At 37.5% G+C, this 57,671-nt stretch carries 55 protein-coding genes (2 of these 55 cut by a window edge); 37 read left to right on the top strand and 18 right to left on the bottom strand.

Going from position 1 to position 57,671, the window contains the following annotated elements:
* Positions 1-150: the final stretch of a septation protein IspZ gene (locus tag HBN50_RS12160; RefSeq protein ID WP_273870374.1), read on the top strand. Its footprint begins 459 nt before the window's first position; 150 of the gene's 609 nt are visible here — the last part of the coding sequence; its start codon lies beyond the left edge, outside the window; the stop codon is at positions 148-150.
* Here HBN50_RS12160 and HBN50_RS12155 read toward each other — a convergent pair.
* Positions 119-1,231: a chorismate mutase gene (locus HBN50_RS12155; RefSeq protein WP_273870373.1), complete on the bottom strand. Its 1,113-nt coding sequence runs from the start codon at positions 1,229-1,231 to the stop codon at positions 119-121. The two genes, HBN50_RS12160 and HBN50_RS12155, sit on opposite strands and share 32 nt — an antisense overlap.
* A gap of 173 nt (positions 1,232-1,404) precedes the next feature.
* Here HBN50_RS12155 and HBN50_RS12150 point away from each other — a divergent pair, with 173 nt between their 5' ends.
* The 3 genes from HBN50_RS12150 to HBN50_RS12140 are packed head-to-tail and all read left to right on the top strand — an operon-like array spanning position 1,405 to position 5,656.
* Entirely contained in the window at positions 1,405-2,673 is a 1,269-nt protein-coding gene (locus HBN50_RS12150) for a hypothetical protein (protein ID WP_273870371.1), read from the top strand.
* The gene (locus HBN50_RS12145) at positions 2,670-4,907 is read left to right on the top strand and encodes an efflux RND transporter permease subunit (RefSeq protein WP_273870370.1); all 2,238 of its coding nucleotides are present in this window, start codon (positions 2,670-2,672) and stop codon (positions 4,905-4,907) included. The genes HBN50_RS12150 and HBN50_RS12145 overlap by 4 nt, the downstream gene beginning before the upstream one ends.
* A complete protein-coding gene (locus tag HBN50_RS12140; protein WP_273870367.1) occupies positions 4,904-5,656 on the top strand; it encodes an outer membrane lipoprotein-sorting protein in 753 nt (250 codons plus the stop codon). The genes HBN50_RS12145 and HBN50_RS12140 overlap by 4 nt, the downstream gene beginning before the upstream one ends.
* Before the next feature lie 9 nt (positions 5,657-5,665).
* Here the strand turns inward: HBN50_RS12140 and HBN50_RS12135 are convergent, their stop codons facing one another.
* Positions 5,666-6,103: a 6-pyruvoyl trahydropterin synthase family protein gene (locus HBN50_RS12135; protein WP_273870365.1), complete on the bottom strand. Its 438-nt coding sequence runs from the start codon at positions 6,101-6,103 to the stop codon at positions 5,666-5,668.
* A gap of 67 nt (positions 6,104-6,170) precedes the next feature.
* Here HBN50_RS12135 and HBN50_RS12130 point away from each other — a divergent pair, with 67 nt between their 5' ends.
* Positions 6,171-6,833: an O-methyltransferase gene (locus HBN50_RS12130; RefSeq protein WP_273870363.1), complete on the top strand. Its 663-nt coding sequence runs from the start codon at positions 6,171-6,173 to the stop codon at positions 6,831-6,833.
* 34 nt (positions 6,834-6,867) lie between these two features.
* Here HBN50_RS12130 and HBN50_RS12125 read toward each other — a convergent pair whose 3' ends face one another.
* The 4 genes from HBN50_RS12125 to HBN50_RS12110 all read right to left on the bottom strand — a co-directional run bounded on the left by HBN50_RS12125 (position 6,868) and on the right by HBN50_RS12110 (position 10,430).
* Positions 6,868-7,386 (bottom strand): hypothetical protein, encoded by a 519-nt coding sequence (locus HBN50_RS12125; RefSeq protein ID WP_273870360.1) that lies wholly within the window; start codon positions 7,384-7,386, stop codon positions 6,868-6,870.
* Between the two features lie 184 nt (positions 7,387-7,570).
* Positions 7,571-7,969, bottom strand: a complete 399-nt coding sequence (locus HBN50_RS12120; RefSeq protein ID WP_273870358.1) for a bacteriohemerythrin — start codon at positions 7,967-7,969, stop codon at positions 7,571-7,573.
* A gap of 192 nt (positions 7,970-8,161) precedes the next feature.
* Positions 8,162-9,940 carry an Lnb N-terminal periplasmic domain-containing protein gene (locus tag HBN50_RS12115; RefSeq protein ID WP_273870356.1) on the bottom strand — a complete coding sequence of 593 codons (1,779 nt, stop codon included), beginning with the start codon at positions 9,938-9,940 and terminating at the stop codon, positions 8,162-8,164.
* Between the two features lie 7 nt (positions 9,941-9,947).
* Positions 9,948-10,430 carry a DUF3015 family protein gene (locus HBN50_RS12110; RefSeq protein WP_273870354.1) on the bottom strand — a complete coding sequence of 161 codons (483 nt, stop codon included), beginning with the start codon at positions 10,428-10,430 and terminating at the stop codon, positions 9,948-9,950.
* Positions 10,431-10,570: 140 nt separating this feature from the next.
* Here HBN50_RS12110 and HBN50_RS12105 point away from each other — a divergent pair, with 140 nt between their 5' ends.
* Entirely contained in the window at positions 10,571-12,883 is a 2,313-nt protein-coding gene (locus HBN50_RS12105) for a DNA polymerase II (RefSeq protein WP_273870353.1), read from the top strand.
* Positions 12,884-12,892: 9 nt separating this feature from the next.
* Complete coding sequence (locus HBN50_RS12100) at positions 12,893-13,153, top strand: hypothetical protein (RefSeq protein ID WP_273870351.1); 261 nt, start codon at positions 12,893-12,895, stop codon at positions 13,151-13,153.
* On the opposite strand, the gene HBN50_RS12095 is transcribed toward HBN50_RS12100, so the two are convergent.
* On the bottom strand, positions 13,118-13,459 hold the full coding sequence (locus HBN50_RS12095; RefSeq protein WP_273870350.1) for a hypothetical protein: 342 nt from the start codon (positions 13,457-13,459) through the stop codon (positions 13,118-13,120). The two genes, HBN50_RS12100 and HBN50_RS12095, sit on opposite strands and share 36 nt — an antisense overlap.
* A gap of 75 nt (positions 13,460-13,534) precedes the next feature.
* Between HBN50_RS12095 and HBN50_RS12090 the strand changes: the two genes are divergently transcribed.
* The 4 genes from HBN50_RS12090 (at position 13,535) to HBN50_RS12075 (ending at position 17,189) form a co-directional block, all read left to right on the top strand.
* Positions 13,535-14,446 (top strand): YhjD/YihY/BrkB family envelope integrity protein, encoded by a 912-nt coding sequence (locus tag HBN50_RS12090; protein ID WP_273870348.1) that lies wholly within the window; start codon positions 13,535-13,537, stop codon positions 14,444-14,446.
* A gap of 71 nt (positions 14,447-14,517) precedes the next feature.
* A complete protein-coding gene (locus HBN50_RS12085) occupies positions 14,518-14,742 on the top strand; it encodes a YggT family protein (protein ID WP_273870347.1) in 225 nt (74 codons plus the stop codon).
* Positions 14,743-14,817: 75 nt separating this feature from the next.
* Entirely contained in the window at positions 14,818-16,131 is a 1,314-nt protein-coding gene (locus HBN50_RS12080; RefSeq protein ID WP_273870345.1) for a hypothetical protein, read from the top strand.
* A gap of 101 nt (positions 16,132-16,232) precedes the next feature.
* Positions 16,233-17,189 (top strand): FtsB family cell division protein, encoded by a 957-nt coding sequence (locus HBN50_RS12075; protein ID WP_273870344.1) that lies wholly within the window; start codon positions 16,233-16,235, stop codon positions 17,187-17,189.
* Here the strand turns inward: HBN50_RS12075 and HBN50_RS12070 are convergent.
* Positions 17,178-17,699, bottom strand: a complete 522-nt coding sequence (locus tag HBN50_RS12070; protein ID WP_273870343.1) for a DUF192 domain-containing protein — start codon at positions 17,697-17,699, stop codon at positions 17,178-17,180. The genes HBN50_RS12075 and HBN50_RS12070 overlap by 12 nt on opposite strands.
* A 36-nt stretch (positions 17,700-17,735) precedes the next feature.
* On the opposite strand from HBN50_RS12070, the gene aspS reads away from it, so the two are divergent.
* Both aspS and HBN50_RS12060 read left to right on the top strand, forming a co-directional pair.
* A complete protein-coding gene (aspS, locus tag HBN50_RS12065; RefSeq protein WP_273870341.1) occupies positions 17,736-19,526 on the top strand; it encodes an aspartate--tRNA ligase in 1,791 nt (596 codons plus the stop codon).
* 136 nt (positions 19,527-19,662) lie between these two features.
* Positions 19,663-20,424, top strand: a complete 762-nt coding sequence (locus tag HBN50_RS12060; protein WP_273870338.1) for a substrate-binding periplasmic protein — start codon at positions 19,663-19,665, stop codon at positions 20,422-20,424.
* Between the two features lie 7 nt (positions 20,425-20,431).
* Here the strand turns inward: HBN50_RS12060 and HBN50_RS12055 are convergent, their stop codons facing one another.
* The 3 genes from HBN50_RS12055 to HBN50_RS12045 all read right to left on the bottom strand — a co-directional run bounded on the left by HBN50_RS12055 (position 20,432) and on the right by HBN50_RS12045 (position 22,562).
* Positions 20,432-21,409, bottom strand: a complete 978-nt coding sequence (locus tag HBN50_RS12055) for a trypsin-like serine peptidase (RefSeq protein ID WP_273870336.1) — start codon at positions 21,407-21,409, stop codon at positions 20,432-20,434.
* An 80-nt stretch (positions 21,410-21,489) separates the two neighbouring features.
* Positions 21,490-21,996 carry a hypothetical protein gene (locus HBN50_RS12050; RefSeq protein ID WP_273870335.1) on the bottom strand — a complete coding sequence of 169 codons (507 nt, stop codon included), beginning with the start codon at positions 21,994-21,996 and terminating at the stop codon, positions 21,490-21,492.
* A 107-nt stretch (positions 21,997-22,103) separates the two neighbouring features.
* On the bottom strand, positions 22,104-22,562 hold the full coding sequence (locus HBN50_RS12045; RefSeq protein WP_273870334.1) for an SH3 domain-containing protein: 459 nt from the start codon (positions 22,560-22,562) through the stop codon (positions 22,104-22,106).
* Between the two features lie 152 nt (positions 22,563-22,714).
* Here HBN50_RS12045 and ablB point away from each other — a divergent pair, with 152 nt between their 5' ends.
* Both ablB and HBN50_RS12035 read left to right on the top strand, forming a co-directional pair.
* Positions 22,715-23,566 (top strand): putative beta-lysine N-acetyltransferase, encoded by an 852-nt coding sequence (gene ablB / locus HBN50_RS12040; RefSeq protein ID WP_273870332.1) that lies wholly within the window; start codon positions 22,715-22,717, stop codon positions 23,564-23,566.
* 72 nt (positions 23,567-23,638) lie between these two features.
* On the top strand, positions 23,639-23,926 hold the full coding sequence (locus HBN50_RS12035) for a hypothetical protein (protein WP_273870330.1): 288 nt from the start codon (positions 23,639-23,641) through the stop codon (positions 23,924-23,926).
* Positions 23,927-23,931: 5 nt separating this feature from the next.
* Here the strand turns inward: HBN50_RS12035 and HBN50_RS12030 are convergent, their stop codons facing one another.
* The gene (locus HBN50_RS12030) at positions 23,932-24,606 is read right to left on the bottom strand and encodes an RDD family protein (RefSeq protein WP_273870329.1); all 675 of its coding nucleotides are present in this window, start codon (positions 24,604-24,606) and stop codon (positions 23,932-23,934) included.
* A 246-nt stretch (positions 24,607-24,852) separates the two neighbouring features.
* Between HBN50_RS12030 and HBN50_RS12025 the strand changes: the two genes are divergently transcribed.
* Together HBN50_RS12025 and HBN50_RS12020 are read left to right on the top strand one after the other, a co-directional pair.
* Positions 24,853-26,073, top strand: a complete 1,221-nt coding sequence (locus tag HBN50_RS12025; RefSeq protein WP_443135175.1) for an ABC transporter substrate-binding protein — start codon at positions 24,853-24,855, stop codon at positions 26,071-26,073.
* 9 nt (positions 26,074-26,082) lie between these two features.
* Complete coding sequence (locus HBN50_RS12020; RefSeq protein WP_273870327.1) at positions 26,083-28,353, top strand: ATP-binding protein; 2,271 nt, start codon at positions 26,083-26,085, stop codon at positions 28,351-28,353.
* Between the two features lie 13 nt (positions 28,354-28,366).
* Here the strand turns inward: HBN50_RS12020 and mutS are convergent, their stop codons facing one another.
* Positions 28,367-31,030, bottom strand: a complete 2,664-nt coding sequence (gene mutS, locus HBN50_RS12015; RefSeq protein WP_273870324.1) for a DNA mismatch repair protein MutS — start codon at positions 31,028-31,030, stop codon at positions 28,367-28,369.
* A gap of 174 nt (positions 31,031-31,204) precedes the next feature.
* Between mutS and lptC the strand changes: the two genes are divergently transcribed.
* The 4 genes from lptC (at position 31,205) to hpf (ending at position 35,031) form a co-directional block, all read left to right on the top strand.
* Positions 31,205-32,296: an LPS export ABC transporter periplasmic protein LptC gene (lptC, locus tag HBN50_RS12010; RefSeq protein WP_273870323.1), complete on the top strand. Its 1,092-nt coding sequence runs from the start codon at positions 31,205-31,207 to the stop codon at positions 32,294-32,296.
* Between the two features lie 6 nt (positions 32,297-32,302).
* Entirely contained in the window at positions 32,303-33,031 is a 729-nt protein-coding gene (gene lptB, locus HBN50_RS12005) for an LPS export ABC transporter ATP-binding protein (RefSeq protein WP_273870320.1), read from the top strand.
* Positions 33,032-33,067: 36 nt separating this feature from the next.
* Complete coding sequence (gene rpoN, locus HBN50_RS12000; protein ID WP_273870318.1) at positions 33,068-34,528, top strand: RNA polymerase factor sigma-54; 1,461 nt, start codon at positions 33,068-33,070, stop codon at positions 34,526-34,528.
* 128 nt (positions 34,529-34,656) lie between these two features.
* On the top strand, positions 34,657-35,031 hold the full coding sequence (hpf, locus tag HBN50_RS11995) for a ribosome hibernation-promoting factor, HPF/YfiA family (RefSeq protein ID WP_273870316.1): 375 nt from the start codon (positions 34,657-34,659) through the stop codon (positions 35,029-35,031).
* 59 nt (positions 35,032-35,090) lie between these two features.
* Here hpf and HBN50_RS11990 read toward each other — a convergent pair whose 3' ends face one another.
* Positions 35,091-35,594, bottom strand: coding sequence for a tellurite resistance TerB family protein (locus tag HBN50_RS11990; protein ID WP_273870311.1), 504 nt, complete (start codon positions 35,592-35,594; stop codon positions 35,091-35,093).
* Positions 35,595-35,774: 180 nt separating this feature from the next.
* On the opposite strand from HBN50_RS11990, the gene clpS reads away from it, so the two are divergent.
* The 7 genes from clpS to HBN50_RS11955 all read left to right on the top strand — a co-directional run bounded on the left by clpS (position 35,775) and on the right by HBN50_RS11955 (position 44,016).
* On the top strand, positions 35,775-36,146 hold the full coding sequence (gene clpS / locus HBN50_RS11985; RefSeq protein WP_273870308.1) for an ATP-dependent Clp protease adapter ClpS: 372 nt from the start codon (positions 35,775-35,777) through the stop codon (positions 36,144-36,146).
* 18 nt (positions 36,147-36,164) lie between these two features.
* On the top strand, positions 36,165-38,504 hold the full coding sequence (gene clpA / locus HBN50_RS11980) for an ATP-dependent Clp protease ATP-binding subunit ClpA (protein ID WP_273870306.1): 2,340 nt from the start codon (positions 36,165-36,167) through the stop codon (positions 38,502-38,504).
* A 398-nt stretch (positions 38,505-38,902) separates the two neighbouring features.
* Positions 38,903-39,445 (top strand): hypothetical protein, encoded by a 543-nt coding sequence (locus HBN50_RS11975; protein WP_273870304.1) that lies wholly within the window; start codon positions 38,903-38,905, stop codon positions 39,443-39,445.
* Between the two features lie 338 nt (positions 39,446-39,783).
* Complete coding sequence (gene miaB, locus HBN50_RS11970) at positions 39,784-41,277, top strand: tRNA (N6-isopentenyl adenosine(37)-C2)-methylthiotransferase MiaB (protein WP_273870301.1); 1,494 nt, start codon at positions 39,784-39,786, stop codon at positions 41,275-41,277.
* Positions 41,278-41,366: 89 nt separating this feature from the next.
* Positions 41,367-41,984: a hypothetical protein gene (locus tag HBN50_RS11965; protein WP_273870298.1), complete on the top strand. Its 618-nt coding sequence runs from the start codon at positions 41,367-41,369 to the stop codon at positions 41,982-41,984.
* Complete coding sequence (locus HBN50_RS11960; protein WP_273870297.1) at positions 41,981-43,027, top strand: aminopeptidase; 1,047 nt, start codon at positions 41,981-41,983, stop codon at positions 43,025-43,027. The genes HBN50_RS11965 and HBN50_RS11960 overlap by 4 nt, the downstream gene beginning before the upstream one ends.
* Before the next feature lie 35 nt (positions 43,028-43,062).
* Entirely contained in the window at positions 43,063-44,016 is a 954-nt protein-coding gene (locus tag HBN50_RS11955) for a hypothetical protein (protein WP_273870296.1), read from the top strand.
* Positions 44,017-44,032: 16 nt separating this feature from the next.
* Here HBN50_RS11955 and HBN50_RS11950 read toward each other — a convergent pair whose 3' ends face one another.
* A complete protein-coding gene (locus HBN50_RS11950) occupies positions 44,033-44,761 on the bottom strand; it encodes a hypothetical protein (RefSeq protein WP_273870295.1) in 729 nt (242 codons plus the stop codon).
* Between the two features lie 155 nt (positions 44,762-44,916).
* Here HBN50_RS11950 and HBN50_RS11945 point away from each other — a divergent pair, with 155 nt between their 5' ends.
* Complete coding sequence (locus HBN50_RS11945) at positions 44,917-45,423, top strand: hypothetical protein (protein ID WP_273870294.1); 507 nt, start codon at positions 44,917-44,919, stop codon at positions 45,421-45,423.
* A complete protein-coding gene (locus tag HBN50_RS11940; protein ID WP_273870293.1) occupies positions 45,398-45,820 on the top strand; it encodes a hypothetical protein in 423 nt (140 codons plus the stop codon). The genes HBN50_RS11945 and HBN50_RS11940 overlap by 26 nt, the downstream gene beginning before the upstream one ends.
* Here the strand turns inward: HBN50_RS11940 and HBN50_RS11935 are convergent.
* Positions 45,813-46,589: a hypothetical protein gene (locus HBN50_RS11935; protein ID WP_273870291.1), complete on the bottom strand. Its 777-nt coding sequence runs from the start codon at positions 46,587-46,589 to the stop codon at positions 45,813-45,815. The genes HBN50_RS11940 and HBN50_RS11935 overlap by 8 nt on opposite strands.
* Before the next feature lie 227 nt (positions 46,590-46,816).
* Between HBN50_RS11935 and HBN50_RS11930 the strand changes: the two genes are divergently transcribed.
* Positions 46,817-48,298 (top strand): hypothetical protein, encoded by a 1,482-nt coding sequence (locus tag HBN50_RS11930; RefSeq protein WP_273870290.1) that lies wholly within the window; start codon positions 46,817-46,819, stop codon positions 48,296-48,298.
* A gap of 19 nt (positions 48,299-48,317) precedes the next feature.
* Here HBN50_RS11930 and HBN50_RS11925 read toward each other — a convergent pair whose 3' ends face one another.
* Both HBN50_RS11925 and HBN50_RS11920 read right to left on the bottom strand, forming a co-directional pair.
* Positions 48,318-49,958, bottom strand: coding sequence for a ChaN family lipoprotein (locus tag HBN50_RS11925; protein WP_273870288.1), 1,641 nt, complete (start codon positions 49,956-49,958; stop codon positions 48,318-48,320).
* 38 nt (positions 49,959-49,996) lie between these two features.
* On the bottom strand, positions 49,997-52,819 hold the full coding sequence (locus tag HBN50_RS11920) for a hypothetical protein (RefSeq protein ID WP_273870286.1): 2,823 nt from the start codon (positions 52,817-52,819) through the stop codon (positions 49,997-49,999).
* Between the two features lie 249 nt (positions 52,820-53,068).
* Here HBN50_RS11920 and HBN50_RS11915 point away from each other — a divergent pair, with 249 nt between their 5' ends.
* The 6 genes from HBN50_RS11915 to HBN50_RS11890 form a co-directional block, all read left to right on the top strand.
* Positions 53,069-53,818, top strand: a complete 750-nt coding sequence (locus HBN50_RS11915; protein ID WP_273870284.1) for a hypothetical protein — start codon at positions 53,069-53,071, stop codon at positions 53,816-53,818.
* 26 nt (positions 53,819-53,844) lie between these two features.
* Complete coding sequence (locus HBN50_RS11910; RefSeq protein ID WP_273870282.1) at positions 53,845-54,450, top strand: RsmD family RNA methyltransferase; 606 nt, start codon at positions 53,845-53,847, stop codon at positions 54,448-54,450.
* Between the two features lie 53 nt (positions 54,451-54,503).
* Positions 54,504-55,001, top strand: coding sequence for a pantetheine-phosphate adenylyltransferase (gene coaD / locus HBN50_RS11905; protein WP_273870279.1), 498 nt, complete (start codon positions 54,504-54,506; stop codon positions 54,999-55,001).
* Entirely contained in the window at positions 54,988-56,208 is a 1,221-nt protein-coding gene (locus HBN50_RS11900; protein ID WP_273870278.1) for a pyridoxal phosphate-dependent aminotransferase, read from the top strand. Before coaD ends, HBN50_RS11900 begins: the two co-directional genes overlap by 14 nt.
* A gap of 77 nt (positions 56,209-56,285) precedes the next feature.
* Entirely contained in the window at positions 56,286-57,257 is a 972-nt protein-coding gene (locus HBN50_RS11895; RefSeq protein WP_273870277.1) for a hypothetical protein, read from the top strand.
* Positions 57,254-57,671: the 5' end (the start) of a hypothetical protein gene (locus tag HBN50_RS11890; protein WP_273870274.1), read on the top strand. It continues 722 nt past the right edge of the window; 418 of the gene's 1,140 nt are visible here — the first part of the coding sequence; its start codon is at positions 57,254-57,256; the stop codon falls past the right edge of the window. The genes HBN50_RS11895 and HBN50_RS11890 overlap by 4 nt, the downstream gene beginning before the upstream one ends.

Raw genomic sequence — 57,671 nt, 5'->3', positions numbered from 1 at the left:
CAATGGGCCTTTTTTAAGACCCTTGGCTTTTATGGTATTTTCGTCGTTTTTATGGTTTTTGAAATGATTCTACTAAGACTAAAACTAAAGAAAATGATGAAGTATGAACAATCGAGAGCTATTCTCTCTCGTTTTTCTCATCATCCTTAAAATTATTCATGATAGATGTTTGAGTCTTAACCGATTCTGTGTGAATTGTATGGAAGAGTTCACTGATGTACTTTTCTTTAAGACCAAGAGAGGCCGCTTTTAACTCGCGCTCTTTCATAAGAGAATCCATACGAGTCAATTGAAGAGGAGTGATATTATTTCTAAGCTTTTCTTTTCCAATTTCTTTTACAATATCCATTCTGAGCTTTAACGACTCAAGGATTTCATTGTCTATAGAATCAATTTGTCTTCTAAGGGCCTCAAGCTTTTGACCAAAGTCCTTATCTTCACTATGAGATTCACGAATATGAAGATTAGTAATAATCTCTTTCAATGATGTTGGAGTAACTTGCTGAGCGGCATCTGACCAGGCATCATTTGGACTAAGGTGAGTTTCAACCATAAGTCCATCCATTCCAACATCGAGACTCTTTTGGCAAACTTCACCAACAAGTGATCTCTTACCTGTAATATGACTTGGATCGCAAATGATAGGAAGATCTGGAAATTGTCTCTTTAATTCGATAGGAATTGTCCACATTGGAACATTTCTCCACTTTGTTTTCTCTGCTGTTGAGAAACCACGGTGGATCGCCCCAAGTTTTTTTATTCCTGCGCCGTTAAATCTTTCAAGTGCACCAATCCATAGAGCGAGATCGGCATTGATTGGGTTCTTAACGAGAACAGGAATATCGGTTCCCTTTAAAACATCGGCGATTTCTTGAACGGCAAAAGGACTAACCGTCGTTCTTGCTCCAATCCAAAGAATATCAATTCCATATTTTAAAGCAAGCTCTGCATGTTCAGCATTGGCAACTTCTGTTGTAACGAGAAGGCGTGACTGTTTCTTTACTTCACTAAGCCACTTGAGGGCCTGTTCTCCATGACCTTCGAATGTATAAGGGCGAGTTCTTGGCTTCCAAGCTCCAGCGCGGAAAACTTGAACGTGCTCATTCATTTCGATCTCTTTTGCCGTAGAAAGAATTTGCTCCTCACTCTCAGCTGAGCATGGCCCTGCGATGATAAGAGGTTTATCAAATTTATCAAACCATTGATTTAATGGAATCAGATCTAGTGGCAAATTGAGCTCCTTAAACACTAATTTTCAGGACTTTAACATTGGTCCTTGTTTTATAGGTCGAGATGGAAAAAATTTCAAAGAAAAAGAGCGAAATCTAAGCAATATTTACTTATCGCATTCGATAAACCTTTGAGTTCTGGTAGGGTGGCTAAATAAACACCATTGGACATAAGATGTTGCGAATTCTTGGCCTTGTACTATTTCTGATTTCTCTTCAAGACTCACTGGCAAGTGAGCTTCAATTTATTTCTTATGAAGTTAATGACGTTCAAAAAAATGCGGATTTTTCTACGCTAGAAAAGTTAAAAACACGAGCTCTCTTAGACTATCATCAACCATTTGAGAGTCATATTGATCGTGAACAATTCTATTTAATGAAGGTAACTTATGAAGCATTTAAGAGAGAGAAGTGGAAATTAAATCTCGGAATTGAATTTCGCTCTCCAGGTTTAAATGGTCATTTCAAACCCTATGAAACATTTTTGAGCTTTAATCATTCTTCGTTAAAAATAAGTATGGGACAGCAATTGATTACTTGGTCTCGAATAGACTTTTTTTCAAGTCTTGATGGGACAAATACGTTTGATTTTAACCGACCACTCTTTGATGAGATTGAAAATAAAAGGGTAGGAAATATCTCATTACTCTTGAAGAATAATTGGAAAAGCTTTTCTTTTTCTTCATTTATTTCTCCATGGCATCATACCAGTTTTCTGCCAAAGAAAACGAGTAATAATCATTTCTATAACGAAGAGCAATCACTCTTTTTAGGTGTAGGAGAGAATCAGATTTTTTCTTATTATCCTTATGAAGAAAATGTTCGAAAAGAAGAGTTCTTCTCTTATGGGTTTCGCTTAGAATATAGTGCGCGATCCTATGATCTTGCTTTGAGTTATTTAAAGTCTCCCGATTTGATTCCTCTCTTGGCCCTTGGAACGACTCTTTATCCTGAATTTTATAGAACAAATAAGTTTGCCCTCGATTTCTCATCTACAATTTCAGATTTCGTTTTAAGAGGAGAAATTTCTATGATTGGGGATCAGGCAAAAAGAGATCATCAACTAGAGAAGTATTATAGTGATGTTTATAATTTCTCTCTTTCTTTAGAGGGGCGATTAAGTGACTCTCTTCCTCTTTTTCGACTAATTTTAAATTCGACTTTTGATGATCAAAAAAGAAATTCTCTTTTAACAACTCGTGAAGAAACACTTTTTGTCGAATTTACTAAGAATCTATTGAGTGAACGATTAAACACTAGGTTGAGATTTATACAAAGTTTTGAAAGAGAAGGTTATTCACTTGAGTTGTATCAAGGTTATGAAATCAATGATTCTTTTAAATTAACTGGACGCCTTTATACTCTGAATGGAAGTGATAAGAGTATGTATGGTTTTTATAAGAGACAAGATGGTTTTTCTCTAGGGGTTGAAGTGAATTTATGAAAAAACTAATTCTCATTCATGGCCTCATTATTCTTTTTCTCAATGCTTTTCCTGTATTCTTTTTGGATAAAGTAGAATTTGATAATTCTATTAGAAGTTATGCTCCAAAAGAGAGTACGCATTTTAAAGATTATAAAAAATATCGTGAACTCTTTGGAAGTGATCAAGTACTCGTTGGAATGTTTCGCTTTGAAACCAAACTCAAGCATGAAGACTTAAAAAAGCGCCTCTCTCGATTTGCACAATTTTCAGTTGAAGCGAGAAAATTAAAAGGAGTAAGCAGAGTCTTTTCTCTTTTTGACCAAGATTATATCGAGCAAAGAGATGAAACCATTTTTATCGCTCCTATTGTCCCAATAGAGAAGATTAATAGCTATTCAGTGGAACAAATTCTTGAGCGAATGAGCTCCTCCGATACGGCCCGTGATCTCTTAGTCTCTACTGATCTAAGTGAGATTTCTATTGCGATTGAGCCTGAGACTCATTTAAATACTTATGAAAAAAGAGAACTCTATTTAGACTTTCAAGAACTTGTTAAAAAGTATGACTTTGGATCTGATTTACATGCGCTTGTCGGACCGATGGCCGTGGATGTTCATTCTTTTGAGACAAGTTTTTTTGACCTTTTGAAATTTGTTCCCTTTACTCTCGGGGCTGGGTATCTACTAATGTGGTTCTCTTTTTCATCTTTAGGTGTTCTGGTTGTAGCGATGAGTTTAATAGCGGGAGTGAGTTCTTTTTCAATGGGACTTTTTGCTCTGTTTGGCCTTCCTTTTACCATCATATCGAGTATCGTTCCTACATTGTTAATGTCGCTTTCTATTGCTTTTTTTATACACTACTTCAATATGGACCGTTATCTTAGTCGTGATAAGTTGTATCAAGATAAGAAACTTAGACAGAAAGCAGTTGTATCTTACCTTAGAATACCTTGCTTTTTTACGGCCATTACAACTGTTGCAGGTCTTTTAACTCTTGCTTTAAATGAAATTCCTCCTATTCGTATCTTTGGTATTATTACAGCTCTTTGTACTTTTATTATTCTGGGACTAACTCTTTATACATTACCTGTTCTCATGCAGTTGTTTGGCCCGAATCAGTGGAAAGAAGAGTCGAAAATATTTAAGACGTTTGGGGAGTTGATTGATTCTATTGCAAAGCATGCTATTGATCACCCTAAAAAGACTGTTGCCATTTGGGCGCTTCTTCTTGTGATAGGGATTCCCTTTATTTTCAATATCAAAGTCGAATCTAATCTTTTGCGCTTTTTTAAAGAAGATCACATCATCAATAAGCAAACAGAACTTTATCAGAATAAATTTAGTGGCACGGCCGTTGTTGAGATGATCTTTCATTCTGAAGAAGGTGAGCTCCTAACGGGGGAAACTCTGAGTGAATTATACCGATTTGAAAATGATATTGTTCAAATGTATGAGGAAGTCGATAAATCACTGTCACCAGCTCATTTTATTCGCGACATGCATAAGGCATTTACAGGTAAGAAAGAACTTCCTCTCAACTCTTCTCTTATTGATCAATATCTCTTTATTTACGATGGAAATGATTTAACTCGTTTTCTAGATGAAGATCACGCTCAATATCGAATCATCTTTAACGTAAACAAACACAATGTAAGTGAATTAGAACAACTTATCGAAGCTATGAAAAAACGTGCACTAAAGATTAGTCCTAAGCTTCGTTATGACTTTTCTGGTCAGGGTTATGTTTTTGTTAAGCAGAATGATCTTTTAGTTATTGGTCAAACAAAGTCTCTTTGGGTTTCGGCCTTAGTTATTTTTCTACTTCTTTTGATTCAGTGGAGAAATTTGAAGGATACAGTCGTTTCATTTGTTCCCAATGTTTTACCACTTTGTTTTATATTCATTACGATGGGCGTTTTCGGTATTTGGCTCGATATGGGAACGGCAATGATTGCAAGTGTTGCAATAGGGATTGCTGTTGATGATACGATTCATATCTTTTCAACATTTAAAAATTATCTTAAGAAATATGATTCTGCAAAGGCAATGAAATTAACTATACAAAAGACAGGTCGAGCAGTTGGGGCAACGACAATTATATTGTGTGCTCAATTTTTGATACTTTCTTTTTCCAGCTTTGTTCCAACTAAAAATTTTGGACTCCTCACTAGCTTGGGGTTATTAGTAGCGCTCTTTGCAGATGTTCACTTACTTCCGGCCATGGTCGTTCTTACTTACAAGGATTCTAAATGAAAGTATTTTTTCTCTCATTAATATTTTCCCTTTCTACCTTTGCATTAAGTGGAAAGGAATTAGCTCAAAAAGTTTACGATAGAGCTGATGGAGATCATTCCTATTCTAAAGTGACAATGATCCTCGATGGAAAGGGAAGAAGTGTGAAGACGAGAAAGTTAGAGATTTATCGAAGCGATGATCAAAAAGGGCTTGTTAAATCACTTGTGAGATTCTCTTCTCCAAAGAAAATACAAGGGGTCTCTCTTTTAACAATCGACTTGAAGGGAGAGAATGAATCTCAGCTTATTTATTTACCGGCCCTTAAAAATAGTAAGCGAATCTCATCTTCAAAAAAGGGCGGGCGATTTGTGCAAAGTGAAATCTTCTATGAAGACTTAAGAGATCGCCATCCCGAGCAGGACCAGCACAAGTTACTTGAAGATGGTAAATTTATGGGAGCACGTGATTGCTATCGTCTCGAAAGTGTTCCCATTAGCAAAGGAAACTCGACCTATGCAAAACGTGTGAGTTGTATAGATAAGAAAACGTTCATCCCATTGGAAGTGTTATTTTCTAATTCTAAAGGGCTGGAATTTAAGAGATTTAGAGTTCAGGCTATGAAAGAGATCGATTCAATTTGGACGGTGACAAGAAGTGAAATGACTCTCTTAGAAGAAGAGAAAATGACTGTTTTAAACGTTGATAAGATTGAGTACAACTCTAAGAAGGCAAAAGAGCTACGCTATAATAAAAACGATTTTAATTAGTCGCAAGGTTTATGGGTGAAAGATTGCTGAGTTTTTCTCGTTCTCTCTCACTTCAACACGAATAATTTTCACTCGACCATTTGTCTTTTTATCGATCATTTGCGAGACCTTTTCATAAACAAATTGAGCTGTCCCTTCCATTCCAGCATTTGGGAGAACTCTCATTTGAATGACGCCTTGTTGATCAAGTTCTTTGAACGTCTCGAGATAGGGGTCGTCTTTTGAAACGAGAAATGTGTGGTCAAACATATCTTCGAGCCAAGCTTTCACATCTTTTAGGTCCCCGAAGTCCATTACCCACATTTCTTGGGTCAGTTCATTGCATTCAAATTCAAAGTGAAAAGAGCGAGAATAACCGTGTACAAAACGGCAGTGGCTCTCAGCTTTCCATTGTCTGTGAGTGCAGGGAAATCCATAAAAACTTTTTGTCGAAGTAAACTTTGCCATGACATCATGATATTCTATGGTGATCAAATGAACAAGACTTGTCTGGCCTAAATATAGAGGAGATAGGGTGAGATTTATCAGCGAAGAAATTGAGCAATATGCTATTGAAAAGAGTAATACACCAAGCGGTGTCTGCGATGAGATTGAGCTTAAGACTAAAGAAAAATCATCGCTTCACCATATGATGATTGGAAAACTAGAAGCTTCTTTTATTGGATTTTTAATTCATTCGATTGGTGTTTCATCTATTTTGGAAATAGGTACTTTTACTGGCTACTCCGCCATGGCTATGGCCTATGAATTAGCAGAAGATGGACAAATTACGACGGTCGATAAGAATTCTAAGGCACAAGAGAGGGCTAAGTTCTTTTGGTCTAAAGATCCTGTCGGTCAAAAAATTACGGCCCTAAGTGGTGATGGACATGATGTTCTTCGAAACTTAATTTCTAAAAGAAAAAAATATGATCTCATTTTCATTGATGCAGATAAAAAGGGTTATCTGGATTACTTAAAACTCTCGCTAGAGCTTGTAAGCGACAAGGGGATCATTGTTATTGATAATGTTCTTTGGAGCGGGAGAGTGGTTGAGTCGATTGAAGAAAAAAGTGGAGAGAAGGAAAAGTCGACAGAGTACCTAAGAGAGCTCAACGACTTTATTGCTTCTTCCTCTGAACTCTATGGGACTTTAATGCCTCTTAGAGACGGAATTTTTTTAGTAAAGAAGATATAAAAAAAGGCCGAAATGAATTCGGCCTTTTAAAACACTATAGACATTCGAAGAGATGAAATGACGTTTGGAAATCGTTTGGACCATCTGTGAAGTCCACAATAATTCCTTCGCTGCTTTCTCTAGGATTTTCATACCATTGTTCATCAAAGTTAAGTAGGTCTTGTTCAATAACTACTTTTAGAAGTTTTAACGCTTCTTCTTTTGTTCCTTTGTAGCAAGATTCTTCAAAAAGAACTTCATAGCGAAGATCTTCATCTTCAAAGAAGTTAAATAACTCACCGTCTAGATTGGCAAGAAAAGAACTTGAAAATTCTATTTCATGAGTGGTCTTACTTGCTAAAAGAGCGCGAGCTCTTTTTAGTCTGTCTTTATATTTGATTAATTCTTCATTCTTTTTGGCGTCGATGGCCTCGTCGAGCAATTCTCTTGCGATGTCCATTTGCTCGATCGAAGCTGAATCGACGAATTTGAGAGTTGTTGTCTCAAGATTCGCACTAGCGGTGTGTGTAAGCGCTATCGAAATAAAGAATGTGATGAATTTCATGATCTGCATTATGTTTCCCTCAATTTGCGAATGACTTTGTAACAATCGAGGGCTTTAACGACCAATATAATTTATAGACGTAGTCCTTATAAAAATTAGATAGAACTCATAGTCGATTATATTTCTAAGAGATAGTGAAGAGTAAGTGGTTGCTTTTATTGAACTCCCTCCCCGTAAAGGGAGGGAGAATTGATTAGGCGGCGAGTTTTCCGAAGGTTTGACCATACTTGCGGTCAATTCCCATAATATGGGCAGAGAGCCACATTTTTAAAAAGGCCACGAGATCATCTTTGTTGATTGTTCCAGAATCGATTTGTTCTCCAAAGCCTTGAACTTTAGCAATGAGATTCTTATGGATAATTTTATGCGATCCAAGCCCTTCGTAATTTTCTCTCTCCATGAGGGCCTCCTCATCTTCAAAGTGCTTGATGCAATAGGTGGCCATCTTTTTGAAAGCTTCTGCAATTCCACTATCCTTGTCGAGGCAGTCAATTAACTCATTGATATAGCCGATTAAAACTTTATGTTCATTGTCCATTTCATCGACACCAACACTATAATCATCACTCCATTCAAACTTTGTATAGGCCATAGAATCCTCCCTATTCAAATCATATTTTAAGTGAGTATAAGGACTGTCAGGGGAGAAAATATGATCTATCTCAGTAAGTTGAGAGAAGGTAGATAAGTGTTCAATTAACAATGGGTTAGTTCAAAAAATCTTTAAGAGAATTCTAAGAACGCAAAGAAAACCTGAATTGATTTGATCTAAAAAATTGGCATTTTAATAACTGAAAGAAAAGTTTAGCTCAATTTCATGTTCTCTTTCTTCGAGTGCGTATAAGGTTTTTAGGCGCAACTGCTGGCCTTTTAGTGGAAGAGATAAGCTAAGTTTTAAAAGTGGACCTTCATTAATTTGCTTTCTTTTGGTTAGGGACCTTTGAATCAGTGCTTCGATGGAAGCGTTGAGTGAGCCTTTTATGATGAGTCCGATATTTGGGATCAGGCGCAGGTCGTGATTATTTTTAAGTTCCTCGCTTAAACTGAGCTTTGTTTTAATTAAAGAAAAAAAGCGCATGGAGCCTGATAAGGATTCAAATGCAACTCCTGGACCTAGTTCTATAAATGTCTCTCTTCTTTGGGCCAGAAATGTTTTTTCGTGGGAAATCTTCCAGGCGTATGAAGGGGTCAATTGATGATTACTTGGCTCTATTGAAAGAACATCGATAAGTGTAAAGCGGTCGAGTTTAAATTGATTCTCATTGAGGATTGTAGAGATTTTTAAAAGTTCTAGTCTTGAAAAGGGAATATGACCTAGGTCGGGATCGAGTTCGTCATGCCATCCTAGTCGAAAATTAATCGTCAAAAAGTTCTCATCGAATCGATTTAAATATCCAAAACTAAACTTTTGAGGACCATGGGCAAAATGGGGAAGCGAGTCCTCTTTGATCGTTACATTGTAGTGTCCAGATTCTTTTGATCGCAAATCTAGTAATGATTGATAGAGTGCTTTGTCTTCTTTTTTTAACAGATGTTTCTCTTTAAAACTTTTGTACTTATAGTAGTAAAGTGCCGTATCTAGAGAAGTAATTGAATAGTTCGATTGATCTCCTTTTAGAAGAGAATCGAGTTCATTTTTTTGGGAGATAGTTAACTGATTGAAGCGATTTAAAAATTCACTTCTCAAAGAAGGGCGATGTGTTTTATAAATTGCAATCTTCTCATCAATTAAGACTTTTACCGTATCGATTGGTGAGACGTAAAAAGGAAGGTTTTTTAGAAAGCTCTTTTCTGGGAAAAGGGCCTCCATTAAAGCGAGTAGTTGAAAAGAACAATTTTCATCAAAGAAATAATAATGAGAAAAACCATTGCTCTCAATTTCCCAAATCATATCGATAAATAACTCGACTTGTTTTTGAGTTAATTTTAATTCGTATTCAAAGAGATCACGGCTTTCATAGTTATTATATTCATTTACTTTGATGTAGTAGGGGGCCATGGAAAAGTGTCCTTCATAGAGACCAAAAACTCCAAAGATGGCAAATTCAATTCCTCCATCACTTCCCGTTGTCGCTGCATAATTTAGTCCATAATCGAGTATATCTCTTTTTCTTTTAGCCTTCTTCGATTTGTGAGAGTTGATTCTCATAAAAGTGTGTCCAAAAATACTGGCGGGATTATTGGGATAGCTCGAGGCGAAGATAAGAGAGAGGGAGCTTGCATCCAATCCATTTTTCCAAAAGAAGTAATCATCGCATTTTTCTTGAGGGGAGAGGTTGAGATGATCTTTTAAAAGGCGATAGCGTGCTGCGAAGGCACACTTTATTGGTTGTTCAATATTTCCTTGGTAGATTTTATTCTCTTTAAAGGCACTTATTGTTGCCTCAAGTTCTTTTAGAGGATTTGTTTTTCCATTTTTTGCTAGAAAGAAGCTTGGAGCATCGATTCGGCTTTCATAACCAGTGGAGACTTTTTCATACTGTAAGAGTCGAAGCCAAGTTTTTGATTGTGAGAAAGATTGAGTATCAAAAGCAAAAGAGGCCCCCATTAAAGTGGAGGCCAAGAATGTATTAAATAAGATTTTGAGTACAAGTCGTTTTAAGAACGTCATTACTTTTCATTACTTCTTTTATATTACCAATCATTTGGATTGGAGAATTTGTTTTCTTATTAAAGATAGATTGGTAATTTTCTTTTGTCATTGCATTGAATTCATTTTGAACACTCACTGGGCAACCGAGAGTGGCAGCAAAGCCATCTAAGTATTCTCCATGGCCCATTGCCATTTCGAGGCGAAGGTTTTCCATATTTGCCTCAGCATAATAAACTGGGGCCATTTCATTTTTTACGATACTGTGACGAGAACAACCACTTGTTCCAGTTGTGATCCCAAAAAGCTGTGAAGAAAATGAATGGTTTGTTGTCATTCGAAAGAGTGCAGAGATGATCGAACTCTTTTTCCAGATCATTGATCCTAGACCACAACCAACACTGCTATCAGCGAATGTTTGAATGGAAAATAATAGTGAAATTGCGAAAATAAACTTCTTCATGGTGACCCTCCGTGGTAACTGCATTTTGTTTAGTTTACCTGAGCGGAGCAGAAGGTTCAATGGGCTTTGTTGACCCCTTGCTCCATTGCCAAGGTCTTGATTATTTCATAATGTTTGGGTTTCAAAAAACAGGGTATTTAATGCAAGGTTTCATCTTAACAGCAGCTTACGAAGATAGAGCGCAAGGACATCTCCTCAAGTATTTCGGAATTTCAGATCAGGGGCCTTTTTGCGTCATAATTGATCAAAATTCTCCAGTCTTTTTTATTGAAAGAGAGGCCAAGTTTTCAAGGTTGTCTGTTTCTTATGAAAGAAAGTCGGTGGGACTTAAAAGTTTTCGCGGACAAGCTGTTGATGCTCTCTATTTTAAAACTCAAAGAGATCTCTTCACAGCTCGAGATGAGCTTCAGCGCTTAGGTGTCCGTTCGTATGAAGCTGATGTACGCGCTGAAGAGCGCTATTTGATGGAACGATTTGTGAATGGTTCTGTGCAAATTGATGGCCCTTCTAAAGTTGAAGAGGGCATGATCACTTTTTTAAATCCTAAGCTTTCAAAAACAGAGTATCGACCACGCTTTCATATTTGCTCTTTGGATATTGAAACTTCATTTGGCAATGATCTCTATTCCATTGGTGTTCATTATAAAGGTCCTAAGGGCGAATATAAACATGTTCATATGGTGGGAGAGGATTTTGAAAAGAGAGATGAAAATCTAACGATCTATCCAGGGGAAGCTGAAGTTCTAAAGGCCTTTTATGATGAATTCATAGCGATTGATCCCGATATCATTATTGGTTGGCACATCATTGGATTTGACTTTAAGTTCTTAGAGAGGAAATTCAGTCAGTATGGTCTTCGCTTTAATATTGGTCGAAAGAAGTCAAAATGTCAGATTACAGAAAAAAAAGGAGCGGGATGGTTTTGCAACATGGATGGACGTGTTGTTGTGGATGGACCTCCGGCCCTAAGAGCTGCCTTTTATCAATTTGAAAACTTTAAACTAGAAACTGTTGCAAAAGAACTTCTTGGAGTAGGTAAAGATATTTCAAGTGCGGGAAGCGATAAAGTCGAAGAGATTGAAAGACGTTTCCATGAAGATAAAGCGGGCCTTGCAAAATATAATCTTCTCGACTGTACACTTGTTCACGATATTTATGAAAAGACAGGTCTTTTAAATTTAATCGTAACAAGAACTCTCTTGAGTGGCCTATTAATGGATCGTATTGGTGTTTCTACTGCCGCCTTTGATTATTTCATGCTGCCTAAAATCCATCGTAAGGGCTTTGTTGCTAACAATGTGATTGATATTCAAAGAGAGGGGCATGCGGCCGGTGGGCACGTTCTTGAACCCAAAGAAGGACTGCACGAAAATATTATCGTTTTTGACTTTAAAAGCCTTTATCCTTCAATTATTCGCACTTTTAAAATTGATCCTTACTCAAGAATCATGGCCCAAGTTAATACAATTGAAACTCCTACTGGACATCAATTTTCAAAGACTGAACATATTCTTCCTCATTTTATTTCGATTCTTTTTAATAAGAGGGCCGAAGCAAAAATGATAGGGGACCAATATCTTTCTCAGGCCATTAAGATTCTTATGAATTCTTTTTATGGTGTCATGGGCTCTGGTGGCTCTCGTTTTTATCACGCCGACCTTCCTACTGCTATTACTGGAACAGGACAGTGGATTTTAAAAAAAGCGATCGTTTATTTAGAAGATCGTGGCTATGAAGTTGTTTATGGAGATACCGATAGTGTCTTTGTAAAAATTGTTATGAGTGATACAAGTAAGATGGAAGAGAAATCTAGTGTTATCGCTAAAGGCCTTAACGAGTATTTTCAAGACTTACTTTTAAAAGAGTATGGTGTTCATTCTGAATTAGAAATTGAATACGAAAAACATTATCGCAAGCTCTACCTTCCTCCTGCCAGAAGTGGTGAAGGAGGGGCCAAAAAACGCTACGCTGGTCTTATCATAAATAAAAACGGCGAGAGAGAAATCAAATTTGCCGGAATGGAATTTGTGCGCTCTGATTGGACAAAATTAGCCAAGCGTTTTCAATATGGACTTTATCAAACTCTCTTTGGAGGAGAGGAGGTTAAAGACTATATTCAAGATTTTATCAAAGTTGTTAAAGACAAAGTTGAACTCAACGAATTAATTTACACGAAGAGGCTAACAAAAGATGCCTCTGAATATATTAAGTCTGTTCCTCCTCATGTGAAGGCGGCCAAAATACTTCTTGAAAAAGACCCTGGCAGAAGTATTCGTAGGATTAGTTATGTGATAACGAGAAGAGGGCCTATGCCTGTTGAACTTGGGCCCACTGATATTGATTTTCAACACTATATTGATAAACAACTTCGACCAATTGCTGAAGATGTATTACGATTGAAAGATATTAATTTTGACGACTTGGTTATGGGTGACCAGTTGACGTTGTTTTAGGAGTTGAGGTTGAGAAAACACTATTATGCCAGATGGATTTTTGTTTTTGGAAGTTTAGGTATTTTAACTCTTGGTTACTTTATCTTTGAAAATAGAGTCCTACAATTTTGGTGTGATCACGAAGAAAATAACTCTGCCTGCTTTCTCCTCTCTAAAAAGCATAGTGACCTCGATCAAAGAAAGATCTATCTGGAAAAATCTTGTGAGCTCAAGTATGAGGCAGCTTGCAAAGAGCTAAAAAAAGAGCCTGAAATTAAGACCGAGCTTTAATTCTTCTGGTCTTTCAAGCGGTGTTATAAGCGTATTAGGATTGGCCGGATCAAATTGAAGAGAATTAAAGTCTTGATACAGGGGAATGGAAAAATTTGTTTCAATACTCACCGTGTTTTTTAAAAACTTCGAATGAAATTGTCTTTCGACTCCTACCTGTAAATTGAGAGGGTCCCTCTCTTTTCTTTCTTCTACATATAATTTTATTGGCGTAAGCGTTTTCACTTCATCATGAGCGAGAAGAGGGAAGTGCGTTTGCTGATTAGCAAGTACAGTGAATGGCAGAAGCAATAGTATCCATTTCATTAAGCTTGACTATAGACTAGCTTTTGACTTTTGAAAAGTTTGTCATGGAGGATCATGTAAGGTTAGGATAGTTAAATGGGAATGCAAAAAATCAAATCATTTATTTTTCTTTACATGAAAAGTTATGAACTCTTTCATGAAAAAAGAGGAGCTAATCTCGCTGCAGCGAGTACGTTCTTTCTTTTAATAACACTGGTTCCCTTGGGTCTTTTGTCGTTTAAATTAGTAGGACTTCTCCTCGGAGATGTTCAAGAAGTCATGGATGAGAGTTTTGTGATTATAACGAGATTCTTTCCCGACGTTCTACCTGAATTCATTGTTAAAATTAAGCAGGCCATCTCGCGACCGCTTATGGCGAGTTCCGGAATCACATTACTGAATATATTCTTTTTGGCCCTCTCTACTTTCTCTCTTTTTAATTCCATATGGAGTGGACTCTATCTTATTACAGAAAATAAAGGCCATATCTCTTTAAAGAAGGCCATAAAGGATCTCTTTGTTATTGGTTTTACTGTAAGCTTCTTAGGGACCACGCTTTTTATTCCAACCTTGTTAAAGCTTATAAAAGGTTTTTTAACGGATGCAAGGTTAATGGCAATGACCTTTGAGATCCTGCCAAAAGGTGATGTGCTTTTAAGTTTATGGCTCAAAGGAAATAGTCTTTTCTTTTCTCTATTTGAAAGTGATCTGTTCTATTTCACTCTTCTTGTTGCTTATGTGACAGTTCTCTTTCATTGGTTTTTTAATCGATTACTTATTTGGAAAGACTCCCTCTTTTGCGCTCTTTCGTTTGTTGTTTCTCTATCGCTTTTAAAGAGTTTGTTTTGGATCTATTTTAAATATGCACGAATTGGCCTCATTCAAAACTATGGGGACTTTTATACGGTCGTTTTTGGCGTGATGTGGCTTTATTTTGCAATGTGTTGTTTCTATTTTAGCCTCTGTCTATGTGAAGTCTTTGTAAAAAAAGACGTCAAGAGGGGTTAATTTCGTTGGGCCCTTGAGAGAGTGGAAAAGAATAATTATATTGTTCTTAATTCACTTTTCAGGAGCTACCGTTGATTCGCGCTTTAATTGATCTATATATTCTCATTCTCTTTGTCGATGTTATCTTAAGCTACATTCCACAATATAGAAGAACAGTGTGGGGACTTAAAGTTAAGCAAGTTTCAGACTTCACATGCGCTCCAATTCGCAGGATTCTCCCGCAACACGATCTGCCTTTTGATTTCTCTCCGCTAATTGTCATCTTAGGACTAAAGTTGATTGAAGCTCTTTGGTAAAGTCTTGCCATTCTGCGTCTCAATTCCTAGAATATTTCTTATACGTTTCTATGGGATGGGAATGAAGGTCGTTGAATGGAATCTAATCAAAATGAAATTGATTACCTAGCTGAGCAAACGCTTAAGCTCAGTGAGTCATTAAAAAATAAAACATTTTTAAATACTACGGTCTTCGACGAAGACCTTATTGAGTTTGAAAAGTTAAAAGAATCTTTCCAATTTGAACCTCTCGAAGTTAATGAAGAAGTGTGTGATCTTGATCTTAGTGAGTCTTGTGCTAGTTTAGAAGAAATTGAAGCTTTGTGTCAGGGGGTTTTAGGTCACGACCTTAGCTTTAGCGAAGAAGATCGCCAAAGAGATTTAAAAGAGGATTTTGTTTCTTATGAGTTTCAAGAATTAGAGTCAAGAACTCTACCTAATAGTGATGCACTCTCATTTTTTAAAGATTTTAATCTTCCGCTAGAGGAGGAGACGGAGCTTGTTGATATCGTTGTTGAGCTTGAAGAGCCTTGCGAAGAAATCTTTGAAGAAAATTTTAAAGAAAACGTTGAAGAAAAAGACGATGAGCTCCTAGATATCGTCGTCGATCTCGATGAAGATATTGAAGACTTCTTAGAAGAGGAAGAAGAGCTCCTAGATATCGTCGTTGAGCTGGAATGGGATGATGAAAATGATCTTACTTTTAATGAAGAGGAGATCGTTGGACCAGCTCTTGAAATTGAGACTGAACAAGAATGTGTTGTGGAACAACAGTCGGCCATTGCTTATCATGTTTTAGAAAGCTCTCTTACATTTTGTGTTAAGGCCATTGCCGTCAAGGATATTCATCAATTTGAATTAACTGATGAGGTGAGGGCACAATTAAAACTAAATCAGGATCAAGCGCCTGAGTTTTTTATTACCGACTGCTATGAAAGAGCGCAGCTAACTTTAACTCAAATCGCTAATCGTCGCTTCACTAAAGAAGAGGATATGATTTGTAATATTGGTGATCCTGGCTTTAGTTGGTGGCTTGAAAAATCAGATCACGGCTTTTCTATTTACTTTAAATCTTACAAAGTGAATCGCGTCGATGAAGCGATTCGTTTAGGGCCGCTAGGGGATGTCCAATATGCTGTTAGAAAGTTTTCATGGCTTTCAGCACTTTTTAAAGAACATTTCCCAGTCAGTGAATTTTCGTGTGATGATACGGCCCTGCATTTTTATACGTCGAAGCAAAATGATGAATCAATGAATCATCTTATTCAAGTTTTCGAAGAGGGGATATGTTCTTTTGATGAAGAGGACTTTCATTTAGAGAACGATTCACTTGGTCTTTTCTATTACTTGAGTGAAATCTCAGATATTCGTTCGTGGTGGTTGGATATACATGACGCTATGAATGCGTAGCGTTGTTTTTTTTTACGTCTAAGCACTTGAGAACAATCAGAATTTTGTTAAAATAAATATTGTAACAGGATGTTACAAACCAAACGAACAGGAAGTTAACGTTGGAATTTTCATTTAACAGACCTCAAGGAGAGCCTGCGCGCAGCTCTTCCAATCAATCTGGTGGTCAAGATCTCGCAAATGAGAGACTTAGAAAGGCCATTGAGAGAAATCGTCAAAAGAAACTTAAAAAGCAAGTTGGTTCTGGTGAATCAGCGCCTAGACCTGCTATGGGTGCTCAGGCTAGTTCATCTAGCTCTGATATGAACAGTCTGCAAGAAAGACTTCGAGCGCACAAAGAAAAAAAACTTGCTGAGCAAAAGAGAGAGCAGTCGCAAATGCCGCCACCCCCTCCGTCTGCTGGCGAGAAAAGGCAGAGTGCTCAAAAAGTTGATTCTCCTATAGGTGGCCCTTCTCTATCTGAAAGACTTAAGGCCAAGAAACAAGAAGCGCTCAATTCTCTTCGTTCTCCTGCTTCTAAGGCCAAAGCCGTTGATGCTGAAATGATCGAAGAAGAGGTGAGACCAACACGCAAAACAGTTGCCCGTCCTGATGATAGTGAACTTGTCGGTACGCTAAGAAAACAGGCCAAGGCCCCTGCAACAGTATCCTATGCTGAGCAGTTACCTGCTAAAAAATCTCCGGCCAGCTCTCGTGCTAAGAGAACAGTGAAAACGAAAAAAGGTGCTAAGAAGTCTTTGCAAGAAAGATTTAATGGTATTGTCGTTAAGAGTGGTTGGGTTTTTTGTATCTTTCTCTTAGGCCGTCTGATCTTTTCTGATGGGGGAATAGTTGATTTCTATGCAAGTAAATCCCTTCTTCAAGACAGAGTGAATGAGCTAACGAGAGTTGAAAAAGAAAATGTTCAGCTACAAAATGAAATTGAGAAAATTAAGTCGAATAAGAAATATCAAAAGAAAATTGTCCGAGATAACCTTGGCTTCATTGCTAGAGATGAATTTCTCGTTCTCTTTCCTAAAGATCACTCGAGGATTAAAGGGAAGAAATCATTTAATTAATTTTAAAAGAGATTGAGGGGGTGAAAGTTTCATCCCTTTTTTTATTCTTTTAGAAAGTGGCGAGTCGCTGCGAGTTTCAAGAACATACCAGCATTTATGCAATTGAGTTCTGGCTATGACCGGAGGTTCTTTCATTCCTGGGTGGGCCTTGATTGATCTCTCTACTGCGAGAACTTCAAAATTTTTACCTAGAAAGAATATGTCGAGATCAAAGTGAGTATCGGGCATCCAAAATTGTCGATACCCCTCTTGTTTGTAAACAAAGAGCATCGCTTGATCAAAGGCAAAGTCTTTGGACTTTACACCGGAGAGTCCTTGGGCCTGCTCTTTCATGGAAAGCGCCACATTGATTTTTAACGATTCATTTTTTGAAAGATTTAAGATGTGAGTGCCATTATTTTTATTGAGCTCTTTGGCCACTGTGCCTAGACAAAAAAACGATAAAACAACTGTGAAAGTCAGAAGTTTTCTAATGAGATTTGATGGCTTTTGCGTTATAAAAGTACTCATACATAAAACTCTAATAGAGAAGGGGAGATATATCAAATGACAAAACTAACTGGATTAATGCGTACGCATCATTGCGGTGAGTTAACTGAGGCCAATATTGGTCAAGAAGTAACTCTTTGTGGATGGGTTAATAAATATAGAAATCTTGGAAGTCTTCATTTCATTGATCTCCGTGATAAGTATGGTCTAACACAATTAGGATTTGCTGAATTTAAAGGTGACATGGCCCTTCTCAAAAAATGTCATCTCGAATCTGTTATTTTAGCAAAAGGTAAAGTTGCTCCAAGACCAGATGAAGCGAAAAACGATAAGATGACAACGGGAATGGTTGAAGTTCAAGTTGAAGAACTTCAAATCCTTTCAGAGAATGACATTAATAATATTCCTTTTCTTCCATTTGGTGCTATTGAAGCGACAGATGATAATAAATTAAAGTATCGCTACTTAGATCTTAGAACTGAAAAACTTCAGAATATGCTAAGACTTAGATCTAAAACGGCACAAAAGGTTCGTAACTTTTTATCAAATGAAGATTTCATTGAAGTTGAAACACCGATCCTTTATAAATCAACTCCAGAAGGTGCAAGAGACTATGTTGTTCCATCTCGAGTTCACCCTCACCATGTTTATGCTCTTCCGCAATCACCTCAGACTCTTAAGCAACTTCTTATGATTGGGGGAACTGACCGTTACTTCCAAATCTGTAAGTGTTTTCGTGATGAAGATTTAAGAGCTGACCGTCAGCCAGAATTTACACAAATTGATATTGAAGTTTCTTTTGCAACACAACCATTTATGAAGTCTCTAGTTGAAGGTCTGCTTAAAGATGTTTATCAATTAGACGACGATTTCACAGTACCTGTTATGAGTTATGACGATGCTATGAGAGATTATGGTTGTGATAAACCAGATGTTCGTTTTGGGCTTAAGCAATATGTTGTTAACGACATTTTTGAAGGAACTGACTTTGGTGTTTTTGCAAGCGTTCTAAAAGAAAACGGTCTTATTAAAACTTTCTTCGTTCCAAAAAGTGCTGGGACATTTTCTCGTAAAGACACTGACTCTTTTGTTGAAGTGGTTAAGCCACATGGTGGAAGAGGTGTTGCTTTCTTTAAAGTTGAAGAAGGTGCTCGTTCAGCAGGTATTTCTAAATTTGTTACTGATGAAATTCATGAAAAACTCAACGCTTTATCGAGTGAAACAGGGGATGGAACTTGGCTTTTCTTTGCTGATGCAAACGAAGAGGTTGCCCATGCTTGTGCCGATGCTCTTAGAAGACATCTTGGTTCGAAACTAGATCTTATCGAAGAAGGATATAAATTCTTATGGGTTAATGATTTCCCTCTTCTCGAATATGATGATGGACGTTTCTATGCGAAACACCACCCATTCACTATGGTTCGTGACGAAGATGTTGATGCCTTTATGAAAGCTGATCCAAAAGACCCTGAAGGTGGACTTAAAAAGATTTATGCTAACGCTTACGATATCGTTTGTAACGGGTATGAGATTGGTGGTGGATCAATTCGTATTTTCAATCAAGCCGTTCAAAAGAAAATGTTCGAAGTTTTAGGAATGAGTGAAGAAGAAGTGAATAAGCAATTTGGATTCTTTGTTGAAGCTCTTAACTACGGTGTTCCTCCACATGGTGGAATTGCTTTTGGTTTTGATAGAATGATTATGCTTTTGGCCGGAACTGAAAATATCCGTGATGTTATTGCTTTTCCAAAAACAACTTCGGCAAGTGATCTCATGTCATCTGCACCATCTGTGCCTTCTGCTGATCAGCTTGAAGAACTCCACTTTATGTGGTCAAAAAAATCGTAATGCCTTGAATATGTGATTTATTAAGAAGGGTCCTCTGTGAGAGGGCCCTTTATATTTCCCCCATAAGTTCCTGTTATAAAACATTTTTCTCTTTTTCTAATTAATCGCTCTAGAAATTAAGTCGATAATGAATGTAATGGAACAATATTTAAAAATTCTTTTTCATTCATTTCTATTTGTCTGTTTTTCAACGGCTTCCATGGCCGATGCCTCTAATGACATTCGAGACTATCATATTGTGACAGAGAGTTATGCGCCTTTAAATTTCAAATCAGCTAAAGAGGTAAAAGGTATTAGCGTTGAAATCATGGATGAGATCCTTAAGCGCTTTGATATTCAGGAGAAGAAATATACGGTCTATCCTTGGGCCAGGGCCTATAAGACAATACAGGAAAAAGAAAATACGATTGTTTTTTCCATGGTTCGAAATGAATCGCGCGAAAAGATGTTTAAGTGGGTTGGTCCGATTTATCCATCAGAGATAGCCATTTATGCTAAAAAAGCACGCTATCCAATTTTAAGAGATATTAGTGAAGTGGTTGACGGGGCAAAAGTTGGGGCCATTAAAAATGATATTGGAGAAATTGCTTATCTCAATGCTGGAGGGGATAAAAATCTTACCTATAATGTAGGGAGCGTTGAGCGTGGTGTAATGATGCTTGATTTGGAGAGAATTGATTTTCTCGCAGCAGAGTCACTATCTGTTCAATGGTTGATGAAAGTAAAGAAAATAGATATCACACAATTTCATCAAGTGTTTCATTTAAATAAAACGGCCTACTACATAGCCTTTCATCCTTCGACTCCAGATGTTCTTGTAAAGAGAATGCAAGAGATACTCGATTCTTTAAAGAAGGATGGGACATACGATAAGATCATAGCGAAATATCTGAGATGATAAAAGCTCACTGATCACAAATAAGCGGTATATTCAATTCACTAGTTAAAGAGGGAATGGGAATTTTTGTCGGTCCATCATTTTCATTCCATTGATAACTGTAGTCGGCGGTTTCAGCATAAAAGAGAACTTCTGTTACCTTCTTACTATCCACTTCAAAACTTCTCTGTTGATTTGATTCTATTTCAAACTTATCCGGAAGAGCGGATGTCTTAGATGTGACAAGGATGGACTCTTCACAACTATTAATGAAAGTGATTTTCACAGGTAAGTTGATATCGGCAAGAGGGTAGTTAATAAGATCTTCTCTTTTAGGTTTCATTTGTTTTGAGCGAATAGATATTTTTTCATCGCGCTCTAAAAGTGCGTGAGTGTGGAGGGCGACGACTTCATATTGCGATGTTTGAAAGTTAAATTGAACTAAAGGTGCTCCACTCATTCCTTTTAATGTTCGACAGTCATGCTGGAGAAGCGTGCCTTTATCATAAACCTGACAGTGACCAATAAATAGATCATTTTGCTGATCCTCGGGATAGCCAACGACAAAGGCATTTTGATTCCAGTGAACTTCCTCCTGTAAGGGGAAGTACTCAGTAAAGGAGTCTTTTTGATCAAAGTGCAAAATGGCCCAGTCATAATTATATTCTTGATCAGTCTTTTTCAAAATCTCTTGAATATACTGTTTAGGGATTTGATAAAATTTTGGAATAAGTTTTTTTCCAATAGAATACTTTCCATTGAGACCAAGATAGTAAGTAATTTCTTTGGCCCTCGTGTGGTCTTTTTTATACAGGCAGTGTGCCGCCGTCATAATTGATGTGTTTGATACTTGAAAGGCACTGCAATGACTTGATCCATCTGAGTCAAATTTGATTTTTAAATGCCCCAATCTTTGAATGAGAGGATTATCTTTTGAAATAGATTCAAGAGCATGAGTTTGGAAAGAGAGACTTAATCCTAACAGGAAGAGTAGTAGTGTTTTCATGGCCCTATTGTAGCGAGAGTTTCTGAATGAAAAGTTAAAATAGGGCCTAAGTTTTTCTCTATTTAATGGTCTTTAGCTGTTTAGTCTTTAAGAACTTTTAAACCCCTTGCAATATCGTATAAATAGCGAGCAGGAGCGACATAGTAACAGTTGAGAACTTCTTTTATTTTTCCAGCTTTAATTGATTCTTTAATGCTTTCAATTTTAAGGTGATCAGACTCTACTTGAATAATGTCCATCTTTTTTGCCGATTCTAGCTTATCCTGAATTGAATTTGTTTCAATCAATTCAGCTTCACTTTCGTGACACGTTGATTTTGATTTAATGACTTTATCTGTTTGAGCATCAACAGAAGTGATAAGTAGCTCATCGGAGTAGGGGTAGATTGTCTTTTGTTCTTTCATTTTATCTTCAACAATCATTGAAGAGTCTGTGAGTTGAATATCAATGACTTTCGTCAATTTACTCGAGATGATTTCTTCTTTGGAGAAATTCGCTTTTCCACAGTAGTAAAGGCCAGGATTAATATTACAGGCCATTGTGTTGATTGAAAAAAGTGAGAATAATGTCCAAAGAACGAGTTTCATTTCGTGAGTTCCCCTTGATTGATAAGTGTCTCTATTTAATCAGATTCCAAGATGGAAAGGGGGAGTTTTGAAAAAGAGTTAGGGGGTGTCAAAAGAGTAGACAACCCCTAGGAATTAGGAATAACAATCTTCATGGCACTCTCTTTTGGCCAAATATTGAATGTTGAGACCCAAAAGCGTCTTCTCCACTTATCTTCCACAAGATTACAGCCAATAGACTTCTCTACGACTTTAAATGAGGATTTGTAGTGAATCTTGATGGCATCAGGTTCTTCCTTACCAGGGCAACTGATATTGCTCTTATCGAGTACATAAATGCATTGAATACTCTCATCTAAAAGAGTGTGATAGAGCCAGCCTTTGAGATTGTGGCTTTCGACTTGAACCCATTCGTTTGATTCTGATTTTGAAATGACTTTTAATGGAGCATATTTTTTAAGAGTTCCCAAAAGCGCCGTCGAAGAGTCCGGTCCTGAACGTAAATTAGCTTTATATTTGGCAACACAAGCAGAAAAAGAAAGGTTTGTGAGCGACAGGAAAATTAGCAGTGAGAAAAATAACTTCATAAAACGACTCCGTGTTTATCGGCATTTTAGCGCGTTTCAAACTTATTACAAGCTTAAGAAAAAAAAGCGTTCGGCTTTACCGAAAGATCATCTGTTTTTCAATGTATCTTCTTTAGCCTGTTGGTAGCGTTAAAGAAGTCGGAGGTTAGGAAATGTCCTATGATCAAATTAAAGTCATTGATGGTACAACTTGCCAATACGGAGAACACAACGATCGCGTTTATCTCATGAAAGTTAATAAAAAGCGTCCAAGTGATTCACTAAAAATAGTTAGCGAAATTGCTGATGAAATTAATGCCGGAAAGATTTTTGTAAAAGTTCCAAAAGAAACGTTAAATACATTTGATAAAGCGGGATTTAACATCGAAGCAAAAGTGCCCAATCTCTATGAGGGTGAAAGTGATGGCTACTTCCTTTCAAAATATCTTGATGAAAAAAGAGAGAGTATCAATAGTGAAGAGGTGATGGATGTGATTTCGATTGCCCAAGAAAAAGAAACCCTCAAAACTCTTCCTACACTAAGTGACTTTGAGCTTAGAGAACTTCATAAGAGCGATACAAAGAAAATGGTAGGAATTTATAAAGAGGTTTTTCAAACTTATCCTTTTCCCATTCACGAAGAAGAATTCATTAAAAGCTGTATGAATGATAATGTTCGCTTCTTTGGTGCTTTTAATGAACAAGAGAAGCTTGTCGCTGTTAGTTCAAGTGAAATGGATAGAAAGCAAAAGAACGTCGAAATGACTGACTTTGCAACTCTTCCGGAATATAGAGGGGCGGGGCTTGCCAGTCATCTTCTCGATGAGATGGAGAAAACTCTTATTCAAGAGGAGGACATCAAAGTCGCTTATACGATCGCACGCGCCAAGTCCTATGGAATGAATATTACCTTTTCTAAAAGTGGCTATCAATACGGTGGGACACTTAGAAATAATACCAATATCTCTGGGGCCATTGAGAGTATGAATGTTTGGTATAAAGAGCTTTCAGGTCAGTGCGTTTAAAATCTGATTAAATTTGTAAGTTACTGAAAAATAACTAATTACACTGGCCATAACTTCTGATATCATAGAGTTATGGCCGTACGTTTAGATGATGTTTGTAAGAAGGGCTCGGGATCGACTAAGTCGCTACTAGACATGGTTCTCGATCGAAAAGAGGCCCGTTACAAATCAAAAAATGCAAAGAAAAAGTCGCTGCGCCCTTGGCAGAATTTCAGAGATAAAATCTCTGATGAGCGCTACTATAAGAAAAAAAGTAAGGTCATGAAGCCTTTTAGTGACGCTGATCTTTCAGATGATGAAAAATTAGAACTTCAAATTAAAGAAAGGGCGCACGAGCTCTTTAACAATCTCGAACATTAAACTTCCTAGCTAACTTTACGGGAAAAACGAATTGAAACAGGATCTTCTGGAAAGAGATCGTTGTTTGTCGCACTTAAACCAGAATCTTCAAGCGAAGCAAGCATTTCTAGCTCTTCAATACTACAAACATGACTATTTGATAGAAAATCCGGAAAGCCTTTAGAATCTTTTCTAATAAAAGAAAGTGCAAATGGCCAAAAGCCTACAAACCAGCAAATAAAATAGCTCATTGTGCGCGTAACACATTCTCGCGCCGAAAGTTCTTCACTCGTTGAGTGGTTAGGTAGAACGCGCAGATTGAAAGCTATTTTCCCAGGACTCTGCCCCTTGTTGAGATAGTAACTCAAAAAGAAATAACCATTAAAAACGAGTGTTAGAGTCAAGAACTGAATTGATAGTAAATTAAAGCTTATATCGGACTTAATTTGATTGGTAAAATGAAAGAAGTAGGTATCCACAAAGCTCATAAAGCTTAAATGAAGCGCCTTATTCACAAGGAAAATGAGAGTGAGATCAAGGGTAAAGGCGTAGACACGTCTTTTAAGAATTGATCTTCTTTCTACTTTTTCTTTTGGAATGGTAAGCGTTTGTCTTTCATTCATCATCCCACTTATCGGCCATCGCAAGAAATAATCAAATAATGGCCTGAAGAGGCACTCACTAGGAAAGATTTTCGTCATAAATGAGAATTATTAGGCTTACTTAATAATTCATTAATATTCGGGAAAAAGATATCAGGGGATTAATGTAAGTAACTAAATTTAAATTTAATCTTCCAAATATACGAACGGTGAAAGGTGTTTAGAAATTATAATATCTTGAGAATAATTTTAAACATTTAAAGACTTTTCAACGAGGACCTTGTGACAAAAAAAAATAAAGGTAGTGAAATCAATCGACGTCAATTTCTAGTCAATTCTTCTAAAATGGCCATAGGTGTAGCGGGCGCTTTAAGCTGTCCCAATATCATTGCAAAGAAAACCGTTACTTTAAAAGTCATGGGAACACACGTAACTTTGCAGGAAGAAATTAGAAAAAGAGCAATGAAAGAGCTTGGGATTAACATTGAATTTTACCCTGGAGGGAGTGCCGCCGTTTTACAGAAAGCATCAACTAATCCCGAGAGTTTTGATATTTACGAGCAATGGTCTGATTCAATTAATATTCTCTGGCAGGCCGGGGCGATTCAGCCAATAGAAATTGAAAGGCTTAAATATTGGAATGAAATCAATGATCTCACTAAGAAAGGTCGTGTCTCTGAAAAAGCAAAGCTTGGCCTAGGAGATGCTCCAAACAAAATTCTCTATACCCAAAAAGATGGAACTTTAAGTTCAAAAGAAAGTAAAATGATTAGCTTCATGCCTTATGTTCATAACGTTGACTCTTTTGGTTACAATACAAATTTTATCGCTAAAGGAAAGGCCTATGAAACTGAGAGTTGGGCCTGGCTATTAGATGAAAAGCACAAGGGAAAAGTTGGGCTAGTTAACGCTCCCACAATTGGAATCTTCGATGCAGCTCTAGCGGCTCAAGCGAGAGGGCTCATGAAGTTTAAAGATATGAGCAATATGACAATCAAAGAGATCGATCAATTATTTCGAATTCTTATTGAAAGAAAAAAATCTGGTCATTTCTCTGGATTTTGGACTTCTGTTCCTCAATCTGTTGACTTCATGGTTAAAAATCGTGTTCATATTGAATCCATGTTTTCACCTGGTGTTTCTGGTGCGAGAGGGATGGGAGTTCCTGTTGAATATGCAGCACCCAAAGAAGGGTATCGCGCTTGGCATGGAGTTATGTGTCTCTCATCAAAGTCAAAAGGTCATCAAAAAGAAGCTGCTTATAAGTATATGAACTGGTGGCTCTCTGGTTGGGCCGGAGCCTTCATTGCAAGACAAGGTTACTATATTTCAAATGCTGAACGTTCTAGAGAGCTTCTCGCTGCCGATGAATGGGGTTATTGGTATGATGGAAAAGTCGCAACAAGAGATTTAAAGGGAACAGATGGGAAAATTTCTGTGACCAAGGGAAGTCTTCGAAATGGCGGCTCTTATCAAGAACGCTTTAGTAATATCGCTATTTGGAATACGGTAATGGACAATTATGACTACAGCCTTGATAAATGGTATGAGTTTTTAAATTCGTAAGGAAGGGTCGTGCTCTTAAAGAAATTTAACAATCTTTCTATAAAACTTAGAACATCTCTGTTCTTTGGATTGCTTTTAGCAATCTTTACGATTCGTCATTTTATTTTTGTTAATATTTCTAATAATGTTGATCGCAACGTTCATAACCTTGAAAATCTTGTTCAGGTTTCTATTGATGTTATGAATATCAATAAAGAGATTTCTGACCTTCAAAGAAATACTCTTGTCTATAGTACAACGGGAAGCAGTTCCGTCTATGAGAAAATGATTAAAACCCATCAAAAGGTTTTAACGAACTTGAGAGCAATTTCATTAAAAATGATTCAAGATAATAAAAGAGAAGTTGTTAGCGACATGATTGTCGTTTTAAAAAGATATGAAGACAACTTAATGGATCTTCGCCTTCGTCATAAAAATCGAGAAGAGTTTCTTAATAAAAAGCTCCCTGCAATCATTGATAAAGGTGAGCAGGATTTAAACTCCCTAATCAATCGATTAAAGAACAAGCAGTCAAAAAACTATATTGAAACAAATCAAATACTAAAAGAGTGGCTTAAAAGTTATTTATTAGCGAAAGCTTTCTTGGAAAAAAGAGACTACGGAATTAAAAAGAAGACTTTATCATACTTCACAGATATGAGTAAGCGTATCAATTCTTTGAACATTGATGAGTCAGAGAAAAATATACTTCTTAAAAATGTTAAGGATTTTCGGAATATCTTCAATCGCTCGATACAAGTAAATCGTGTTTATCTGTCTTTGATTAATGTTGTTATGGCCGGAGAAGCCTTTGAATTTACGCGTCTTGCAGATCGACTCACGAAGCTCAGTCTCACAGAGTTGGAACAAATTAAAGAAGTTAATAGAAAGCAATTTGAAGAATCAAACCATTATCTAAACATCTTTTTTATCGTTTCTATTATTGTCATTATCATTACTCTTCTTTATTTCTCAAAATTTATTGTAAATCGCATATCAGAGATTTCTTATGCCTTTAAAAAGCTGACTGATGGAAAAGTTGAATCGGTTATACCCTACGTTGAATATAGTGATGAAATTGGGCGTCTAGCGAATGCCGCGAACTCTTATAAGTCTTTAAACGAAGAAGTGCTCATTGAAAAAGAGAGAGTTGAGAAACTTGCAAAAAGTAAATCTGAGTTTTTAGCAAATATGTCTCATGAAATTAGAACTCCTATGAATGGAATTTTAGGAATGGTTTCGATTCTCTCTGAAAGTGATTTAAGTGATAAACAAAGAAAGATGCTTGAGACGATTGATTCATGTGGGGAGAGTTTACTAACGATTCTAAATGATATTTTAGATCTCAGTAAGGTGGAGGCGGGAACAATTGAGTTTGAAAGTGAGTTTCACTCTTTAAAAAGTCTCATTTACGATATTCATTTTCTCTTTAATTCTAATGCTAAGAGTAAGGGAATTGAGTATGAATGTCATATTGAAGATGCAAAGAATGCCCCAGATTTAATTAAAACAGATATCACTCGCTTAAAGCAAATTTTGATTAACTTCATAAGTAATGCCGTTAAATTTACCAATGAAGGGAGAGTTGAATTTCTCATTCGTTATAAAGAATTAGATAAATCACTTTATCAATTTGAGTTTGAAGTACGTGATTCAGGGATTGGAATCGAAAAAGATTCGATCTCAAAGCTTTTCGATTCTTTTACTCAGGCAGATTCATCCATTACAAGGAAGTTTGGTGGAACAGGTCTAGGTCTTGCTATTTCTAAAAAGCTTTCTGATCTCATGGGTGGTGAGATTGTTGTTGAAAGTGAAGTGGGCAAAGGGTCTATTTTTAAGCTTCGAATTAATCTAGAGGGAAAAAACGATACAAGCGAAGAGAGTCAAGTTAAAGAAGCTTCTCCTTTAGAACCAAATTCTAAACTCGATATTCTCGTCGTCGAGGATAACGATATTAATATCAAAGTTTTAAAAATGGTTCTTAAAAACTTTAATCAAGACTGTGACATTTCTAAAAATGGACAACTGGCGGTTGAAGCAACAACGAATAAAGAATACGATCTTATCTTCATGGATATGCAAATGCCTGTTATGGATGGAATAAGTGCGACGAAGATCATTCGAACCTTGGATAAAGGTAGATCACCACGAATTTATGCCCTTACGGCAAATGCTTTTGAAGAGGATAGAAAACGCTGCTTTGATGCTGGTATGAATGGGTTTTTAACAAAGCCGATTCGCTCGGAAAAAGTCCTTGAAGTTTTAACAGAAGTTCAAAAAGAAAAAAAAATGGGTGCCTAGAAAGCACCCTTTTTTATTGAAGTAATTGTCTTAGTTGATCGAGCTTATTAATGGCCTGAAGAGGAGTCATGTTATTGATATCGAGAGTTTGTACTTGAGACTCAAGATTCTTTAAATGCTCTGGAATCTCTGGCTCTAGATGAACATCGCCAAAGAATGTTAGCTGAGTACCTGATTGAATACTCTCTGGTTCTTCTTTTGTGATTGTCGTTTGAATTTGAGATTTCTCATCACTTTCAAGTGTACATAAGAGCTCACTTGAACGATTTAAAATGGTCTTAGGAAGTCCTGCAAGCTTTGCGACATAAATACCAAATGATTGTGATGCTCCTTTTTCTACCAGACGGTAGAGAAATTGAACGTCACCATTATTGTTTTGAGTCTCAACCGTTAAGTTCTTTGCTTGTTCGAGCCCATCGGCGAGATCAATTAATTCATGATAGTGAGTTGCAAAGAGGCAAAGGGCCTTTGTTTTTTGAACAAAGTGCTCAACAAGCGCCCACGCAATACTCATCCCGTCGTAAGTCGATGTTCCTCGTCCCACTTCATCGAGAATGATAAGTGATTTCTCTGTTGCGTGTCTTAAAATCTCTGCTGTTTCGGCCATTTCAACCATGAATGTCGATTGACCTTTTAGAATATCATCACTGGCACCTAGGCGAGAGAAGAGGTAATCACAAAGTCCAAGCTCTGCTTTTTGAGCTGGGACGAATGAACCAACTTGAGCAAGTAATTGCACGATGGCAACTTCACGCATAACCGTTGTCTTACCGGCCATGTTGGGACCTGTAATTAAACCAAAATAAACAGACTCATCAAGAGATAAGTCGTGCGGTACAAATTGATCTCTAATAATGGATTTGATGAGAGGGTGCCACATTCCTTGAAGTTGAATTTGCTTTTTTCCTTCTGTGAAGACCGGTCTTTGAAAGTCTTCTTGAATGGCGATCCATGCGAAACTTTGAAATGAGTCAAGAGTCGCAATGACATCAGAGAGTTTCATAATAAGAGTATTTAATGAGGCAACCTCTTGAATAATCCCTTTGAAAATCTCTCTTTCAAGACGCTCTAATTTTTCCTTGGCCGTAATGACTTCTTTTTCAAAAGTCGTAAGTTCTTCAGTTGTGTAGCGCTCTGAGTTTACAAGAGTCTGACGTCTGATGAAATTCCCTGGAACTTTATCTGAATGAATCTTAGAAACTTCAATAAAGTATCCGGCAACATTATTAGATTTAATTTTTAGTTTAACAATTCCCGTCTCTTCGCGGTAGCGTGCTTCAAGATCAAGAAGTTCATTGGCCGCTCCTTGAGAGAGTTTTGCAAGTCGGTCTCTCTTTTCATCTGCACCTGAGCGGATGAGGTTCCCTTTGTCGAGGCTTGCTCCAATCTCATCATTAATTGTATTAACTATTTTTGCTGAGAGGTCTTGAAGAGTTTTCAGATCTTTCTTATTAAAACTTTCAAGAACATCTACTGGAAGTTTTTCTAGTTCAGGAAGAAGCTTCTTATAAACAAGGTTTGCATTGGCAATATTGAGAAGGTCTCCTGCATTGGCCTTTCCTGTTGAGATCTTTGCCATAATTCTCTCGAGGTCACGAACTTCTGCGAGCTCTTCTCGAATAAGATCGAGAAGGTCCTCATCATTAATGAGATAGTCGATGAGGTCGTGGCGTTTTTCAATTTCTTTCTTATCGCAAAGAGGTGAGAGAAAAATATTTCTCAGCATTCTTGAACCAAGAGATGTTTGAGTTTTATCTAGAAAGCCCAAAAGGGAGTCTTTATATTGTTCTCGCGTTCTTGGGAGAATCTCAAGACCTGTAAGCGTTGGAAGTGTTACTTTCATAACGCCTTTATTACTTACCATTCTAAAAGGTCTAATATGATAGAACTCTTCAGCTGATTGAGTAGAGCAAATATAGTATGAAAGAGCACCGACTGGAGAGAGGATCTTTTCATTGAGTGAGATGATCTTATCTCTTTTGAAGGCCGGAATAAGCTTTTCAATGTAGAGCTCTGTATATTTTGATTCAAAGTATTCGCTAGAAAGGTGAGTCTTAAGAATACCTGTTGCATCAATAAGAGTCTCAAGTGCTGGGTATTCATCCCACTGACCAAGGAAAGTAATAAACTCTTTAGGCGCAATCATGCGAAGACGATTAACGAAGTCTTCAAATGTATCGAGAATTTGTCCGGTGAATTCACCCGTTGTAAAGTCAATTGCTGTTAAGTAATACTTGTTATCAACGATCGCCCCACTGGCCATATAGCGATGCTCTGATCCTTCAGCTTTTTCTAAGTCGAAAGGCATTCCAGGAGAGACGACCTGAGTGACGGCTCTTTTTACGATTCCTTTTGCTTCTTTTGGGTCTTCTACTTGCTCGCAAATAGCGACTTTTAAACCATGGGCCGTAATTCGATCGATGTAAGTAATCGCTGCATGGTGAGGGATTCCGGCCATTGGAATAGGCGTATCTCCAAGCTTACCTCGATGAGTTCTTGCAATATTCAAAATCTTTGCAGCATTCTCAGCATCATCAAAGAAGACTTCATAAAAGTCACCCATGCGAAAAAGGAGCATGTGGTCTTGGTAGTTCTTTTTGATGTCATAGTATTGCTTCATCATTGGTGTGAGTTTCACACCTTTTTGTAAAAGGTCTTCCAACGTTTTGATACTCAAGATATACCCTTGGTTTGCGTGTGTTTAAAAGGCGCCAAAGCATAGCATGTGGCCTTTTTATCGTAAAGAAACTTCCCTTGTCTCGGCGCAAAATTAGACCTTATTACGAGGGGTTAGAGAAAAGTTCCTCGCACCCATTTGTGGTACTTCTCCTCTTGTAAAATCTCCTCTATAATGAGCATAAGATTTCAAAGACTTATCCCTAATTCTTATTGGGCCTTTGAAGCATTATTTACAGAAAGCAAGGACGGCTCTCGCATGAGTGGAAAGAGGCATCTCTTTATCATTGGAACATTTTTTCTCTTTAGTTTGCTCCTTATCGTTGCTGGGCAAAATAATTCTTGGAAAAGAACATTCGTAAATAATGAGGCCATAAAAATGGTTAAGGATATTTACAGTTCTGAGAGTTATTTCTCCAATGTGAATTACTTTCTCATGGAAAATGAAAAACCTACCATGCACCTGGATTCCACTGAGCTATCTATTGATGGTGTTAGTGAAGATGTTATTTTCTCAAATCCTAAGGGCGTCTTTTTTACTGAAGATCAAAAGCCAATTCACTATATTGCTCAAAGAGGTTTATGGATTAAGAAAACTGAGAACCTCATCCTCAATGACAACATCGAAGTTCGTCACAACGATTCGATCATCACAACGGATAAAATGACTTACAACGCTTTGGACGGTGAACTTACGGCCAAGGGAAATGTTCACAGTACGAGCCGCAGTGAAAATGGTCTCGAGGATATTGAAATCCTCTCTGAGCAATTGCTCTCATACCCAATGAAAAACTGGAGTCGCTTTCTTGGAAATGTTCGCGGGAAGGTTAATCGCAAGAGGGCCTACGAAGAGAGTATCCAGTTTTGGTCAGATCAGCTTGAATTGGATATGATTTCTAACTTGTCGAAATTAGATGGTAACGTAAGGTTTAAAAAACAAAGGGTTACAGCGACTTCTCTTCGCGGGGAAATCTTTTTAGAAAACTATAACAAAAAGCTCAAGTATTTCACTTTGTATGACGATGTAGTTGTTAAGGAGAGAGTAATCATCGGGTTGAAACCTGATGGAACTCCCGGTGAGCAGTTTGAGCGTAAGGCCTTTTCTGACAAATTAGAAGGCTTTATGAAAGACCGAACACTCGTCCTTACGGGCTACCCAAAAGTCATCCAAAGAGGTGATGTCATCAAGGGCAATATTATTACGCTTCGTGAGGATAGTGAAATTGTTGAAGTCGATGATGCCAATTCAAACTTCAACATTAGGTAGGAATTTATGGAAACTGCTTACTTAGAGGCTAAAGGCCTTAAAAAAACATACGGTGGTCGAACAGTCGTTAAAGATGTTGGACTGAAAGTAGAACAAGGCGAGGTTGTTGGCCTTCTTGGTCCAAACGGAGCGGGAAAAACAACTTCTTTTTATATGATCGTAGGGCTTGTAAAGGCCGATGAAGGAACGATTACTCTATCTGGTGATGAATTAACAGAATATCCAATTCACATCAGGGCCTTAAAAGGCGTTGGTTATTTACCACAAGAGGCGAGCGTATTTCGCGATCTAACGGTGGAAGAAAATATTTTTGCTGTATTAGAAAATAGAGCTCTTCCAAGGCAGAAAAAGAAAACACTCCTCGAAAATTTGATCGGGGATTTTGGTCTAAACCATATTCGAACTTCCAAGGGCTCTGCGCTTTCTGGGGGGGAGAGAAGAAGGGTTGAGATTGCACGAGCACTGGCATTGGAGCCTAAGTTTGTCCTTCTCGATGAGCCTTTTGCAGGTGTTGACCCATTAGCTGTAAGTGACATTCAAAATGTTATTACAGGCTTGAAAAGAAGAAATATCGGTGTCCTCATTACGGACCACAATGTTAGAGAAACTCTTGGCATTGTTGATAGAGCTTATATCATGAATAGTGGAGAGCTCTTAGTAAGTGGAACACCTGATGAAATTGTTAATAATGAGAGAGCACGGAAGTTTTATCTCGGTGAAGAGTTCAGGATGTAACTTGCATTTAATTAAAAAACCAATTTAGGTGGAATTATGGCAGTTAAAATCTCTCAAGGTCTCAAGCTAAAGCAAACGCAAAGTCTTATGATGACGCCCCAGCTTCAGCAAGCGATCAAGCTTCTTACGTTGACTCACTTAGAGATGACGGACTTGATTGCCAGTGAGATGGTAGAAAACCCAATGCTTGAAGAGGCCCAGCCTTCTGATAACGATCATCAATTAGATCGTCTAGAAAAAGAAAATGTTGAATTAAAGTCTGAAAACTTTGATGAGCCAACACTGGTAAACAAAGAAAATGATGACTTCGATTGGCAATCTTATATCGAAGCTTACAATTCAAATTCATCACAACCATCAATGGTTGGTCCAGCAACAAATGAGGACATGCCTAATTACGAGAATATTATTTCTCGTGGAATGACTTTGGCTGAGCACCTTGAGTGGCAATTAAGAATGGAAGAACTAACAGAGCAAGAAATTGATTTTGCCATGAAAGTTATCCATGAAATTAATGATGATGGTTATCTAGATGTTTCTTTTAATGAGATCCTTGCTCAGTCAAGAGATATAGAAAGAGAGACAGCACAAGAAGTTTTAGAAATTATTCAACGACTAGATCCAGTTGGTTGTGCGACAGAAAATCTTGTCGATTGCCTCTTGGCCCAAGCTCGTATTATGGAGGAGAGATCTCCTCTTTTAGAGAAAATTATTCGAGAACACTTAGATGAGCTAAAAAACCAATCTCATAAAAAGATTGCAGCTGATCTTGGGGTGAGTGAAGAGCAGGTTAGAAAGACGGCCGAACTTCTTCACCAATTTTACCCAAAGCCAGGACGTTTAGTTTCTCCACAAGATACTCACTATGTTATCCCTGATATTTATGTTGTTCAGGTTGGTGGAGAGTATGTTGTACAGGTTAATGACGATGGTGTTCCACGCTTAAGAATTTCTCAACTCTATCAATCAATGCTCAATAAAAATGAGACAGAAGCCGATAAAGAAGCGAATCGATTTGTACAAGATAAGCTTAAATCAGCTCTTTGGCTTATTAAATCAATTCATAATAGACAGAAGACAATTGAAAAAGTTTCGAAGTCTATCGTACGTCAGCAACAGCAATTTTTTAAGAAAGGGCCTAAGTTTTTAAAGCCGATGACTCTTAAAAATATTGCCAATGAAATTGGAATGCACGAATCGACTGTCTCGCGTGTGACGACAAATAAGTACATGCACACGCCAATTGGAGTCTTCGAATTAAAGTATTTCTTTAATAGTGGACTTGGTGGAAAAGACGGTGGAGTAGATATTTCAAGTGAGGTATTGAAGCTCAAGATTAAGGAATTAGTCGAGGCGGAAAGTCCTAAGAAACCGCTATCTGATCAAAAAATTGCCGACCTTTTGAGTCGCGATGAGGTCAAAGTAGCGAGAAGGACTGTAGCCAAGTATCGCGAAATGCTTGGAATTCCGTCATCATCAAAACGTAAAGTAAAATAGAAAACAGCGATGTAGTCTAGTTATCGGGCAAGGAGGTTCAGAGAAAGACGAAGTCTTTTAAGGGACAGAGTTTTATTTAATTCACACTTTTTTGGTACGTTTTCGGGACGTTAAGGAGAATTTTTTTTATGAAGGTAACAATTAGCTTTAGACACTTAGATCACACACCAGCACTTGACGAGAGAATTCACGAGAAGTCTAAAAAGCTGGAAAAATTTCTAGGTGGACGTTCTAACATTAGATGGAGCTGTTACGTTAAGCAGGGAAATCACTACGCAGAGGTTGAACTTACGGGACCAAATTATAGTTACCATGCAGCCGCACATACAGATAGCCTATACAAATCGATTGATAAGGTTATGACGAAGATTGAAAAACAACTTCAAAAGAAAAAAGAAAAAGTTAAAGGTAGAAGAAAAAATAACGGACACGAATTGCAATGTAATGATCCTGAAATGGCCTGGGCAGATTATGACGAGGACTACTTTCAGGATGTCGCTTAATAATCCTTTTTTTTGACTCGCAAAAGGAACCAGTAAAAATGCACCGAATGGTGCATTTTTTATTTTAAAGACTTCAAAGATTCCATAATTGTCGCACGAGCCGCGATAAAGTGCTTCTTCTCTAGATTGAGAGAATTAGAAATATAGTGAATTTCATTACTCTCATTAATATCCACAGATCCATCACTAGCAGCAATTGAAAAGAGAGTTATGAGAACTTCATATCTTTGATCGATATTGCATCGATCGACGAGTGGGCGGCAATAGTCTCTCGTATCGAGACCTTGAAACTCTTTCATTTCTTTAATGGCCATTTTGGTAATAATCAAGGCCTTCTGTCCATCGAGTTTAACCCACTTCATGAGTGAGCTTTTCATTTGCTCAATTTCTGTTTCAGAGACGTTGAAATCCACATGGGCAACGCGTGCCATCAGTCCTGCAAGACAGGCGAGGAAAACCAGTTCATCTTCTTCACTATCAGGAAAATTGTCGATTAATTTCTCATGTAGGTTATTTAAATGGGGTGTTTTATCTTGTGATTTAAAGAGGTCCCAAAAACTCATTATTTATCCTTTATTAGACTTAGGCTTTCATTTTACTCTTTTAGAGGAGCTTATCAAGTTTTGGCATAATGAAGTTTATTGAGTTTTTGTTAATTTAAGAGGTTGAAATCTATTAGACTTCCTTGAAATCCCTTGGCAATAAAAGGATAATAGAGGGAGACGTAATGAAATGGAGAAAAAATGATTGCAGGCAGTTCAAATGACAACCTTGACGAATGGAAAATCGACCCCATCTTAGGTGAAGAAGGTGAGGAGTCTGGAGAAACTGGTGTTGTCACGATAGAGCGCACGAGATTTAAAAGACCTCAAAGATATAAAGTTCTTCTTCATAATGATGATTATACGACAATGGAGTTTGTTATTTATATTCTTCAAAAAGTATTTGGAAAGCACTATGAAGAGGCCAAACAAGTTATGTTAGATGTTCATCAAAACGGTCGAGGAGTTTGTGGGGTATATACCCACGAGATTGCCGAGACGAAGATGACAAAAGTTAAGCAAGAAGCTAAAGAAAATGGACATCCGCTCAAGTGTTCTATGGAACCTGAGTAGGAAAAAATAAGGAAAACTATGTCTAAAAAATTAGAAATCATTATTAACGAGGCCATTAAAAAAGCCAATGAACTACGTCATGAGTATTTAACTCTTGAGGGTGTTCTTTTGGCGATGCTCGATGATGAGGAAGTTATCGATGTCCTCAAGGCCTGTGGAGCAGATCTTAAAGAAATTGAGATCGAGCTTATGCAGTTTCTTGATGATGCAACCAACTTTAGTATTCTCTCTGACTCTCAGATTCAGGAGTTAAGCGAAAAGCAATTTGTAGATGAAGAACTCAGAAAATTAGCAGCGGATAGTGGAATCCAGTATCAACCAGAGATCTCACTTTCTCTTCAAAGAGTCATTCAACGAGCTGCCATTCATGTTCAGTCTGCAGGCAAGAGGCAAATCAAAGGGATTAATCTATTGGTTGCCCTTTTCCAGGAAAAAGAGAGTTTTGCCCTATACCTTCTTCATAAGCAGGGCATAGAGCGCTTTGATGTTGTTAAAGCAATTGCCCATGGTGTTGATGAGCCAATCACCTCAGAAGCAGATGAAGTTGACTTAATTGAGCATGAAGCTGAAGAGGGAGATTCTCATAAGAAGAAAAAAGAAACGGCTCTTGAAGAGTTTTCAATTAACTTAAATAAACTGGCTGAGAAAAATAAGATTGATCCTTTAATTGGAAGACAAGAGGAGATCACTCGCATTATTGAAACTCTTTGTCGCCGCCGCAAGAATAATCCTCTTCTCGTGGGGGAAGCCGGTGTTGGGAAGACTGCAATTGCTGAAGGACTTGCCTTTGCAATCGTCAATGATGCGGTTCCTGAAGTTTTAGAGGGAACAACGATCTTTAGTTTAGACATGGCCGCTCTTTTGGCCGGAGCTAAATTTAGAGGAGACTTCGAGCAAAGACTTAAAGGGGTTATTCGCGAGTTAGAAAAAAGAAATGACCGTGGAGATAAGACGATCCTCTTTATTGATGAAATCCACACTGTGATGGGAGCGGGAGCAACGACTGGTGGAAGTATGGATGCATCCAATCTTCTAAAGCCAGCTCTTTCTGCGGGAAGAATTCGTTGCATGGGTTCAACAACGCACGAGGAATATAGAAAATTCATTGAAAAAGATCATGCTTTTTCACGAAGATTTCAAAAGATTGATATCGATGAACCTTCAATTGAAGATACATATAAAATTCTAAAAGGATTAAAACCACGTTTTGAAGAGCACCACGGAGTGAAATATCCTAATACAGTTCTCAAAGCTGCGGTTGATTTAGCTGAAAAGTATATCAGCGACAGGAAAAATCCAGATAAATCTCTGGATGTCATCGATGAAGCGGGTGCGAGAATTCAACTTTTACCTGCATCGAAGAGAAAATCTTCAATTTCTAAGAAGGATGTCGAGCAAGTTGTAGCAAAATTAGCTCGAATTCCAGAAGTTTCTGTTGAGTCCAATGAAAAAGTTAAGCTTAAGAGTCTCAAAGAGAACCTAGGCCTACTTATTTATGGACAAGATGAAGCCGTTTCAAAAGTAAGTGATGCCATTTTAATGTCGAGATCAGGTCTTGGTCACGAAGATAAGCCAATGGCCAGTTTTCTTTTTGCCGGTCCAACTGGGGTAGGGAAAACAGAGCTTGCAAGACAACTGGGGATTCAACTTGGAAGTCATTTAGAGCGTTTCGATATGTCGGAATACATGGAAAAACACACTGTCAGTAAGCTCATCGGAGCTCCTCCTGGCTATGTTGGATATGAAAGTGGTGGACTCTTAACTGACGCTGTAAAGAAGCATCCACACTGCATTCTCTTGCTCGATGAGATCGAAAAGGCTCACCCTGATATCTTTAATATCCTTCTTCAGGTTATGGATCATGGTGTTCTTACAGATGCTCAAGGAAGAAGTACTGACTTTAGAAATGTGGTCATCATTATGACGACAAATGCCGGTGCAAGAGAGATGGATTCTGGAAGTATTGGTCTTGGATCGAACACAAATGTGAACGTGAATCGTCGAGATCAGAGAATTAAGCAATACTTTTCTCCTGAATTTAGAAACAGACTGGACTCGATCATTCATTTTAATAAGCTTGATGATCAATTCCTTGTCCAAATTGTAGAGAAATTCTTAATGCAACTTGAGAGTAAGCTTTCTACTAAAAATGTGGAGATTGAAGTTAGTGAATCGGCTAAACTTTGGCTTGCAAAAGAAGGTTTTGATCCAAAAATGGGAGCTCGACCAATCGCTCGACTCATCGATCAGAAGCTTAAGAAGCCACTTTCGACTGAAGTTCTCTTTGGGGAATTAGAGAAAGGTGGAAAGGTTAAAGTCGATATCGTTAACGATGAAATTTCATTTCAATTTTCCTAAAAAATCATTCTGTTTTATAAAAAGATAGGCAACTTTTCGTGGCGAAAAGTTGCTCTTTTTGCCCATCGATAGGCAGTTTTAGCCTATGATTCGTTTTTGTCTTGTTAAAAATTTCACACTGTCTAAAAAATAAAAAAAAGAAAGAAAAACGAGAGGGAAGTTCATTTTTGATCGCTTTTTCTAAAAAAAAATATCGTTGTAACTTACGTTGTAGAGCTATGTTTGATTCTTTGTTCTTTTTTTTACTAAAGGAAAATTTACAATAAACCGAGATCGGAATAGAATGCAAAAACTTTAAGTGAAGTAGAATTTAAAGAGAAACACTCTTTTTTTATTTGCGTTGAAGAAAATTTGTGTTTATTCTAAAAATATAAGTGTTGAAAACCAGGAGGATGTCAATGGCTGTTAAAAAAGCAACCAAAAAAGCGGCAACGAAGAAAGCTGCTAAGAAGACAACAAAAAAAGTAGCTAAGAAAACAACTAAAAAAGCTGCGAAGAAGACTGCTAAGAAAACTGCTAAAAAAGCTACAAAGAAAGTAGCTAAGAAAGCAACTAAGAAAGCAGCTGCTAAGAAAACTGCAAAGAAAACTACTAAGAAAGTAGCTAAGAAAGCAGCGAAGAAAACAGCAAAGAAAGCGACAAAGAAAAAAGTTGCTAAGAAAGCAACTAAAAAAGTAGCTAAGAAAGCGGCCAAGAAAACTGCTAAGAAAGCTACAAAGAAAAAAGTAGCTAAGAAAAAGGTAGCAAAAAAAGCTACTAAAAAAGCAGCGAAGAAGACAGCTAAGAAAGCTACAAAGAAAAAAGTAGCTAAGAAAGCGACTAAAAAAGCTGCAGCAAAGAAACCAGCTGCTAAAAAAGCTACAAAAAAAGTAGCTAAAAAAGCTGCAACTAAGAAGCCTGCTGCTAAAAAAGCGACAAAAAAAGCTGCTAAAAAGAAGTAATTCGATTTAGAAAAGAGCCCCGATTCTTATCGGGGCTTTTTTTTTTGCCAAAATCTCCGTCATACCCACAGGTCTTTTTTACATCTCATATTCATAACTATTTAAAATAACATTGTTATTGGGCAGGATTTATTTGTGTGTAGCAAAAAAAACGTTGCCAGTAATTAATAATATTGGTAACTTGCGCCAAATTCTATAATACCTTTTTTAGATCGCCAGATTTTATAACTGAGAACGAATGAAAGAGGGGACCAAAATGACATATCCATACACTCTATGGACCTATTTCTTTTATGTTCCTATTTTCAAATTCTCATTTTCTGGCCTTGGAGTGAAAAATGAGTGAATTAAATCCAACAGGTCTTGGGCTAAGAGATTCAAGTGGACCAAAAGAAGAGTGGTTCAAAGATGATTCGACTGGAGAAAGTCTGGTTCGTATGGGGGATCTTGTTTTCCCTCCTCGAAAAGTTTGGATCAAGACTTTTGGTTGTCAAATGAACTACCATGACTCTGAAAGATTACTCTCTCACCTCAAGAATCTAAACTTCACCCAAACTGAAGTTGTTGAAGATGCAGATCTCGTTCTGTTCAACACATGTGCTGTTCGTGACCTTGCTAATAATAAGTTCTATTCTCATCTTGGAAATCTTAAGCATCAAAAGAAAGAGAATAAAGGACTTGTGATTGGTGTTGGAGGTTGTGTTGCTCAGACAGAAGGGAAAGATCTCATTAAAAAATACCAGCATCTCGACTTTGCCTTTGGTCCAGACACAATTGATTCAATTAACGATATGGTCTTTAGAACTTATGCCGGAGATAGTAAGTTCTCTGTAAATTCTTGGGACAGATCGAGTGATTTCTCAATCGACACTAAGATTACTCACGGAACTCCTCAGGCCTTTGTTAATATCATCAAAGGATGTAACAAGTACTGTACTTACTGTATTGTTCCTTATACTCGCGGGAAAGAGCGCTCTCGTCGCCTGCAAGAAGTCTATGATGATGTGAGAAAGCTCGTTGAGTACTCAGGAATTCAAGAAGTCATGCTTCTTGGTCAAAATGTTAACTCATATGGAAAAGAGAATAATGAATCCCTTGCTGAACTTATTATGAAGCTTGAGGATGTTAATGGATTAGAGCTACTTCGCTATACGACTTCACATCCTTATGATGTTTCCGATGAACTTATCGCCGCTCACGGTGAAGCGAAGAAGCTTTCTCGCCATCTCCACCTACCTGTTCAATCAGGATCGGCAACTGTTCTTCAGAGAATGAACAGAGAATATACTCCAGAGCACTATCTTGGTCTTCTTGAAAAACTAAGAAAGGCCAACCCTGATATCGTTTTATCAACAGATATTATCGCTGGTTTTGTTAATGAAACGGAACAAGAGCACCAGGCAACACTTGATTTACTCGATAAGGCTCAATTCGATTTTATCTACTCATATGCTTATTCTGAAAGATCGAAAACGAGAGCTTCTCGTTGGGAAGATCACCTGACTGATGATATTCGTGGAGCAAGACTTCGTGAGATTCAGGCACACCAGCTAAAAATTCAGGCGAATATTAGAGCAAAAATGGTTGGGAACACTTATAGAATCCTTGTTAGTGGTAGCAATATCTTCAAGGGCGAAAAGAAGTGGAAAGGAAGAACAAATTGTAACCGTATCATTCACTTTCTACCTGAAACAGATGAGCAAAACCTTAAATGGCACTGGGCAGATGTTCGTGTCACGGAGGCGACGGCCCTTTCTTGCCAAGGTGAACTTGTAAAGGACTGGGGAAGAAGAGCTCCAAAAGGCGAGAGCGTCGACTATAAACTCTGGTAATTTCGATTTAAATCTAGAATAAACTTCATTTAGGGGCACGTTTTTGCCCCTTTTTTATTTCTGCTTTTTAAAAAATGTAGAATAGATTCATGAAAACTCTGAAGACTATTCTATTTATCTCTCTTTTAATCTCAAGTTCACAGGCCTTTTATGAATTAGACGGTCAATTTAGCTACGATAAAAAAACTTATGGAACGGAAAGACAGAACAAGAGTACTTCGCGTGCTTACTTTGTGAGTTTCGCTTCTTACTTCTTTTCTTTGACGGCACTTGAGTTTAATTACTCTACTTCAAAAGATATCGAGACAAATAATACGGAGACAAAGTTAACGGGAACCGATTTCACAAGAGTCTCTGAACAGTCCAACGTTGAGAGTGAATACTTTGGTATTGGTCTTCGTCAGGCCTTTGCAGGGAAGGACTCCTTTCTCATTCCAACACTAAGCCTTGGGTATGCTCGCCAATTTGCAACTTACTATAGTTCACAGACCTATCGAAACGATACGGGAGGAGCTGATATTTTCATCGAAGGTGAAAAAGTTAAGACGAGAGAAGACTCCATTTTTGGAACTTTCTCATTAAAACTGAAATTAACAAAGCTTCTTTCAATCACAGGATCTATTAAAACACTCTTTCCGGCCGATGATTTCAATAAGGCCAAGGACTACATCAAGTACACTGCAGGGTTTACTTGGATGTTTCAATGATTAGAGTTCTCCTTTTTTGTTTGCTTCTCACTTCTTGTGCCAAAATGTCCTACCTCTACGAACAGGGGAGTGGTCAACTTGGATTACTTTGGAATGCTAAGAAAAATGATGAGCTCTTAAGTGATCCCTCAATTCCGAGCGAAGTAAAAAGTAAAATTAGAAACGTTCAAAAATATAAAGGGCACTTTTATTCTTACTTTGATCGCCAACCAAGTAAGATTTATTCCAAAACAACTCTTTTAGAGCAAAAAGCTGTAACCTATTTAGTAATTACCTCTCCATATGATCGTATATCGGCCCAGGAGGAATGTTTCCCGTTTATGGGATGTTTTCCATACCTTGGTTTTTATGAGCTTAAATCGGCTAAAAACTATGCTAGAGAGCAAGAATTAAAAAAGGGATATGTTAGTTACATTCGTCCCGTTTATGCGTATTCAACTTTGGGTTACTTTACGGATACAATTCTCTCTTCTTTTTTTGAATTTGATGAATTCGAATTGGGGGAATTAATCTTTCATGAACTTTTTCATACGATTTTCTTTATTAAAAATGAAGTTGAGCTTAATGAGTCTTTAGCAAATTACTTTGGAAAGGAAATGGCCATAGAGTTCTTTGCTCTAAAAGATAATGAAAAGAAGGACTTAGAAAGGCAAAGAGAAAATAGAAAAGACCTTTCTAGAGAAATTGTCACTCTCGCACAACAATTAGATCTTCTTTTAAAAGAGAAGAAATTTAGTAAGCGAGAGGATGCTGTTAACTTTACTGAGAATTTTGTAAAGACAACTTTCAATCCTAGGATTTCGAAAAAGTGCCAGGACCTTGGATTGAAAAAGTGTTCGGCCTTAAAAAGAGAGTGGAATAATGCCTCTTTTGCAGCTTATATGACTTATGAATCTGAAAGCGAAAGAATTCATCAATTGCGTCTGAAAAAAGGTCTAAATCTTAAAGACTACTTCACATTTATTGAAAGTGAGTATCAGCTTTTCAAGAAATCTTCTAAAGATAAGAGTTTTTCTGCTTTTCTCTTCAAAAACCTTGAGTGATTCAGCTAAAATAGCTCCTTGAAATAAGGAGTTTTATGAAAACAAAAGTTAAGCATATTCTTTTTCTCGATCCCATTTCGAAGCTCGTTGTTAAAAAAGACAGCACTCTCATGTTAGCGCTTCAAATGAAAAAGCGTGGCATTGATGTTTCTCTTCTTTTTGAAGAAGATTTCTTCTGCCAAAACCGCGAAGTCTCCAATATTAAAGTTTATGATTTTGAAGGCGAATTTGAGGGGGAGGGACCTTACTTAAGTCACTTTACTTTAAAAGAAGCCAAAAAAATAAAGGTTAGTCCTGGAGATGTTCTCCACATGCGTTTGGACCCTCCCTATGATTCTCGCTATCAAAGATATCTGTGGATGTTGAAAACATGGCAAAAACAAGGGGCCAAAGTTATTAATGCTCCAGTTGGTATCATGGCCTTTAATGAGAAACTTTACGCTTATGAGCAAGAAGAATCCCTCGATACATTTGTTGGTGCTTCACTAAGTGCTTTTAAAGAGTACAGTGAAAGGCTAGAGACAATAGAAGAATTCATTATGAAACCGCTGGATCTCTACCAAGGGCTTGGGGTTGAAAAGATAAAAAGAGACTCTTCTCTGTATGATCATTTTGAAAGAAAGGTGCAAGAGAGTGGTGGTGCCATTGTCGTTCAGCCTTTTGTTAAAGATGTCGCTAAGGGCGAGATTCGCTCTCTCTTTTTCAAAGGGATTGAGCTTGGAACGATTCTAAAAGTTCCAAAAGAAGGGGAGTTCTTGGCCAATATTGCTCAAGGGGCGAGCTATCACTCGGTTGAATTGAATGAAGTTCAAAGAAAGGCCTGCGAGAGGATTTGCTCCGAGCTCATGGACTTTGGTGTTCCTTGGGTTGCTTTTGATATTTTAGGCGACAATGTAAGCGAAGTGAACATCACTTGTCCTGGACTTCTTGTTGAAGTTTCAAAGGCCGTTTCGAAGAATCTTGCCGATAAAATTATTGATCTCTTATAAAAAAAAGCGCTACTTTCTAGTAGCGCTCACCTGGTAAGTCTTTTGTATAGTCAGTTGAAAATTGCAGTTTAAAGCGCATACAACCTTCATCGATATGGGCCACAACTGGGCAATAGGCCGAGTTGTTTTGGCAGTGGTAATCAGATGAAATATTGGTTACTTCAAGCACTAGTGGCTCATTGGATATCGGAGGGTTGTTAAAAACTTTAACTTTAGAAACTTGATCGACACCCACTTGATCAAAAGTATGAGTTTGAATACACGATCCTTCTGGGTGACGTAGACAAACTGAAACGCTGAGTTTGCTATAAGAGTCATTGTACTTACATCTATTACCATGAGTATCATTTTGATTTTGTGGTGGGTTCTCTAAAACGACAACGCGAACATTAAAAGTAGAATCTGTTCTAAAAATCTCTCTATCAACAGAAGCTAAATCTCTTTGAGAAGACCACATAATTCCATTTGTATAAGTCGATGCGTATCTATTTGGACTAAAAGTTCCGTGTAAAATGAGCTCAAGGCTATAATATTCCGCTGTCGCATCACCATTATCGAGTCCTGGCTCACTACCTGGGTCCGTATCATCACTTGTTGAATCCCCCCCGCTAGAAGAATCTCCATTATCGGTTGGTGAAGTGATCGTCGTCGAAGACTTACTACTTTTAGAGACTTTCTTCGTTAGACAACCGGTTAGGGAAGCGAGAAGAACTAAAACGGTGAATAGAGTCATTGTTTTTTTCATATTAAAACCTACCTCAACTCTAATATCGGACTAATAGATAAGAAACTTTAACATAGAGTGGGTTTTTCTCGATAAAAACGATCAGGTAAACAACTATTAGATAATTTAAGGTAAAATTTCTTTGATTTTCTCACTGTGGTTGCTAAAATTTTATTGTGAAAGTTAATGATATAAAAAAAAGAATCACATCTTTTTCAACTGAACTATACCCCTTCGCTTACGCTTTGATTCCTGATGATCTTCAGGCCCAGCAGTTAATCGTCGATGGCATTGCATTTCTCTTTGCTGATAGAGACTCCAAAGCGCGTCTTATCAACTTAGTTGAGGTTGAAGATTTTGAGATGTCTCAAAAAGAAATCTATGAAATAAAAAAAGTTGTAATGAAGGTTATCTATGGTCTTGCCACCAAGAGATTCATTCAATTGCAGCCAACTCTAAATTTTGGAGAGCATGGCGCTTTTTATGCTTTGGAAGCAAAGCAGAGGGCGGTTCTCTTCTTAATGCAAAAATTTGGACTTGATAGTCAAGAAGTCGCTTCAATTATTAATTTAACTAAGCTTGAAGTGACGACCCTGTATTTCGACTCAAAGAATAAATTGAGTGGTTTTCTTGGGACTAAGGAGGGCGCAAATCTCTATGGACATGCAATCCAGCACAATTAATTCTAAAAAGTCATGTATTCACTCTCGATCACTTTCGACCTTGCTCCAACAAGAAGACTCTGAAAGGGGAAATTTCTTAAGAGGGCACATCGTATCTTGTTCTTTTTGCCAAAAAGAAATGAAACGTCTTCAAGAAGATATGGCCGTGGTGGAAAGGGCGATCCCTTTTTATTTACTGCCAGATGATATGAAAGATTCGATGAATCTTGAGCTTGATCAAGTGACTTCTGCTCTTGATAAGCATTTTCAGCATGAGAAGAAAATCAAAAGACAGAGAAATTATCGTTTTACCCTTGGGATTTTTAAAGATTTAGGTCTTTCATTTTTTAGACCATCGACTTTGTTTACGATTTTTCTAGGTGCGGGAATTATCGCTTATAAGACATACTTCAATTAATTCTTAGACTAAAGTGGATTGTCATCGTTTCCTGATTACCAAAGAAGCTTTTTGGAGGATTGGGAAGTGCCTCGATGGCCTTAAGCGTTCTTTCAAAGAGTGAGTAAACTCCTTGTGAGTCTGACATCTGAGACTTCGGAATATAAATACTAACGAGATCTCCTCTTTTATCAAAAGTCGCTCGACCAGTGATGTAGTGCTTTTGCTCTTCAATTTCAGATTTTAGCCCAGGGTTTTCTGTTAAGAGTTCAAAGTAGGAGCTGACAAGTGAATTGACATATTTTTCATAGGTTCTTTTGATGAAAGAGTAGTAGATTTTATCAAAACTATTAAATTCATCTTCGCTAATCCCCTCGGGTGGCATAAATTGAGGGACTAGAAATTTGTTTGAGAGAACTCTCTTTGCCTCAGATGTTTGCTGGGCCTTATTATAGACTTCGCTGCTGAGCTGGTTACCAGGAGTAATTTTCTTCTTTCCATAAGTTGTTTTAAATTTTGCGGGACTTCCTTGCTTTTTCTTTTCAACTTGTACTTTCTTGAGTTTTTTAATCGTTTTCTTCTGGGGTTGAAACGAACTAAAGTCTAGTTGCTGGTCTTTTTTAGATTCCTGTTTTGGTATAGGGCGAAAGTGTTTAATGGGTGAGTCTTTTTTTCCAAGAATTTTGGGTTTGTTTATGACTTTGATACTTGGTTTTTTTGGAGAAGATGGAGCTTTTTGGTTGGGAACATTGATATAAGAAAAATAAGCAATGACAAATCCGTGGAGCAAAAGAGAAGCCAGGACGGATAAGGTACTTATATCGATATTAATTGAAACTTTATTTCGGTTCTCCATCAGTCTTATTGTGACTTTTCAGGTACTTATTGGAAAGGCATTTTTATCCCTTTCTTGACTGCTAAAGGGGGAATTGTGAGAATTGGAAGAGGTGTTTTGCGTTTTGACGCGAGCCTAATGAATTATCAATAGGTTATATGGATTTAGCCGAAGGAAATCATATGAAAGACGTTTTGGGGAAAACGAAAGTTTTAAAGCCGTTTGCAATAATTGGCCTAACGGTAGGACTTTTGGGCTCAACGTACAGTGTCTATCAGACATCAGATAAGCTTAAAAAAGCTTCCGTCTTAGAGGGCGGGGTTCAAACATGTTTTAATCGTGTGAATCAATCTTATACGGCAAGAATGCTAGGTGATAAGTACTCCCCATACTTAGAAGCTGCTTTTACAAATGTTACTGAAGAGTGCATGGCCGATGTTATTGCTGCCTATGAAGACAATTTGGCCGAGCATATTGATAAAGTTGGTAAAAAACTTAATGGCCTTGCCAATGATGTTCATTGGTTTCATACAAAAGTTCTCAAAGCAGAGTCTAAGGCACTTGTTGCTGGAGTGAGCATTAATGAATTTGGTCCTCGCTTTCAGAGAATCGAACAAGGGAAGTCTTCTGTCCTTGAGAGTCTCGACTCTTTCAAAGTTAAACTAAGTGAAGTTCTTTCGAACTTAAAAGTAACGTTCTTTTCACTGGCCTTTCTTCTTCCACTTCTTCTTTTATGGGAAGTTCTTGAGAGAAGAAATCTTAAAGCTAAAAATAGAGAAATTGAAGATGAAGCTCTTGGAGAACTCTCTTCAGAAGATTTTACAACTGATTCTAAAGTTGAAGACATTATTAAGACGGCCCTCAATCAAAACGAGCTCATCTATTGTTCTAAGCTTTTTTCTAAATATAATTCAGATATTCAGAGAAAAGTTAAGTCACTTAATCTTTCTGACAAAGTTGGAAAAGTTGAGCTTCTTAAAGGTTCAAAAGAAGAAGTTGAAGCTCAAATTGAAAGAATCTGGCAAGAGACGGATGGTATCCAAGCACAAGCGAATGCTGAATACGAGATTGACCAAGAATATACTGTTGATGACTCTTCAGAAGAGTTAAGATGTTCTCTTGATACAGTTTCTTCAAAAGTCGTCGACCATCTCTCTAATAAACTTCTCGCTGAAGGTGTTCGTATTGAACTTCAAGGTGAGGGAGATCTCTTTGTAAAAGCTGACGAAGAAACTCTTGAGCAGGTGATCTACCAATCACTTCTCTATGCAATTAAAGCATCACAAGAGGGAAGTGCTGATAAGAGAGTAATCGTTGAGGGAAGAAAACTTGGAAGCCTTATCGTAACAGATATTCAATGTTATGGACGTGGATTTGATGAGCAATTTCTAAATTCTCACAAAGGTCTCAAGGATAATTCATCAGAGATGCCGCTGGCACTTCAATTAACTGAAGAGTTTATCTCTGAAGTTGGTGGAAAGGTTCAGTACGACAATATTATGGAGAGCTCTGAAGTCGTAGGACTTCGAATGAAGATCACGCTTCACGCTGCTGCTAGCGACAAACCATATGCTGTCGAGCAAGACCAAAAAGAAGTCCGCCTCGTTAATGTGACGAAGGGGACAAAAAGAGAGCTCATGGAGCAGTTGAAACAATCAATTTAATAAATTTCAAACCCTCTTCTTAGAAGAGGGTTTTTTTTGCTTTTCTATAGCTTGTTCTAGGTAAGATAACGTGAATGAGCTTCTCAAATTCTTCAGGACAAAATTTAAATGAGAAGAGGGTATCGAGAACGATCTGCGTTTTCTGGTGGTCTCTATGAAAGATCTCTTCGAAGAAATCATCGGCCATAAGGTAGCCAATCTTTCTCGCAACGAGGAAAGTATCAAGGATGTTTACACCATTAAAGATATCTGTTGTCTTTGTTTTAGAGTCGATAACACGAAGACAGAGTCGAAGTATTTTCTTGTCGTAAGCACTTGTCTTCTTATTTCGAAGACACTTTAAAAAGTCTTGGTAGCGATCACATTTTCTATAGGGATTAATAATCTTGGAAGAAAAATAACCCATGAAAGATTGGTAGCAGAAGAAGATAAATTTTGTATATTGTCTTGTTCCGATCAGGCAATCGTCTTCACTTTTCTGTTGCTTGTGAAGAAGCTGAAGATAGAGGTGAACACCGGCGAGATAGGCCAGTCGGTTGATTGAATAGCTTGGGCAGTAGTAATTCTTAGTTCCAGGAATTCGAAACGAGCGGTTTCTCGTTAACAACTTGAGGTAGAATGACTGGAGAGTCTTTGAATCAAGTCCCTGAACTTTCTTTTGAACAAACTCTAGTCTCTCATGGTCATAGAGATTGAAGTCCTCAATATCTGAAGAGGATAGCTCTAATTTCAATGTCGAGTTCAACTGATCTGCTATAAAGACAAAGTTATCCATAGCATTGCTATTAAAAGTGAAGACACCCGTTTCCATGATAAATTCGTGGATATCAAATTCTGGATCTTCACCAAGATGTTCAAACCAATAAATCATACTCTCGTATTTAATCCAAGGAGGAGAGGTTTGAAGGGCAAACTCATTATTGGAGAATTTGACGAGGCGATCTGTACCACCTTTCGTATTAGCAATATTCCAATAAACAGAGTCTAAATTTTGGTGAATGATCGTTTGGTGAACATTTCCATTAAGTTCGACAAGTGTATCGTTTGGAAGTTTATCAGGTAGAATATGATATTCTCCAAAGAGCACAAGGATCTTTTTATCAGGGGCTTTTTTATGAATCTTTGCTAGAATCTTTGCTGCAAAGCGATCTCTCTTTTTAAGATTTCCATCAGTATTAAGTCCATAGATTTTAATCTTATACTTCTTTGCAAGTTCAAAGAATTGTCGATAATAAGTCCAAGGAAATCTCCATGATTCTCGGTATTGAATCGACTCTAGAAATTCTAATTCTGTTAATTGACCGGCCAAGAAGCTATCAATCATCTGTTGATTTTTTTGATGGATAAATTCAACACCAAGAACGTAGCCACTATTATTCTTTGCTAAAACTTTTATGAGTCTTTGCAAGTTTCTACTGGACTGGTCAAAAGTATGAAAATCCCCAAGATAAATGATATGCGAATGATTGATCGATTTAAGAAGAGTTTCAAACTTGCAGGGAGAAAAAGGTTTTTTCTCATAGAGCTCTTGGTCTTTGCGATAAGAAATAAGCTCTTTTGAAACGGTACCCTCTAAGGATTCTGCCTTAGATTTAAGGTTTGAATAGATCGTTTTCTGTAGTTTTCCAAGCTCTAGGTTCTTGGACTTTTGGGCACCCATATATCTATTGTAATCTGTTTTTGATAATTTAAAAGAGATTAATGAGTCGAAATTTGTTGAGAAAGAATCTGACCGATTAATTGATCTGTTGTCGTATGAACAGTTGAGATTGTTTTAGTCATAAGATCGTAGTTATCAACTATCGAACTAAGTTCTTCGATAGAAGGAACTCTAAGACCTTGAATGATACTTGAGACTTTCGTTCCCTTTGCTCCAGAGAGGACAAAGTGAATGAAACCTAGCATAACAGGTTCAGAGAAAATCTTAAGGATGCAATTATCCATTGATGTATAGATCTCAAGACAGTCATTATCGCCCTCTTTAGAGAGGGAGACATCATAGAGAGGCGCGTGAATATCACTTGGATCTTTTGCCTCAATTGATAGGTAAACCTCTTTGTTATTTGGGTAAACCGGAACTGTCTCTAGGCGACAGAGAGGTTCTTTAATAAGAGGATTGTAGAAGTTTACATCGTGCTCTTGTAAGCTTTGAAGGCAAGCCTCTAGGTGGTATTTAAAATTAGAAAGAAGACTTAGGCTATGCCATGGGTACTTTTGTCCAATTGAATGAAGATATTGCTTTGTATCTGAAAAGCTAGACTCAATATCTCTTGGGTGAGAGTTAAGAAGTTCTTGCTGATCAATCTGTAAGAAATTAAGTGTCGGAGCAAGGTGCTTTGGTAAGAAGCTATTATCCATAAAGAATTTAGGGATCAAAAGAGCTCTTAGCTTTGACTTAATTTTTGTTAGCCCGCCATTGAGCGAGAGTTGTACAACCTGGTTTCCAATAGGAGTGTTGAAGAACTCTCTAAAGAGGTTGATATTGATATCAGCTCTTTTTGGCATTAGACCAAAATATTGGAAATAAGCCTGCCCATATTGCTCGAGCTTGGCCTTATAAAGATCAGAAGTTGTAAGTTCAATTTTAATCTGAGCTTCATTTGTGTAATCGACAATAAGAAGAAAAGGAAAGCGCTCTTCTTGTCTGAATGTAATCCCTAGAAGCTCTGAAGTGATATTCTTATTTTTTAGACTCGTCTCACTTTGTAAATTCTCAATATTGAAGAATTGATCAAATGGCACACAAGACTTCATTAAGTTTTTGAAGTAATTTGGGTGCGTTACTTGACCTTGAGCGGAAGTCGTTGAGCTAAGGAGTTTTCCTTCGAGAATGGCATCTTGATGAAATTCAAGAGTGAGATCCTCGAGTGGTTCACTTTGATAGACTGGAGTCGTTTGTGGGTTTTTCGATTCAAAGAATTGAAAGAACTCTTCAACAAATGATTGAAACTTTCCAAATAGAGATAAGTCCCCGGCCATTCTAAAGCTTAGAAGTGATTCTTTTTGAGACTTCACACTCGAGTTATAAAATGCCCTTTGGTGTGGCCTTCTCTTTGTTAAAACGTAGAGGAAGTTTGGAATTTCACCTCTTCCTTTAAGGTCTTCAAGGTTGAAATTTGCTTCGACTTTATATTCGAGAAGAAGCTGCTCTAGCTTTTCGCTCTGTGATGGAACAAAGAGCTTTTGATTAGAAAAGAGATAGAGATACCCATTAGAAGCCAGTTTTTTACCAAGTTGATTCACTTTCGTTAAAAGAAAGTGGTGAGGGTTTTTCTTTGGCAAGTGAACAAGGTTAATGAGAAGGCGATCATAGGCGATGTCACCATTGCTTGTTGAATCAAATAAACCAATCTGACCAATCTCATTATTTCTAGAAGATGAAATCTTCTGCTTGTAGACGTTGCAGATCATTGAAACAGGATTGTGTCCTTGTTTATCAGCAAGATCGACAAGAAAGCTTAAAAAGTGAAGCTCGTGACAAATTTTTAAGAAGCTACCTTCTTGATAATTGTCTCCAATAAAGTCAGGGCAAAGAAGCTCTCGCCATTTGAATTGACTGTTGTGTTCTTGGGCGAGCCAGTGAGCTCCCGATAGAGACTGAAGATAATCGCCACTAAAGAATGTATTGAGCGCTTTTACTTGTTGCGAATTGCTGTTAAGGGCACCTATTTTTCTATTTTCTACCCATGCTGGGAATTCAATCATTAATTGATTGAGAAAGAGACCAAATGATCTCGTAGAAAGAGAGTGGGAGAAGTTATCCCTTGGGTTGTAGTGTCCAAGGTTAAAAGTCTCTGGTCTGCATAATTTAAGAATTTCAGCGAGGCTGATCTTCTCGATTTGAATCACTGTTTCGTGAATTGTTTCTTTAAGGCGACTCGCAGGTCTATACCAACTGTATTGGTTTGTTTGGAGTGCTTCACTATCAATTTCACTCGAACTTCCTTTCTTAAAAATCTTTCTCAGACAATAGTCCGGAGTTAGGTAGTCGCTCGAAGTGATTGAGTGGCATTGGTTGTTACCAATAAGCGTAAAGAATCTGATTTTAAATAAGTAAATTGTGATGGCCCTAAAAGCGAAAACTTTTTTGAAGCTATCAATCTTTACTTTATCGCTTGAAAATGGATTCGCATATTCAGACCAAAAGTCGTTGAAGTTATCAATGGCCAGGTCATTTAGGTCCATTTCATGAGCATAAGAAAGGAATTCATTGAAAATAGCAATTTTCGTTGATCTATTTCTAGAGCTGAAGTCTTCAACTTGCTCAAGAGCATCGTCAAAGAGCTTTTCCATGAGGTTCTTAACTCGCATTGCCTCTTTGGAAAAGAGAGATTCTCCCTTCCACTCTGGAATAAGAAATTGACCAAGACTAAACATTGATTCTGATTCACAAGATAGAGGAGTATCTTCGACTTTCGCTTCTACCATTGGTGGCAGAGGCGGAAGTTCCTCACTTGTACTCTTTTTAGAGTCAGAGTCTATGTTAAGCCAGTTATTGGCCTTAAACGATTTATTATTCAAGAGGTAAACCCTAAGCACATTGCTATGCTGTTTTTAGTGTTAAAATTCCATTGAAACGAGCACGCATTTATATCGAATTTCATACGAAAAGTCATGTGAAAATCTCGGTTTTTCTCAAAGTGTTCCTGTTAACCTACTAAAATCTTTAGGGATATATTTTATTAAAGATTCTTACATCACTAGACGAAAAGGATATTAGGTATTTGTTTAGGCATAAATGCCTTGACGTATGGTGTTAGGAGCATGGTCATGGATAATGATGAACTAGAAAAAGCAATGGCAGAAACAGTAGAGCAAGGGTTTAATGACTCAGAGCTTGAAGACATTATGAATGAGATTGAGTCACTAGAAAAAGAATTTGTTGATGACAGTGCTAGTGAAGGTCCAACAATGAAGGAAGAGCTTTCATTGGATGCACCTGAGAGTAACTCTCTGCAAAATGTGATCGATCAAGAAGTTGAAAATGCCGGAGCTGAAACAGAGATTGTTACTAGTGAATCAGAATCTCAAATTGATGATGCTGTTGATAGCTTTGTTGACGATGTTGAAGTAAGTGAACCTGCTGCTGAACAAGTGAGTATGAGTGAAGAAGTTGAATCTGAGCCAGTAATGGAAGAGGTGGCAACGACTGAGGATTCTCCAGTAATGGAAGAGGAAACAACATTTAGTGAAGAAGACTTTGTAGAAGAGACGATCGATAATGTCGTACCTCTTTCTGCTACAAGTCATGAAGCGCCTACGATGAGCTCTGTGAGTTCTGATGGTGCGACAGATATGAGCTTTAGCGCTTCTGGAAAAATGAATATGAATATGACTTTTCCAGTAGGAGAAGAGCAGGCAACTTTTAGCGTTGTTGATGGAAAGCTTACAATTTCTATGAACGGACTAAACCTTACTCTTGATGGTAGTGAGGGTTGTACAGTTGAGATGGAAAGTGGTGTAAAATTCACAATTCCTTTGACCTCTGATGGTGCAGCTTCTACAAAGAAAGCAGCTTAAGAAAACAGAAAAAAAAGGTTCATATTGTGGCCATTAAAATCTTAGGGGGCAAGGCGAAAGGTCTTGCCCTTGAAGTTCCTAAAGGGGATGAAGTCCGTCCCACATCAGTCATGTTAAGACGAAAAATATTTGATGCTCATCAGGACCTCTCTGGTGTGCACTTTATCGACCTTTGTGCTGGAACAGGTGCGATGGGAGCCGAGGCCTTATCACGTGGTGCCAATTCCGTTATGTGTATCGAGGGAAATAAAAAAGTCAGCAATTACCTCAAAAGAAACTTCTCTTCTCTCGAAAGAAGTGGTCTCGATTTAGAAAAGGTCCTCATCCAAACCCAAAAGGCGGAAAAGTGGATCAGTCAATTTGAGCTCCTTTATTCCCACTGGGAAGTGGAAAGAAAGCTCAACACTGTTATTTTCTTTGACCCTCCTTATGAGCTTAAGGGTCTCTATAAATTAATTATAGAAGAAGTCTTAGAAAAGCACTGGTTTATTGGAGAGCTTTGGCTTGAAAGTGATGAACAGAAGGGTGTTAAACAAAAAGACCTGCTCGATCTCACAATTATGGAAGCTAAGAAATTTTACCGTCAAGGGACAAGTTACATTGCTCTCTACGATTGTTCTTCAAGAGCGTAGCTAAAAATTCTATCTTTTGTTAAAATTAGTAAAAATTGAAAAGGAAATCCTACATGATTAAGAAGGCCATGTACGCGGGGACGTTTGATCCATTTACTAAGGGGCACGAAGGTATTTTAAAAAGAGCACTCAATCTCTTTGATGAAGTGACAATTCTCGTGGCCATTTCTCCTTCGAAGAGACCTCTTTTTACAACAGAAGAAAGAGTCGAGATGATTGGAGATCATTTTAAAAATGATAAGAGGGTCAAAGTTGATTCTTGGGGTGGTCTTATCGTTGACTACGCTAAGAATAATAATATTGGCGCTATTGTAAGAGGTCTTAGACCGACAGGGGATTTTGAAAGTGAATTTCAAATGGCCTCAATGAATAATAAATTATTTCCTGATATCGAAACGGTCTTTCTTGTAACAGAAGGAGATAATTATTACGTCTCTTCTTCACTTGTTAAAGAAATTTTCAAACACGGTACAGATGTAAGTGATTTTGTTCCAGATTCAATTCTAAAGAGATTACAAAATAAATTAGGAGATACGGATGAAATTAAGTAAAAGAGTTTCTGATATTTCAGAAAGTATGACTCTGAAGCTCAATGCCAAGGCCGTTCAGCTAACAAATGAAGGGCGAAAAATTTTTAATCTAACTGCCGGACAACTTCCATTTCGTCCAATGAGTGACTTCATTGATGGAATAAAAAGTGAATCTGATTTCTTAAAAAGTTATCAGTACAGCCCTGTGCCTGGCTATCCTGAACTTCGTACAAAACTTCTAAACTACTTTGAAACATCAAGGGGAGTTAGTTTAAAAGATTGCAATTACGATTGTATTGTAGGTAATGGTGGAAAACACGTTATTAGCAATATCTTGGCCTCTATCATCGATCCTGAAGATGAAGTTGTTGTGATCACTCCATTTTGGGTTTCTTATCCAGAGATTATTAATCTCTATGGTGGTCAGACTGTCTTTGTTGAGACATCTATATATGATGCTTTCGTTCCAAATATTGAGGCCATTGAAAAATCAATTACTGATAAAACAAAAGCGATTATTCTCAATAGTCCTAATAATCCAACGGGGACAAGTTACTCATCTGAGTGGATGAATCAATTTGCAGAATTATTAAAAAGACATCCTGATCTCTATGTCATTAGTGATGAGATTTACTATGAATTGAGTTTCTTTGATCCGGGTCCAACTTATTTTTATCAACAACATCCAGAGCTCCTAGAGAGAACAATTGTTGTTGATGGAATTTCAAAAAACCTTGCTTGTACAGGTCTTCGTATTGGCTATTGTTATGGACCAAAAGAATTAATTTCAGCGATGTCTCGACTTCAAGGTCAAACTGCTTCCGGCGCAAACAGTCTCGTTCAAAAGGCCTTAATTAGTTTTGATTTTTCAAATATTGAAAGGTTTTTAGAACCTATTAAACAGCACCTAAGAGAGAATGCTAATTTACTTAGAGATTGTCTGCACGATCAGAGTTTAGGTAAGATTTGGTATCAACCAAACTCTGCTTTTTACTATATGATCGATTTTTCTCAATGTCCTGTTATGGAAAGATTTAAAAACTCTACTGATGAAAGCGAAGATTATTCGATTCAAATTTGTGAAGAGATTCTTGATAAATTAGGGGTCGCAATGGTTCCAGGAATTGCTTTTGGATTACCTAACTCGGCAAGAATTTCCCTTGTCTCACAAAAAGAAGACTTTAGAGAGGCCATGCAATTAGTTGTTGATTACTTAACTCAGTCATAGGGCAAAAAATCAGCGGATATTTTTCCGCTGATTCCCATCATTGCTCGAATCTTGCATACTATAAGCTAGGAGTTTGTATGAAATCCAAGCTTATAGTCCTTATCATTTCTTCTATTCTACTTTGCTCTTGCGGTAAAACTAAGCAAGAGGAAATCGATGCGGAATTAGTTTCTGCAGAAATCGATTTAACGAGAGGGGACTGTGAAGCGGCCCTATCAAAATTGACAGGAATTGATTATCAAAATTCAAATGCTCACTTCTTAAAACTTCTAGCATCCGCCTACGCCTGTAAGGCCGGATATAGTTCAATTACATTCTTTTCAGATGATTTACCTTTGATCGATGCAGCAAGCTTGTTGAGCTCATTTGCAACATTTTCAACTTCTGATTCAATGGATTCTCCAACTGAAGAAGACTATATCAATATTCAAAGTGCAATCAATGTCCTTCTTTACGCAGGTGGAATCGCAACGACGACTAATCCAACTTCGACTTTGAGATCGAGTTCATTTACATCAAAAGAATCGGCGCAGATTCACAGCCTATTGATGTTTTTGATTATGGTAAATATGGGGCAATACACTTACTTCTATGGCAATACTTCTTCAACTGGCGTGAAGGGAGGAGGAAGTGGGTCTAATGATTGTTTTATGACCTACGATGCGACAATTTCAGATCTCTTTGATGGTGACCCAGGAGATGTTGATGCTGGAAATTGCGACAATGCTGCCGATACAGGACATCCCAATTTAGATAATGGAACGGTTAATATTGAAAGGGCCTGTGAAGGAGTTGTTCTTATGAATAACTTTTTTGAAGTCTTTCCTGAAGTTATTTCTGGTGCTTTAGGGGATGATTTTGATGTTCTTGATAGTATCAGTATTACTGATTTAAAGTCTGATGCATCAACAGCTCTAGGTGTCGCCGGGAAGGGAACCGATATTTTATCAACGACAAGTCAAAGTGTTTGTGAATCGGACATCAGTGATGAAGACACATTTCGCTATTTCTTTGTCATGTTCTTTGAGCTTTTACACAATAAGGTATGATGAGAAAGTTAACGATTATTCTATTTTTGATCGCAAGTTTCTCTTCTATCGCAAGAGAGATCACTTATCTTGCAAGAAGTCCTCGCGCTCTTTTGATGGGGGATGCCTACACTTCTATTGCTAACGACGATGAGTACACTCTGTTTTACAATCCAGCAGCTCTTGGAGTTAATCAAAGTGTAACAATAACTCCACTAAACCCGACGTTTGGTTTAACTAATGCTCTCGATGAACTAGATCGTTTTGAAAATTTTCCAAGTAGTGATACTGCTGCAATTGCCGATCGACTTTTAGGATTCCCTGTTTACTTGCATGTGGATGGAATACCGACTGTAAAAATTCCTTATTTTGCTCTTTCACTCTTTGCAAGTTCTACTACTTCTATGGTTCTTCGAAATAAAATTCACCCATCCT

This window comes from Halobacteriovorax sp. GB3, assembly GCF_028649655.1.
GTDB lineage: Bacteria > Bdellovibrionota > Bacteriovoracia > Bacteriovoracales > Bacteriovoracaceae > BSW11-IV.
This window is presented reverse-complemented; position numbering and strand designations above follow the sequence as displayed.

What these genes read in the sequence shown, in the direction of transcription:
- HBN50_RS12055 (WP_273870336.1), bottom strand. Translation starts at nt 21,409, where the DNA reads ATGAAAACACTACTACTCTTCCTGTTAGGATTAAGTCTCTCTTTCCAA.
- lptB (WP_273870320.1), top strand. Translation starts at nt 32,303, where the DNA reads ATGGAAACTGCTTACTTAGAGGCTAAAGGCCTTAAAAAAACATACGGT.
- HBN50_RS12060 (WP_273870338.1), top strand. Translation starts at nt 19,663, where the DNA reads ATGGAACAATATTTAAAAATTCTTTTTCATTCATTTCTATTTGTCTGT.
- HBN50_RS11940 (WP_273870293.1), top strand. Translation starts at nt 45,398, where the DNA reads ATGGACATGCAATCCAGCACAATTAATTCTAAAAAGTCATGTATTCAC.
- HBN50_RS11895 (WP_273870277.1), top strand. Translation starts at nt 56,286, where the DNA reads ATGAAATCCAAGCTTATAGTCCTTATCATTTCTTCTATTCTACTTTGC.
- HBN50_RS11965 (WP_273870298.1), top strand. Translation starts at nt 41,367, where the DNA reads ATGAAAACTCTGAAGACTATTCTATTTATCTCTCTTTTAATCTCAAGT.
- HBN50_RS12120 (WP_273870358.1), bottom strand. Translation starts at nt 7,969, where the DNA reads ATGGCCTATACAAAGTTTGAATGGAGTGATGATTATAGTGTTGGTGTC.
- hpf (WP_273870316.1), top strand. Translation starts at nt 34,657, where the DNA reads ATGAAGGTAACAATTAGCTTTAGACACTTAGATCACACACCAGCACTT.
- HBN50_RS12080 (WP_273870345.1), top strand. Translation starts at nt 14,818, where the DNA reads ATGGAATCTAATCAAAATGAAATTGATTACCTAGCTGAGCAAACGCTT.
- HBN50_RS12150 (WP_273870371.1), top strand. Translation starts at nt 1,405, where the DNA reads ATGTTGCGAATTCTTGGCCTTGTACTATTTCTGATTTCTCTTCAAGAC.
- HBN50_RS11925 (WP_273870288.1), bottom strand. Translation starts at nt 49,958, where the DNA reads ATGGGTGCCCAAAAGTCCAAGAACCTAGAGCTTGGAAAACTACAGAAA.
- HBN50_RS12025 (WP_443135175.1), top strand. Translation starts at nt 24,853, where the DNA reads ATGGCCATAGGTGTAGCGGGCGCTTTAAGCTGTCCCAATATCATTGCA.
- HBN50_RS11950 (WP_273870295.1), bottom strand. Translation starts at nt 44,761, where the DNA reads ATGAAAAAAACAATGACTCTATTCACCGTTTTAGTTCTTCTCGCTTCC.
- HBN50_RS12110 (WP_273870354.1), bottom strand. Translation starts at nt 10,430, where the DNA reads ATGAAGAAGTTTATTTTCGCAATTTCACTATTATTTTCCATTCAAACA.
- HBN50_RS12145 (WP_273870370.1), top strand. Translation starts at nt 2,670, where the DNA reads ATGAAAAAACTAATTCTCATTCATGGCCTCATTATTCTTTTTCTCAAT.
- HBN50_RS11930 (WP_273870290.1), top strand. Translation starts at nt 46,817, where the DNA reads ATGAAAGACGTTTTGGGGAAAACGAAAGTTTTAAAGCCGTTTGCAATA.
- HBN50_RS12050 (WP_273870335.1), bottom strand. Translation starts at nt 21,996, where the DNA reads ATGAAACTCGTTCTTTGGACATTATTCTCACTTTTTTCAATCAACACA.
- HBN50_RS11915 (WP_273870284.1), top strand. Translation starts at nt 53,069, where the DNA reads ATGGATAATGATGAACTAGAAAAAGCAATGGCAGAAACAGTAGAGCAA.
- lptC (WP_273870323.1), top strand. Translation starts at nt 31,205, where the DNA reads ATGAGCATAAGATTTCAAAGACTTATCCCTAATTCTTATTGGGCCTTT.
- HBN50_RS11900 (WP_273870278.1), top strand. Translation starts at nt 54,988, where the DNA reads ATGAAATTAAGTAAAAGAGTTTCTGATATTTCAGAAAGTATGACTCTG.
- HBN50_RS11955 (WP_273870296.1), top strand. Translation starts at nt 43,063, where the DNA reads ATGAAAACAAAAGTTAAGCATATTCTTTTTCTCGATCCCATTTCGAAG.
- rpoN (WP_273870318.1), top strand. Translation starts at nt 33,068, where the DNA reads ATGGCAGTTAAAATCTCTCAAGGTCTCAAGCTAAAGCAAACGCAAAGT.
- clpS (WP_273870308.1), top strand. Translation starts at nt 35,775, where the DNA reads ATGATTGCAGGCAGTTCAAATGACAACCTTGACGAATGGAAAATCGAC.
- HBN50_RS11975 (WP_273870304.1), top strand. Translation starts at nt 38,903, where the DNA reads ATGGCTGTTAAAAAAGCAACCAAAAAAGCGGCAACGAAGAAAGCTGCT.
- HBN50_RS12030 (WP_273870329.1), bottom strand. Translation starts at nt 24,606, where the DNA reads ATGACGAAAATCTTTCCTAGTGAGTGCCTCTTCAGGCCATTATTTGAT.
- HBN50_RS12090 (WP_273870348.1), top strand. Translation starts at nt 13,535, where the DNA reads ATGGGAATGCAAAAAATCAAATCATTTATTTTTCTTTACATGAAAAGT.
- HBN50_RS12105 (WP_273870353.1), top strand. Translation starts at nt 10,571, where the DNA reads ATGCAAGGTTTCATCTTAACAGCAGCTTACGAAGATAGAGCGCAAGGA.
- coaD (WP_273870279.1), top strand. Translation starts at nt 54,504, where the DNA reads ATGATTAAGAAGGCCATGTACGCGGGGACGTTTGATCCATTTACTAAG.
- HBN50_RS12095 (WP_273870350.1), bottom strand. Translation starts at nt 13,459, where the DNA reads ATGAAATGGATACTATTGCTTCTGCCATTCACTGTACTTGCTAATCAG.
- aspS (WP_273870341.1), top strand. Translation starts at nt 17,736, where the DNA reads ATGACAAAACTAACTGGATTAATGCGTACGCATCATTGCGGTGAGTTA.
- HBN50_RS12045 (WP_273870334.1), bottom strand. Translation starts at nt 22,562, where the DNA reads ATGAAGTTATTTTTCTCACTGCTAATTTTCCTGTCGCTCACAAACCTT.
- HBN50_RS12035 (WP_273870330.1), top strand. Translation starts at nt 23,639, where the DNA reads ATGGCCGTACGTTTAGATGATGTTTGTAAGAAGGGCTCGGGATCGACT.
- HBN50_RS12140 (WP_273870367.1), top strand. Translation starts at nt 4,904, where the DNA reads ATGAAAGTATTTTTTCTCTCATTAATATTTTCCCTTTCTACCTTTGCA.
- HBN50_RS11960 (WP_273870297.1), top strand. Translation starts at nt 41,981, where the DNA reads ATGATTAGAGTTCTCCTTTTTTGTTTGCTTCTCACTTCTTGTGCCAAA.
- HBN50_RS12070 (WP_273870343.1), bottom strand. Translation starts at nt 17,699, where the DNA reads ATGAGTACTTTTATAACGCAAAAGCCATCAAATCTCATTAGAAAACTT.
- HBN50_RS12135 (WP_273870365.1), bottom strand. Translation starts at nt 6,103, where the DNA reads ATGGCAAAGTTTACTTCGACAAAAAGTTTTTATGGATTTCCCTGCACT.
- HBN50_RS12125 (WP_273870360.1), bottom strand. Translation starts at nt 7,386, where the DNA reads ATGCAGATCATGAAATTCATCACATTCTTTATTTCGATAGCGCTTACA.
- HBN50_RS11990 (WP_273870311.1), bottom strand. Translation starts at nt 35,594, where the DNA reads ATGAGTTTTTGGGACCTCTTTAAATCACAAGATAAAACACCCCATTTA.
- miaB (WP_273870301.1), top strand. Translation starts at nt 39,784, where the DNA reads ATGAGTGAATTAAATCCAACAGGTCTTGGGCTAAGAGATTCAAGTGGA.
- clpA (WP_273870306.1), top strand. Translation starts at nt 36,165, where the DNA reads ATGTCTAAAAAATTAGAAATCATTATTAACGAGGCCATTAAAAAAGCC.
- ablB (WP_273870332.1), top strand. Translation starts at nt 22,715, where the DNA reads ATGTCCTATGATCAAATTAAAGTCATTGATGGTACAACTTGCCAATAC.